Annotated in this window: 48 protein-coding genes and 1 pseudogene (1 of these 49 running past the window's edge); 21 read left to right on the plus strand and 28 right to left on the minus strand. The window is 67.1% G+C overall.

Going from position 1 to position 57,671, the window contains the following annotated elements; all coding sequences use genetic code 11:
* Positions 1-96 precede the first annotated feature (96 nt).
* Complete coding sequence (locus tag ABOD76_RS21370; protein ID WP_350245384.1) at positions 97-879, minus strand: carboxypeptidase regulatory-like domain-containing protein; 783 nt, start codon at positions 877-879, stop codon at positions 97-99.
* A 681-nt stretch (positions 880-1,560) separates the two neighbouring features.
* Between ABOD76_RS21370 and ABOD76_RS21375 the strand changes: the two genes are divergently transcribed.
* Together ABOD76_RS21375 and ABOD76_RS21380 are read left to right on the plus strand one after the other, a co-directional pair.
* Positions 1,561-2,322, plus strand: a complete 762-nt coding sequence (locus tag ABOD76_RS21375) for a carboxypeptidase-like regulatory domain-containing protein (protein WP_350245385.1) — start codon at positions 1,561-1,563, stop codon at positions 2,320-2,322.
* Positions 2,323-2,413: 91 nt separating this feature from the next.
* The gene (locus ABOD76_RS21380) at positions 2,414-4,516 is read left to right on the plus strand and encodes a tetratricopeptide repeat protein (RefSeq protein WP_350245386.1); all 2,103 of its coding nucleotides are present in this window, start codon (positions 2,414-2,416) and stop codon (positions 4,514-4,516) included.
* A 281-nt stretch (positions 4,517-4,797) separates the two neighbouring features.
* Here the strand turns inward: ABOD76_RS21380 and ABOD76_RS21385 are convergent, their stop codons facing one another.
* Both ABOD76_RS21385 and ABOD76_RS21390 read right to left on the minus strand, forming a co-directional pair.
* Entirely contained in the window at positions 4,798-5,601 is an 804-nt protein-coding gene (locus ABOD76_RS21385) for a GNAT family N-acetyltransferase (RefSeq protein WP_350245387.1), read from the minus strand.
* 68 nt (positions 5,602-5,669) lie between these two features.
* Positions 5,670-5,879 carry a hypothetical protein gene (locus tag ABOD76_RS21390; RefSeq protein WP_350245388.1) on the minus strand — a complete coding sequence of 70 codons (210 nt, stop codon included), beginning with the start codon at positions 5,877-5,879 and terminating at the stop codon, positions 5,670-5,672.
* A 263-nt stretch (positions 5,880-6,142) separates the two neighbouring features.
* Between ABOD76_RS21390 and ABOD76_RS21395 the strand changes: the two genes are divergently transcribed.
* The gene (locus ABOD76_RS21395) at positions 6,143-8,002 is read left to right on the plus strand and encodes an HD domain-containing phosphohydrolase (protein ID WP_350245389.1); all 1,860 of its coding nucleotides are present in this window, start codon (positions 6,143-6,145) and stop codon (positions 8,000-8,002) included.
* A 235-nt stretch (positions 8,003-8,237) separates the two neighbouring features.
* On the opposite strand, the gene ABOD76_RS21400 is transcribed toward ABOD76_RS21395, so the two are convergent.
* The 7 genes from ABOD76_RS21400 to ABOD76_RS21430 form a co-directional block, all read right to left on the minus strand.
* Entirely contained in the window at positions 8,238-9,404 is a 1,167-nt protein-coding gene (locus ABOD76_RS21400) for a patatin-like phospholipase family protein (protein WP_350245390.1), read from the minus strand.
* A gap of 463 nt (positions 9,405-9,867) precedes the next feature.
* Entirely contained in the window at positions 9,868-11,088 is a 1,221-nt protein-coding gene (locus ABOD76_RS21405) for a hypothetical protein (protein ID WP_350245391.1), read from the minus strand.
* Positions 11,085-11,393, minus strand: a complete 309-nt coding sequence (locus ABOD76_RS21410) for a hypothetical protein (protein WP_350245392.1) — start codon at positions 11,391-11,393, stop codon at positions 11,085-11,087. The genes ABOD76_RS21405 and ABOD76_RS21410 overlap by 4 nt, the downstream gene beginning before the upstream one ends.
* 177 nt (positions 11,394-11,570) lie before the next feature.
* A complete protein-coding gene (locus ABOD76_RS21415; RefSeq protein WP_350245393.1) occupies positions 11,571-12,965 on the minus strand; it encodes a multicopper oxidase domain-containing protein in 1,395 nt (464 codons plus the stop codon).
* A gap of 34 nt (positions 12,966-12,999) precedes the next feature.
* Positions 13,000-13,854, minus strand: a complete 855-nt coding sequence (locus tag ABOD76_RS21420) for a hypothetical protein (RefSeq protein ID WP_350245394.1) — start codon at positions 13,852-13,854, stop codon at positions 13,000-13,002.
* A gap of 388 nt (positions 13,855-14,242) precedes the next feature.
* Positions 14,243-16,282, minus strand: a complete 2,040-nt coding sequence (locus ABOD76_RS21425) for a BTAD domain-containing putative transcriptional regulator (protein ID WP_350245395.1) — start codon at positions 16,280-16,282, stop codon at positions 14,243-14,245.
* A 240-nt stretch (positions 16,283-16,522) separates the two neighbouring features.
* Positions 16,523-17,881 (minus strand): hypothetical protein, encoded by a 1,359-nt coding sequence (locus tag ABOD76_RS21430; RefSeq protein WP_350245396.1) that lies wholly within the window; start codon positions 17,879-17,881, stop codon positions 16,523-16,525.
* Positions 17,882-18,270: 389 nt separating this feature from the next.
* Between ABOD76_RS21430 and ABOD76_RS21435 the strand changes: the two genes are divergently transcribed.
* From ABOD76_RS21435 to ABOD76_RS21450, 4 genes are all read left to right on the plus strand, one after another.
* A complete protein-coding gene (locus ABOD76_RS21435) occupies positions 18,271-19,233 on the plus strand; it encodes a hypothetical protein (RefSeq protein ID WP_350245397.1) in 963 nt (320 codons plus the stop codon).
* A 60-nt stretch (positions 19,234-19,293) separates the two neighbouring features.
* Positions 19,294-19,488 (plus strand): hypothetical protein, encoded by a 195-nt coding sequence (locus ABOD76_RS21440; protein ID WP_350245398.1) that lies wholly within the window; start codon positions 19,294-19,296, stop codon positions 19,486-19,488.
* A 43-nt stretch (positions 19,489-19,531) separates the two neighbouring features.
* On the plus strand, positions 19,532-20,287 hold the full coding sequence (locus ABOD76_RS21445) for a hypothetical protein (RefSeq protein WP_350245399.1): 756 nt from the start codon (positions 19,532-19,534) through the stop codon (positions 20,285-20,287).
* An 87-nt stretch (positions 20,288-20,374) separates the two neighbouring features.
* The gene (locus ABOD76_RS21450; protein ID WP_350245400.1) at positions 20,375-21,457 is read left to right on the plus strand and encodes a carboxypeptidase-like regulatory domain-containing protein; all 1,083 of its coding nucleotides are present in this window, start codon (positions 20,375-20,377) and stop codon (positions 21,455-21,457) included.
* A gap of 178 nt (positions 21,458-21,635) precedes the next feature.
* Here ABOD76_RS21450 and ABOD76_RS21455 read toward each other — a convergent pair whose 3' ends face one another.
* The 8 genes from ABOD76_RS21455 to ABOD76_RS21490 form a co-directional block, all read right to left on the minus strand.
* Positions 21,636-21,830 (minus strand): hypothetical protein, encoded by a 195-nt coding sequence (locus ABOD76_RS21455; protein WP_350245401.1) that lies wholly within the window; start codon positions 21,828-21,830, stop codon positions 21,636-21,638.
* 410 nt (positions 21,831-22,240) lie between these two features.
* A complete protein-coding gene (locus ABOD76_RS21460) occupies positions 22,241-22,693 on the minus strand; it encodes a DinB family protein (protein ID WP_350245402.1) in 453 nt (150 codons plus the stop codon).
* A gap of 145 nt (positions 22,694-22,838) precedes the next feature.
* Positions 22,839-23,591, minus strand: a complete 753-nt coding sequence (locus tag ABOD76_RS21465) for an SDR family NAD(P)-dependent oxidoreductase (RefSeq protein WP_350245403.1) — start codon at positions 23,589-23,591, stop codon at positions 22,839-22,841.
* Positions 23,588-24,613 carry a LacI family DNA-binding transcriptional regulator gene (locus tag ABOD76_RS21470; RefSeq protein ID WP_350245404.1) on the minus strand — a complete coding sequence of 342 codons (1,026 nt, stop codon included), beginning with the start codon at positions 24,611-24,613 and terminating at the stop codon, positions 23,588-23,590. The genes ABOD76_RS21465 and ABOD76_RS21470 overlap by 4 nt, the downstream gene beginning before the upstream one ends.
* A gap of 91 nt (positions 24,614-24,704) precedes the next feature.
* On the minus strand, positions 24,705-26,003 hold the full coding sequence (gene hisD, locus ABOD76_RS21475) for a histidinol dehydrogenase (RefSeq protein WP_350245405.1): 1,299 nt from the start codon (positions 26,001-26,003) through the stop codon (positions 24,705-24,707).
* A 47-nt stretch (positions 26,004-26,050) separates the two neighbouring features.
* A complete protein-coding gene (locus ABOD76_RS21480) occupies positions 26,051-26,851 on the minus strand; it encodes an HpcH/HpaI aldolase family protein (RefSeq protein WP_350245406.1) in 801 nt (266 codons plus the stop codon).
* The gene (locus tag ABOD76_RS21485) at positions 26,844-27,491 is read right to left on the minus strand and encodes an alpha/beta fold hydrolase (RefSeq protein ID WP_350245407.1); all 648 of its coding nucleotides are present in this window, start codon (positions 27,489-27,491) and stop codon (positions 26,844-26,846) included. Before ABOD76_RS21485 ends, ABOD76_RS21480 begins: the two co-directional genes overlap by 8 nt.
* A 3-nt stretch (positions 27,492-27,494) precedes the next feature.
* On the minus strand, positions 27,495-28,115 hold the full coding sequence (locus ABOD76_RS21490; RefSeq protein WP_350245408.1) for a cupin domain-containing protein: 621 nt from the start codon (positions 28,113-28,115) through the stop codon (positions 27,495-27,497).
* Between the two features lie 641 nt (positions 28,116-28,756).
* Here ABOD76_RS21490 and ABOD76_RS21495 point away from each other — a divergent pair.
* From ABOD76_RS21495 to ABOD76_RS21535, 9 genes are all read left to right on the plus strand, one after another.
* On the plus strand, positions 28,757-30,130 hold the full coding sequence (locus ABOD76_RS21495) for an ABC transporter substrate-binding protein (protein WP_350245409.1): 1,374 nt from the start codon (positions 28,757-28,759) through the stop codon (positions 30,128-30,130).
* Between the two features lie 193 nt (positions 30,131-30,323).
* Positions 30,324-31,208, plus strand: coding sequence for a carbohydrate ABC transporter permease (locus ABOD76_RS21500; protein ID WP_350245410.1), 885 nt, complete (start codon positions 30,324-30,326; stop codon positions 31,206-31,208).
* 110 nt (positions 31,209-31,318) lie between these two features.
* Complete coding sequence (locus tag ABOD76_RS21505) at positions 31,319-32,074, plus strand: carbohydrate ABC transporter permease (protein WP_350245411.1); 756 nt, start codon at positions 31,319-31,321, stop codon at positions 32,072-32,074.
* 45 nt (positions 32,075-32,119) lie between these two features.
* Entirely contained in the window at positions 32,120-33,214 is a 1,095-nt protein-coding gene (locus ABOD76_RS21510) for an ester cyclase (protein WP_350245412.1), read from the plus strand.
* Entirely contained in the window at positions 33,211-34,296 is a 1,086-nt protein-coding gene (locus tag ABOD76_RS21515; RefSeq protein ID WP_350245413.1) for an ester cyclase, read from the plus strand. Before ABOD76_RS21510 ends, ABOD76_RS21515 begins: the two co-directional genes overlap by 4 nt.
* Entirely contained in the window at positions 34,289-35,260 is a 972-nt protein-coding gene (locus tag ABOD76_RS21520; protein WP_350245414.1) for an ester cyclase, read from the plus strand. Before ABOD76_RS21515 ends, ABOD76_RS21520 begins: the two co-directional genes overlap by 8 nt.
* 53 nt (positions 35,261-35,313) lie before the next feature.
* On the plus strand, positions 35,314-36,582 hold the full coding sequence (hisD, locus tag ABOD76_RS21525) for a histidinol dehydrogenase (RefSeq protein WP_350245415.1): 1,269 nt from the start codon (positions 35,314-35,316) through the stop codon (positions 36,580-36,582).
* 4 nt (positions 36,583-36,586) lie between these two features.
* On the plus strand, positions 36,587-37,465 hold the full coding sequence (locus ABOD76_RS21530; protein WP_350245416.1) for a carbon-nitrogen hydrolase family protein: 879 nt from the start codon (positions 36,587-36,589) through the stop codon (positions 37,463-37,465).
* Positions 37,466-37,732: 267 nt separating this feature from the next.
* The gene (locus tag ABOD76_RS21535) at positions 37,733-38,902 is read left to right on the plus strand and encodes an alpha/beta fold hydrolase (protein WP_350245417.1); all 1,170 of its coding nucleotides are present in this window, start codon (positions 37,733-37,735) and stop codon (positions 38,900-38,902) included.
* Positions 38,903-39,612: 710 nt separating this feature from the next.
* Here ABOD76_RS21535 and ABOD76_RS21540 read toward each other — a convergent pair.
* Both ABOD76_RS21540 and ABOD76_RS21545 read right to left on the minus strand, forming a co-directional pair.
* Positions 39,613-40,044 carry a response regulator gene (locus tag ABOD76_RS21540; protein WP_350245418.1) on the minus strand — a complete coding sequence of 144 codons (432 nt, stop codon included), beginning with the start codon at positions 40,042-40,044 and terminating at the stop codon, positions 39,613-39,615.
* Between the two features lie 633 nt (positions 40,045-40,677).
* On the minus strand, positions 40,678-41,457 hold the full coding sequence (locus tag ABOD76_RS21545; RefSeq protein WP_350245419.1) for an AIM24 family protein: 780 nt from the start codon (positions 41,455-41,457) through the stop codon (positions 40,678-40,680).
* 640 nt (positions 41,458-42,097) lie between these two features.
* On the opposite strand from ABOD76_RS21545, the gene ABOD76_RS21550 reads away from it, so the two are divergent.
* Positions 42,098-43,162, plus strand: a complete 1,065-nt coding sequence (locus ABOD76_RS21550) for a spore photoproduct lyase family protein (RefSeq protein ID WP_350245420.1) — start codon at positions 42,098-42,100, stop codon at positions 43,160-43,162.
* 425 nt (positions 43,163-43,587) lie between these two features.
* Here the strand turns inward: ABOD76_RS21550 and ABOD76_RS21555 are convergent, their stop codons facing one another.
* The 5 genes from ABOD76_RS21555 to ABOD76_RS21575 form a co-directional block, all read right to left on the minus strand.
* Positions 43,588-44,091, minus strand: a complete 504-nt coding sequence (locus ABOD76_RS21555) for a DinB family protein (RefSeq protein ID WP_350245421.1) — start codon at positions 44,089-44,091, stop codon at positions 43,588-43,590.
* Positions 44,092-44,453: 362 nt separating this feature from the next.
* Positions 44,454-45,104, minus strand: coding sequence for a GNAT family N-acetyltransferase (locus ABOD76_RS21560; RefSeq protein ID WP_350245422.1), 651 nt, complete (start codon positions 45,102-45,104; stop codon positions 44,454-44,456).
* A gap of 1,092 nt (positions 45,105-46,196) precedes the next feature.
* Positions 46,197-46,850 (minus strand): hypothetical protein, encoded by a 654-nt coding sequence (locus tag ABOD76_RS21565; RefSeq protein WP_350245423.1) that lies wholly within the window; start codon positions 46,848-46,850, stop codon positions 46,197-46,199.
* On the minus strand, positions 46,837-47,904 hold the full coding sequence (locus ABOD76_RS21570) for a serine hydrolase domain-containing protein (RefSeq protein ID WP_350245424.1): 1,068 nt from the start codon (positions 47,902-47,904) through the stop codon (positions 46,837-46,839). The genes ABOD76_RS21565 and ABOD76_RS21570 overlap by 14 nt, the downstream gene beginning before the upstream one ends.
* A 787-nt stretch (positions 47,905-48,691) precedes the next feature.
* Positions 48,692-49,390, minus strand: a complete 699-nt coding sequence (locus ABOD76_RS21575) for an ArsR/SmtB family transcription factor (protein ID WP_350245425.1) — start codon at positions 49,388-49,390, stop codon at positions 48,692-48,694.
* Between the two features lie 42 nt (positions 49,391-49,432).
* Here ABOD76_RS21575 and ABOD76_RS21580 point away from each other — a divergent pair, with 42 nt between their 5' ends.
* Positions 49,433-50,680 carry an MFS transporter gene (locus tag ABOD76_RS21580; protein WP_350245426.1) on the plus strand — a complete coding sequence of 416 codons (1,248 nt, stop codon included), beginning with the start codon at positions 49,433-49,435 and terminating at the stop codon, positions 50,678-50,680.
* 218 nt (positions 50,681-50,898) lie between these two features.
* Here the strand turns inward: ABOD76_RS21580 and ABOD76_RS21585 are convergent, their stop codons facing one another.
* Positions 50,899-51,738 carry an MOSC domain-containing protein gene (locus ABOD76_RS21585; protein WP_350245427.1) on the minus strand — a complete coding sequence of 280 codons (840 nt, stop codon included), beginning with the start codon at positions 51,736-51,738 and terminating at the stop codon, positions 50,899-50,901.
* Positions 51,739-52,025: 287 nt separating this feature from the next.
* A complete protein-coding gene (locus tag ABOD76_RS21590; protein ID WP_350245428.1) occupies positions 52,026-53,024 on the minus strand; it encodes a LacI family DNA-binding transcriptional regulator in 999 nt (332 codons plus the stop codon).
* Positions 53,025-53,385: 361 nt separating this feature from the next.
* Here ABOD76_RS21590 and ABOD76_RS21595 point away from each other — a divergent pair, with 361 nt between their 5' ends.
* The 3 genes and pseudogenes from ABOD76_RS21595 (at position 53,386) to ABOD76_RS21605 (ending at position 57,067) form a co-directional block, all read left to right on the plus strand.
* The gene (locus ABOD76_RS21595) at positions 53,386-55,626 is read left to right on the plus strand and encodes a discoidin domain-containing protein (RefSeq protein ID WP_350245429.1); all 2,241 of its coding nucleotides are present in this window, start codon (positions 53,386-53,388) and stop codon (positions 55,624-55,626) included.
* A gap of 109 nt (positions 55,627-55,735) precedes the next feature.
* A pseudogene (locus ABOD76_RS21600) lies at positions 55,736-56,644 on the plus strand (glycoside hydrolase family protein); the annotation flags it as partial.
* Positions 56,633-57,067 carry a discoidin domain-containing protein gene (locus tag ABOD76_RS21605; RefSeq protein WP_350245698.1) on the plus strand — a complete coding sequence of 145 codons (435 nt, stop codon included), beginning with the start codon at positions 56,633-56,635 and terminating at the stop codon, positions 57,065-57,067. The pseudogene ABOD76_RS21600 and the gene ABOD76_RS21605, both read left to right, overlap by 12 nt.
* A gap of 202 nt (positions 57,068-57,269) precedes the next feature.
* Here ABOD76_RS21605 and rsgA read toward each other — a convergent pair whose 3' ends face one another.
* Positions 57,270-57,671 carry the 3' portion of a ribosome small subunit-dependent GTPase A gene (rsgA, locus tag ABOD76_RS21610; RefSeq protein WP_350245430.1) on the minus strand. The gene runs 606 nt beyond the window's last position, so the window shows 402 of its 1,008 coding nt (coding positions 607-1,008); its start codon lies beyond the right edge, outside the window — the gene reads right to left on this strand; the stop codon is at positions 57,270-57,272.

Consider the following 57,671-nt stretch of genomic DNA (forward strand, 5'->3'; position numbering starts at 1 on the left):
GTGCGCTCGAAGGCGAGGGCGTCAGAAGGTCGCCTGAGGCGCCCGACCTGGTGGAGAACCATCAACACTCCCGGTGACTTCCCACACCGCTCCAGCTCAGCGGCGGGGGTGCACCATATCCACGGAGAGCGTCATCCCCGTTCCGGCGGTGTACTCCAGGTCGGGCACCGCCTCCGGGCCGTAGGTCCCGCCCCTTGCCTTGAGCCAGATCGGTCCCCTGCCCGAGATGGAGCGAGCCGTCACCGTATAACGACCCTGCGGCACTTCGAAGGGCAACTGCGATTGACGCAGCTGAATGGGCGCTCCCTGCGTGCCGTCGATGAGCGGTCCGGCGGGTGTCAGCGTGAACTCCACGTCGCCAAATTCAGGCATTTCCCCCGCGTCCGACAGGCCGAGCTGAGCGTAGAACAGCGCGCCATAGTACCCCCCTCCGGGCGTCTTTCCGGTGATCTTCAGGGTGAAGTTGCGTACCGCGCCGTCTCGCCCCATGAAAGCGGCGGAGTCGTCCACCTCGGGATACAGCGTGTGTTCTCCGCCGCTGTACCGCACGACAAGGTTTGCGACCGCCGTCCAGGAATTCAGGATCGGCATCTTCGACAGGTCGAGATCGTACCGACCCTGAGCATCGGTGGTCGTCCAGACCTCCGAGCCGTCAATCATCGTGTTATCGGCTCCCACACGCACGCCGTTCAGAGGAGCACCCAGCGAGTTCTTCACGACCCCGGTCATGTGAAACGGCCTCGCCGAGCCGGGAGCGGGGGAAGCCGGAGGGGTGGTACCGGGCTGCTGGTGAGCGGGAGGGGTGGTGGCCGGGGTGGTGCTGGCACCACAGGCGGAGAGGGCGGTGACAGCGAGCAACAGCAGGGCGGTGTTTTTCATGGTGGAATCTCCTTGGGCAGCGGTGGGTGCTGCGTCCAGTGGATGGAGCGTAGGAGGGTCCGGATGATGAGCCGATGGCGCGTCTCTGAGCCTGGGAAAGGGAAGAGGGGAGGTGGGTGTTGCAGGAGCTCTTATGACCCATTCCTTTGGGCCTGTCGGCATTCATGATCAGTATTCGGCTGCTGCGTTCCCAGAGTGAGCCGGTAAGAACGCGAAGTCGGATCTGGCTTCGAAGGCTTTTCCGATCTGCAGAGCGTCATCCTCTTCCAGCCAGGCCGCCCTGATACAGGTCGGTGTCCAACAGCGCGTTATCAGCGGCGCGCAAGGGCAACACACACGAACACAACAACCACTCGGGAACAGTATGGGAAGCTCATAATGTTAAAAAGACTCGTTGTTTTCTTGAGCGTGTATCCCGGTACATGCATCCCAGGCCTCGGCAGCACAAAGCAGATATAGCGCCTTTCTATTCCACTCCTGATCTGCCCGTTCAGCAACGCACAAGGTGTGAATGTGATCTTCCCGGGCAAGGCAACCCCCACAGCATTCAGCGCTCGAAGATCAAGCCTGGGTCGACTTCCTTTCCCAGGCTCAGCAGACGCGCCATCGGCTCATCATCCGGACCCTCCTACGCTCCATCCACTGGACGCAGCACCCACCGCTGCCCAAGGAGGTTCCACCATGAAAAACACCGCCCTGCTGTTGCTCGCTGTCACCGCCCTCTCCGCCTGTGGTGCCAGCACCACCCCGGCCACCACCCCTCCCGCTCACCAGCAGCCCGGTACCACCCCTCCGGCTTCCCCCGCTCCCGGCTCGGCGAGCGCGTACGTCATGACGGGCACCGTCAGAACCGAGGCCGGAGCGCCCATCGCTGGTGTCCAGGTGTTCGCGGACCACACCGCCTACTACAACATGAACGCCCTCGGCACCACGGACGCACAGGGCCACTACCGTATTCCCCTGGCTCATCAGCCGGGCACCTGGAACGCGGGCGCCTACATGCAGCTGAAAGTTGCTGGAGAGTCGTATGAGGTGCGCCTTTCGCCCGACCTGGATACGCCGTTTGATGGCTCGCAGGGCGCAGTGCGGAACTTTACCTTCAAGGCCAGCGACGCGCCGAGCGGCAAGGTGAACATCTATCTGGCGCACAGCAATGTGGAACTCGACTACGACACCCTGGAATACACCTTCACGCCGGATGGGCCGAACGTGCTGGGCGACACGGCCCCCATCACCCGCAAGGTGGTCTTCGGATACGGCATCAAGAACGTGCCGATCGGGCGCTACAAGGTCAGCGCCACCCAGATGCTCAACGGGGTCAAGCAGCAGATGCGGCTCCGCTCGGTCGATCAGCCGGAATTCGTGCCCAGCGTGCTCGCCCAGTTTCATGACGACGGTGACCGGTACGGCGTCACCATGGAACTGTACATCGCCAATCCCTGAGCTGCTCCTCCGTCAGGCCGCCCTCCGGGGCGGTCTTTTCTTGTTCCCTTCCACCATCCGCTCATCATCCAGCCCAGGTCACCCTGTGGCCATGAACATCAGATGCGCCAGACCACTGACCCTTGCCGCCCTGCTCGCCTCGCCCGCCCTCGCCGCGGGGTCCTGGGTGTCGCTCAGCGACCAGACCGTGCTCGAACCCGAAACAGAGATGCGGGCTCAGCTATCAAAGCTGACCACCGAGGCCTGCCGCCCCGCGGTGCGCGACGCCCGGACGCCGGGGCTGGCCCCTGGCGGAGGAATGAACGTCGACGAGATGATCAGAAGCCTGGAACAGACGCTGACGGCCCTCAAGCCCAGCGATCCGGCCTGGGCAGGGCTGGAACATTCCCTGAAGATGCTGCGTGAGCTGAAGGCGAAGGGCACCCGGGTGCTGCCCCTTCCGGTCCGCCGCGAACCCGGCGCGATGACCTTCGAGACGGCCATCGGGACGGCGCAGACGGTGGTCGGGGCGGCGGCAAAGAAGGCGACGGGCGGGACGTCGTCGGACGTCGCGGCGGCCCTGGCGGCGCAGCGACCCCAGGCGGCCCTTGCGCTGTTGCTGGCCCAGCAGCGTGCACAGCCGAAAGACGCGATGACACTGGTGAACCTCGCGGGCGTGCTGACCCTGTCGGGCCTGCCGCGGGAGGCCATCGCGGTGCTCGACCGGGCGGCGGAGCTCGGTGGCCGGCTGCCCTCGCCGGGTGGTGTGCCGGGGCAGGCCATCGCCCTGACCAACCGGGGTCACGCCTTCCTGGGACTGGGCCGCTGGACCGAGGCGCAGACCCCGCTCAAGGCGGCCCTCTCTCTTGCTCCTGACCTGTCTGAGGCGCGGATGAACCTCTCCAAGGCCCTGCTGTGCAGCGGTGACGTGGCAGGGGCGACGCGCGAATTGCGGGTGGCCCTGCGCCGGACGGTGGCCCCGGAGGCCAGCGACCTCATCGTGAAGGAGGACACCCCCGGCACGCACGGCGACGCTCTGCTGCCGCGGCCGCAGGCCCCAACCCGCCGCTCCGCACGGACCATCTTCGACCTGTCACGCGGCGCGTCGTTCGATCTGCCGCAGCTGAAGCTGCCGCACGACCGCAACGAGGCGATGGTGCTCAAGCCGAAGTACGAGGCGCTGGAGCGCGAGGGGCACGAGGTGCTGCGGGCGCTGAATGTGCGGGCCACGGCCCCCAACCTCTCCAGGCTGCTCGACGACGGAGAGCTGCGCTGGTACCGGCTGGTCAACGGTGCCATCATCACTTCGGTCTTCGAACCGGAGGTGTGGCCCGCCTACCAGGCGGCCTACAGCGCCCATTACGCGCTGGAGAAGGCGTTTCATCCGCTAGGCGACCAGCGCAACACAGCCGTCGAGCGTGGACTGCGCGCGCTGCCGACCCCGCACACCTGCGCGGAGGAGCGCAAGGTCTATGACGATGCAGAGCAGGTCCGCATGGACGCGCTGCGCCCCTACGTCCGGGGGCAGGAGCAGGCCATGGCCCGCTTCGTGTCCGCGCGGGTGAACTTCGAAACGGCGCTGGCCGCCAACCTCCCGGACCCTCAGGTGCGGGCGGCGAAGCGGGCGGCCATCGAGGCCTCGGCCAAGGCCTCCTTCTACGGCCCGGTGGTGTACGGCGCCCTCCTGCTGAGCGACGTCATGACCTTCACCTGCAAAGAGACGTTGCCGGACGTGCCGCTTGACCTCGCCGCGTTGCCCAAGCTGGATAACGACCCCTGCGGCGGGGTGCTGTCGAGCACGAAACTCAAGTCGAAGGTGCCGTCGTCCGCCCTCAAGGCGCAGGGGCTGGGCCTGAGTTTCGCCCTGAGCTGCAAAAAAATAGACGTCGAGCTCTCCACTTCGTCTCTGATGGGCACCGACTGGCTCGGCGCTTTCGCCTCCGCCAGCCTCGACTGGAATGGCAACGCCACCCTCTTCACCGGCGTCAAGGCCGAACTCAAACTCCCGAAGGGTGTGCCCGCCACTGGTGGTGTGGGCGTGAAGGAAGGAATCTACATCAAGTTCGGTCAGGACGGCATCCAGGACGCCGGCATGCGTGTGGAGGGGAAGGCTTCCCTGGGGGCGGGCCCGGACGCCTCCACCGGCGCGTGGGAAGGCAAGATGGAACAGGAATTCGGCATCGCGGCCGCCGCTGCCTACTGGCGCGAACGTTGAACCGAGACGGGGGGTGTCTTTCCGCCCCCCGCTGGAACGAGGGCCATCGGTGCGGCAGAACCTGCCTCCCCACACCGCCCGGCCCAAACCCTCCGACCCTGGTGGAACATGTGCACCAGAGGACCCTGTCTGGTCTGAACACCGTGAGAGGCCCGGTCAGAACAGAACCGGGCCTCGCCGTGTTTGGAGGGAAACAGGCACACACCTTGATGCGGTGTCCTGTCCGTGCCCTGGGCCATGGCGCTACGAACGCAGGGTTGCCCGGCGTGTCTGCAGGGGAATCACGGCCCAGTGTGGAGCAGGAGCTGCTGGCGCTCAACGGCCTGAAAGCCGACCGCCGCGTACACGCGTTTGGCCTCGGCATGGTCGTCCGCCACGATCACCAGCCGTTCGGCCCTGAAGTGCGTGCGGGCGTGTTCTCCGGCAAAGAAGGTCAGCGACCCGCACAGCCCCTGCCGCCGAAATGCCGGGTCCGTCCCCACGCTCTGATAGCGCAGCAGCCCCGCGCCGTCCGTGAACACCCCCAGGTCCGCTGCCAGCCGCCCGTCCACAAAGGCGCCGTACCACACGCCCAGCCCGGAGCGGCACATCTCGCGCAGGCCACGCAGCTGAGACGCCTTGAAGCTGCGGTAGCGTTCCTCGTCATGGCCGTCCTCACGGCTGGCGACCTGATTGTCCAGCACCTGCGCCCACTCCTCGTCGTGGTCGGCTATGGGCCGGTACTCCGCCTGCCGGTTGAAATGAGGTGGGGCCTGCAGCCTGGGGGCGGCCATCACCACGTTCTCCTCCAGCTGATAGCCGGCGGCCAGGAACTCGTTCACCTCGGCAGGCGTCTGTGCCGGCACGTCCCACCCGAACAGCCGGTGGGGCACCACAGGCGGCCTCCCGATGTGCTGGGCGAACAGCGCTTCCCAGTGGGCCAGGTCGCCCGGGCGGGGCGGCTGGCGGAAGACCAGCAGGTTGCCGAAGTAGTGAGCGGGGCTGCGCGGATTGGCCACCACGATGGCCTCCTCGAGGTCGGTCACGCGGCCACGGAAGCGGGCAAAAATCAGATCGGTGCGGTACCCCAGCGAACGCAGGTGCATGACAGGCCATCCTTTTCACGGCGCGGGCGAAGCAGGTGCCGCGCGGAAGATCGAGTGCGGCGAAGGCTTCAGGGGCGGATGAATTCGCTGTACAGGTGGTCGATGCAGTCGTCGATGCTGGCAAAGTAGCGGCGGTTGTCGAGCGTGTTCTCTCGAAGAGACGCGCGCCAGGTCAGGCTGCTGGGCAGGTCTCCCGGCTCATGCCAGACGCGCAGGACATACACCCGCCCCTGCGAAAGAGGGTGTGCAGAGGGGGACACCACGGGTTTCTGAGACATATCGGCTCCTTTCTCTGGCACCGTACCGGTTTCAGGATGATGGGCCGATGACGCGTGGGCCAGGCCCCCGGGAGCGGATGGGTGGAGGCCATGAATTCGACGCGGAAAAGAACCCGGCTCGATGAATGGCCCGCTGGAGGGAGACACACGCCCCGGGGTGCCTGGACCAGGAGGAAGGCGGAGCCCCGGGCCCGGTCCAACCTCATCGTCATGAAGACGGCGGCGTCAGAATTCTGCCAGGGGTGGCCCCCTACCCTCAGGGCATGCTTCAGCCTGTGGCGCACCCGACATGCGATGCTGATCGCCTCGCGGCGTTGGCGCGGTATGCCATTCTCGGCACCGCTCCGGAAGCGGCATACGACCGCACCGCCCGTCTGGCCGCCCGGCTGTTCCGCGTTCCCGTGGCGGCCGTGACCTTCCTCGACGAGACGCAGCAGTGGTTCAAGGCCAGCGTCGGCATGCACCTCACGGTCATGCCGCGCGCCACGTCGTTCTGCCAGCGCGTGGTGCAGCGTCAGGAGGTGCTGGTGGTGCCGGACACCCTGGCCGACGCCCGCTTTCAGGACCTTCCGGTGGTGGCGAACGCCCCGTTCGTGCGGTTCTACGCGGGCGCGCCGCTGGTCACGCCGGACGGCTTCACGCTCGGGACTCTGTGCCTGTACGACACCCAACCCCGCGCCGACCTGACCCCGGACGAGCGCGCCACCCTGCAGGACCTCGCGGAGAGCGTGATGACCGACCTGGAGTTGCGCCGGACGCTGGCGGAGCAGGCGCGCGAGCGACACATCCACGCGGCTGTTCTGGAGGCCGCCCATGACGCCATGCTGCTGCTGGACGCCGCTGGCCGCGTCATGGCATGGAACCCGGCGGCGGAAGCGATGCTGGGGTACACGCGCGCCGAGGCGCTGGGGCAGGAACTGGTGGAACTGATGATGCCGCCCGCGTCCCGCATGGAGTTCCGGGATGCGGTGGCCGGGGGGACCATGACTGAACGCCGCCGTGAAGTCCCCGCGCAGCGGCGGACTGGCGAAGGGTTTCCGTGCGAGTTCACCCTGTCACCCACCGAGGTGGACGGCAGCGTCGTGCACACCGTGACCCTGCGTGACCTCACGGACATCGTTGCGGCGCGCGAGGCGCTGGGTGCCAGCCATACGCTGCTGCGCACGGTGCTGGACAGCGTCCCGGAATCCATCTACGTGAAGGACCTCGAACGCCGCTACCTGATGATCAATGCCGCCGGTGCCGCCCAGATCGGTCTGCCGATCGATGCGATTCTGGGTCACACGGACGAGGAGGTGTTTCCGCCGCAGACGGCCGCCGCGTCCGCTGTGCGCGACCGGGCCGTCCTGGAGGGACAGGCGCTGAGCTACGAGGTGACCGATCATCTGCCGGGCGGAGCTGGCCGCACCTTCTGGTCCACGAAGGTGCCCACGAGGGACGCTGCAGGACAGATTTCGGGGCTGGTCGGTGTCGCTGTCGACATCACCGAACGGCAGGCGGCGGAAGCGGTGATTCGGGCGCACAACGCGCACCTCACGGAACGCATCGAGGGCGCACAGCTGGAGATCCTGCAACGTCTGGCGCGCGCCGCAGAGTACCGGGACGACGACACCGGCGAGCACATGTCGCGGGTGGCGGTGACGGCGGCCGGCGTCGCACGTGAACTTGGCGTGCCCGAGGCGACCGTGCGGCTGATCGAGCAGACGGCCCCACTGCACGATGTCGGCAAGATCGGCCTTTCGGACGGCATCCTCCTGAAGCCGGGCCGCCTCACGCCCGAGGAGTTCGAGGTCGTCAAGTCGCACGTCATCATCGGCGCGAACATCCTGGCGGGCGGTGATAACGCGCTGGTGCGCATGGCCGAGGAGATCGCCCTGACACACCATGAGCGCTGGGACGGGAGTGGCTACCCGCATGGCCTGAGAGGTGAGGCCATCCCGCTGCCGGGCCGCATCGTCGCTGTGGCGGACGTGCTGGACGCCCTTACGAGTGAGCGCCCGTACAAACGGGCCTGGACGCTCGAGGCGGCGCTGGAGGAGATCCGCGCCCAGGCCGGACGGCACTTCGACCCACAGGTGGTCGAGGCTCTCTCGCGGATCGTGGCCCGGAACCGGACATCCTGAACGGCCACGGCAGCGGGGTCCCCTGCGGGTGACGATCGTTCCCGGTCACGGTCCGCCCGGGTGTGGAGCGACAGGTCCAGTGTCAGGGGTCACTCTTTCTTCCAGGACGGCGGGAGCGTCACCCACGGCGGAGGAGTCCTCAAGGGGCGCAGTTCCACCCTCAAGCCTCTCCGCAAGGCAAATGGCATCCATTCCTGACGGACGGGTGACCACTGCCGGGCGCTTTGCGGGACCGCTATTTTCGCGGCACCACGGACTTCACCCTGGCCGGATTGAGCCAGTCCGGATGAGGAACGTGGAGGGCTGGCCACGACGCGGGCCGGTACCGCTCCGGCAGGTAGGCGCGGAGGGCGGCGTCTGCCAGCGTGTAGCCGTGGTTTTCCAGCACCGCCTGCTCTCCAGGCGAAAACCGGTTGAAATCGGTGCGAATCCGTCCGATCCGGTGGGCCAGGGTCTCGGCATATCCGAGCGTGAGGCATTCCGCGTCGGCCGGGAGCTGCCTGCGGTAAGCGTGCACGCTCCGGCCCACCGACCAGTACACGGCCGCGAGCGACCCTTCGGCCGTGCCGGCCAGCAGCCACCGTTTCCGCAGGTTGCGTGACTGGGCATCCAGAACCGTGATGAACCGCGTCAGGTGGCCCAGCAGTCCTGCCGGCACGCCGTACCGGAAGGGTGTGCCGCCGTCGCTGACCACCACCAGCTCATGGCTTTTCCAGACCGGCTCCAGGGCAAGATTGTCGTAGTTTCCGCCGTCGTTGAGCAGCACCGGTCCCTTCCTGGGCGAGAGGGTCAGTTCCACCGGCGCGAACACCGGCGGAAAGCAGGCGCTGGTCGCCACCGCAAACGAGAGCGGCAGGTCGAGGGTGCGGGAACGGACGGTGCCGGCCCGGTGCCCGCCGGTCTGCGCTCTGGTGAAGGTCCAGTTGGTGCCGTGGGTCAGGTCGGTGGCACAGAACACGAAGTTCGGGGCCATGGGCAGCTCGTGCACCTTCCGGGCGCCACAGTAGGCGTCCAGCAGCCGGGCCACCCCGTAGATGGCGGACGGCCCCCACCAGTTCCAGAGCAGCGCCCGGCGCAGCAGCGGCCCGGTCCGGATGTCCTGGCTGGCCAGACGGTAGGTCGGTTCGGCCAGCGTCTGCTGAAACGTCTCCGGGGAGATCGGCTCGTTAGCCGTCCAAGGCAGCTGGGCCATGCGGGCCGCCAGGACGCTGCCGCCCGAGACGCTCGATACGGTACGGAGCTGCTGGAGCAGCCCCAGTTCCTGCAGGCGTCGCACCGCCCCGAGATGGAACAACGCCGCGCGGTACCCACCACCCGACAGGCACAGCCCACTGCCAGCGCGGCCTCGTCGGCTGGCCGGCGTCGTCAGCAGGCTGGGCGGCTGCGAAAGAACATCGGTCATCCGGCGCAGGGGAAGGCAGACCGGCCCGTTGTATGACCGGCGCCGTGGCGCAGCGAGCGTTCTGTAGAGGTCAGCCAGACGGAGGCCGTGCGGATTGCCTGCCATATCGCTCTGATTTGCAGCATGTCTGGGGGCGCCGGCGCCCGGTTGCCGATTCCGCCGGACCGTTTCCGTGGCTCCAGTGGACGGAGCGGCGGAATGCAACTGGTGCTCGGAAGCATGCCCCAGCGTATCAGGGCGGGCATCCGAAGCCGGCGAAGGGGCCATGATCCAACGCGTGGCGAAGTGTCATGACAGTTGTGGGAGCCCAGGGTGTTACGGTGCTACGGGCTCATCATGCCGGTCGTTGACACGGCCTTTCTTTTGCGACCGGAGCCGTCGCGAGGTGGTGCGGCGGCGGGCAGGACAAAACTCCAGACCATGCTCGGGCGTCACCCAGCGCTGTGTGCCGTCTCCTGCAGCATCATTTCGGGCCGCAGGCGACGCCGGTCGCGCCGGAGACCCGGTGCAGCGTCTTCCCATCCACGGCATCCTTGACAGACAGGGTGTACGCCGCTGCCGGAGGTTCAAAGCCGTTGCGTTGGTTCAGGTCCTGCGGGCGCGGGTACGCCACACTCAGCGCCACAGACCGTGAGTCTGCCAGCCAGCACGCGCTGTTCAGGGTGCTCAGAGTGCCGTTCGGGGCGCTCGTGGCCGCCAGTTCCTTGATGCGCTTGCCCGCCAGGTCGGCCGCGTACACGAAAGTGTTGATCTGCGCGTTGCTGTCGTGCCGTGCCAGCAAGATCAGCAGCTTCTGCCCGTCGGGCGAGGGCAGAACGTCCAGAACGCTCCCCGAGAAGGTGCCCAGCCAGCCGAGCACCCGGACCTTCACGCTCGCCACGTCCACCTCGAACACGGCGGACGTGGTGGTGCCGGCGCTGCCCACACCCCACCCAGCGTTGGAGGCGAAGTACACCCGCCGTCCATCCCGGGTGACATGTGGAGGCGTTGCCGTCCAGCTCACTTCGTCCGCCTGCGCCTGGGGATCGAGGTCGGCCAGGAACCGGCGCAGGGCAGGCTGGGGAGCGTCCTTGAGGGCCTTGATCAGGTTCTGCGGCTGCTTCCAGGTGAAGATCTCGGTGCCGGGCCGGGCCCCCGGGCCGTACAGCAGCACGCCCAGGTCGTCCGGCGACTGCACGGAGCCGAGCATGGCGGTCACCTCCCCGCTCTGCGAAGTGCTCTGGTACAGCGCGGATTGATCCGGAAGAAAGGTCTTGCGCCGGGCCAGATTCCAGCCCGCGTTGCCCTCGTCGGTCCCGGCGATGAGGGCGTGTCCGTCGCCCTCCCAGGCGAGCCAGCGGGCACGCACCGTGGAGAAGGTGGGACCCGGGACCAGCGAACCCAGCGGCACGCTCGCCGTGTAGGGCGGGCGGCTCAGCCAGGGCCGGAGAGCCGGGACGTGCTCGGCATGGATGTCGGCGCCCGGCGGACCCACCAGAAACGCCAGGGTGCCGTCGGTGGGCGACAGGTCCAGCAGCACGGCACCGCGCGAATTCGGCACCTGCCGGGCCACCTGACCCGGCGCCCCCACGGTCCAGGCCGCTCCGCCCTTCAGGTACGCGAGCCGACCAGCTGCCGCTCCGGACGACGAAGCCGAGGCCACACAGAGCATGGCGAGCGCGAGACCCAGGCGCCGCGCCGTCATGCCAGCCAGACCTGCGTCCGGGGAGCGCGGCCCGGCGTGCGGGCCCGGCTCAGGACCGTTCCAAGTTCCTCGGCGAGCTCGGGGAGGGGCAGCAACTCCAGTTCCGGCACGGCGTCCAGCGCCAGCCGCACGGCATCATTGAGCTCCACCCCCGGGCCGGACAGCAGCGTCAGGAACCGCGCGTCGTGCGCGAGTGCCCGGGCGCGGCGGCTGAGCAGCTCGTAGGGCCCGGGGGCGGAACAGGCCGTCCCGGTGGGTAGATCGAGCGGCCGAGATTCATCGTTCAGCTGCGAGGTCCGTGTCATGCCATCAGGGTAGAAAAGACAGGATGATTCGAGCATGACCAGTGGGTTCCGGAGGCGCTGCCGGGCAGACACGCTGACCGTACCGGCGTCCTGGACGTGTTCGACAGAGCACGCCGCGCCCTGGGCATGGGGTGCGGCGTTTGGGGTGGGCTTCAGCATGAGCAGGGTTGCAACCCGCTACGGCTCCACGATCACGGTGGCGGTCATGAAGGGATGCTGGACGCAGGTGACGGTGTACGTTCCCGCCTCCTCGAACGTGACGGCGAATCGCCCGCCCTTCCGCAGCGGTGCGGACGACGCCTTCTTCGGGCCGTCTACCGTCACCGTATGGGCCACCATGTCGTCGTTGATCCACACCACCTTCGTGCCCCGGGCCACCCGCAGAACGGGCGGGGCGAACACGAAGCCGTTCACATGGACCTCAACCGTGCCGCGCTGCAGGGGGGCGTCCGTCGCCGCCGTGGTGGTTGCTCCGGCTTCATGGCCGTGGCCCGTCGCTGCCGGCCCCGCCGTGCCGTCGGCCGCGAGCGGGGGGCCGCCAACGACCATCAGGTGAATCCCGCCCGGGTCCACCCCGTCATTTGTTCCGTGCGGGGGGATGTGGTCGTGCAGCGGGAAGGTCCCGTCCCGTCCCTTGACCAGCAGGTCGTAGCGCTCGCCAGGACCCAGCAGCACCGTGTCGGCCCGGTAGGGCAACGGCAGGTCCTGCCCATCCTTGGCCACCACCAGGAAGGTCATGCCGTGCAGGTGCATGCTGTGGACCTCCTGCCCGATGTTGAGCAGGCGGATCAGGTGCACCTCCCCCTGCCCGATCTTCAGGTCCGGGATCAGCGGATACGCCCTGCCGTTGACGAGGTAGTAGTCGGGTACCGGTTTGTGGGGCAGCTGGTCCGGATCCTGGTGACTGTCCCACTCGTCCAGCATCAGCACATGGTCCTGCACCCAGGCGGGCTTCTCCCTGGGCTCCACGATGAGCGCCCCGTACATGCCCATGTCGAGGTGCAGATTGGTCTCGACATGGCAGTGATACATGTGGGTGCCGGCCTCGGTCGCCACAAAGGAATAGGTGAAGCTCTGCCCAGGCAGCACGGCATGAGAGGTGTGCGGCACGCCGTCCATGTCCTGCGCGAGCGAAGTGATGCCGTGCAGATGGAGCGTGTGGGCCCGGCTGGTGGTGTTGTGCAGCGTGATCTTGACCAGGTCGCCGACCCTGACCCGCAGTTCTGGCCCGGGGACGCTGGCGTTCTGGCCGGGGAACCCGAAGGCCCACTGCTGGACCCGCACCCCCGGAGCGATCTCGCTCACGATCTCGTGCACCTCCAGCGTGAACTCACGCACCTCCCCGGTGGCCGCCTTCAGGGGGACCGTGCCACTCGGCGCGGCCACGAAATCCCGGATCAGTGCGTCGCGTGCTGGAGCGGCGGACACGCCCGAACTCGAATCCGCGTGGTCGTGTGCCGGGGGCGAGGTCTGGGCCTGCGGCTGGCTCCCCATCAGCAGGAGTGCGCCCAGCAGCCAGGCGGCCGGGCGCAGGACAGGACGGGACCAGAAGCGTGGACGCTTGAGACGCATAGGGCACTCCATTCCGCTCCGTCCCATCAGGGATTTACTTGACGCTCAGGCCGGTCATCATGCCGAGCATGAAGTGCGGCGCATGCTTGGTGGCGCTGGGCAGGAAGCAGGCCACGACATAGTTGCCCGGAGCGAGGTCGAAGGTGACAAAGGCGCTGCGCCCCTTCGAGATGGTCTCCAGCCCGCCCGCGTCTTCAAAGGGGGGCTCACCCGCCTTGCTGGGGTCAGCGGCTTTAAAGAACGCTTCCACGTCCTGCATGGACTTGCCGTCCTTGATGCGCATCAGCATCAGGTGGTGGGTTTCCTGACCGCTGTTGGACACCTGCCACACCTGCTTCCCGGCCTTGATGCTGGCGGGAAGCACGACCTCATAGTCCTTGAGGGTGGCCTGCACGTCGGCGGAGGGGGCGGTCAGGCCGCTCGCCGCGCCGGCGACGGTAAAGGACCGGTACTGCCCCAGGTCGTACAGGGCCTTGCCGTCCTCGTTGGCCCCGAAACCGAACACCACATAGCGACCGGGCGTCAGGCTGGCCCCGAACTCGAAGGCCTTGCCGGGCATCACGCCGCCGCTGCCGCCGGCGAACTCCGCGATCTTCTCGATGGCGCTCATGTCCTCGCCGTGCGACGCCATCACCCCGTTGAGGGCCGTCTTCACGTCGGCGTCGCTCACATCGGACTTGAGCCGGACCACGACCGGCGTGAACGGCTGCTCCGCCTTGTTGCTGAAGGCGAAAGTGGTGTAGCCGGGGGCCACGCTGGCTGGCCCCTCCAGCGTGAAGGCCGCGTTCTGCTGGGCCAGGGTAAAGGTGGCGGTGTGGTCCTGCGCCTGAACGGCGAAGGCGGCGGTGCTCAGGGCGAGGGTCAGGGTCGTCATCAGCGTCTTGTTCATGGCGGGCTCCTTGGGTCGCCGCTTCGGGCGAACTGAACAGACCGTACCCGGCACCGGATGGCTGAAGGATGATGTGCGGCTCAGGGCAGGAAGGGGAGCCTCGAAGGTGCTGGGGCAAACGAGGGGCATGACGTCACCACGCCTGACCTGAGGGAGCTCAGGCAATGCGGTGCTGTGGCTTCAGGGTGAAAGGAGGTCTCAGCAGTGGCCAGGAGAAGGAAACGAGTGGGCCCGCAAGACAGGCCGGGCCGGGGTTCATCTTCTCTGACCGCGCGGCCCGCACCGTCACGAGGTGCTGACGTTGAAACCGGGCGTAACGGCAGAGATAACGGTCTCCCGCTCGGGCAAGGCAACCCATCCGGCCCGGCAAGGACGGGAAGGCCGAAGTTCACCCGCCCGGCGAATGTCGTGCGGAGAGCCGCTGAACCGCCTCCGGCTGACCTGCGGCTTCGTAGGCTGCGGCGGCGTTCCGGAGACACAGCTCCGCTTCCTGGGGCCGCAGGGCCGCCTGAGCGGCCCGCTCGAACCACACGCCCGCTTCCTGAAGCTGGCCACCGTCTCGCCAGTGCTCGGCCACCCGCTGCGGGTGCCCGCCGTGCCCGGCCAGCACCCGCGCCGCCGAGCGGTGCAGCAGGCGGCGCACCGTTTCGGGTGTTCCCTGCCACACCGCCTCGTACAGCAGATCGTGGCTGAACCGCTCGCCCGCCATCACCTGCGCAGCCTCCAGTTCCTCCCAGGCGCCCGCAGTGTCCAGCAGGGGCGCGCCCAGGACGGCCGCGACGAGTTCCAGCGTGAAGTCGCCGCGCAGCACCCCGGCGGCGCGGGCTGCATTCAGGGCCGCCGGCGACAGCCGCGCCAGCCGCCGTTCCAGCACCGACCCGGTGCGCCCGGGGGGGAGGAGCCGCTCCGGCAGGCCCTCTTCAAGCCGGCCTTCCTCGATCAGGAACTTGACCGTCTCCAGCACGAACAGCGGATTTCCTCCGGCGTAGCGGTACAGAGCTGCAGCGAGGCTGGGCGCGAATGGCAGCCTGAGGCTGTCGAGGAGCGCCTGCACCTCGGGCACGCCCAGCGGCTGAAGCTCAATCAGCACCGCGAGGCCGCTGTCCACCAGGCCAGCCATGACCGCGTGCGCCTGCGCGGACAGTTCTCCCTGCCGGAAGGTCAGCAGCACGCGGGGTTGCGTGGCCGCGGCTGCTCCGGTGGCCGCCCGGGCCGCGTAATACCGCCCGGATTCCTGGGACGCGTCGTCGTCGTACTGGATGTCGTCGGAGACCACCGCCGTCACGTCCGCGAGCGCGAGGTCGGCGACCTGAGACAGCGCCTCGTAGAACGCGACCTTGTCCTCCGCGCCACTCAGCGGCGGAACGTCCCCGTCCCGGAACTCCGGCAGGATGCGTGACAGTTCCCGCCTCTGAAACGGCGTCAGGGTCACGTGCGGCGCGTGGCGCAGCATTTCGCGGTTCCAGCGGGCGCTGGACGAGTACGGCACCGTCTCATCCCCGGGCCGGTGTTCGAGCCGCAGCGTCTTGCCCTTGGAGCGGGCGAAATCCAGAGCCAGGCGGGTCTTTCCGGCACCGGGAGCGCCCGACAGGTAGATCAGCTGACCCGCCTGCCACGCGGCTTCCATCCTGTGCCAAGCGTCTTCCCGCCCAATCAGTGCCGGGGGCCGGACCACCCCGAGCGGCAGCTGAGGCCGGGCCGGTGCCGTGCCGGACGCCGGCAGGCGGCCGCCCCGCCGGATCTCCCGGGCCAGTTCCTCGGTCAGCGCCTGCGGTTCGGCCTCCAGCTCCCGGCCGAGCGTCTGCCGCAGCCGGGTGTAGGTGCGCAGGGCGGCCTCGGGGTTCCCGGCGAGGTAGTGATGGCGCATGCTGCGCCGGGCGGCGTCCTCGGACAGCGGATCGAGGTCCACCCACCGTGAAGCGAGCGCGGCCGCCTCTTCATACTCCCCTGCCTCGTCCAGCCTCGTCAGCTCGTGGTCGAACGCCTCCCAGCGGTAGGTGTCGAGGCGCTCGCGCCATGCGAGCAGCCAGTCCTGAAAGTCCGGCAGGTCATCGAAATCCAGGCCGCCCAGCAGCACGCCCGTCACGTTCAAGATGGCGCCGTGCCGGCGGTGCTGCCGGTCGTGCAGGACCGTCACGACGTCCACCTGCACGTCGCCGCGCAACGTCAGCGTCTCCCCGGCCTGCACCAGCTCCGCGCCGATGCGGGCCTGCAGCCGCCTCAGCTTGTGCACGAGGTTGTTGCGAGCGGTGCCCTCCAGCGTGTCCGGCCAGAGCAGCCCCGCCATCCGCGAGCGCGATGTGGGGCCTTCCAGGGCCAGGTACGCGAGCAGCGCCACCGACTTGCGATCGGCGCGCAGGTCCTGTCCGTCCGGGCCGCGCAGGCCCGGCTGGCCAAACAGGTCGAGCTGCCAGGTAGGAAGTGACATTGGGCCTCAGGGTAGCAAAGGCCACCGCGAATCCGGGCGCAGATCGGGTGAAGCGGGTTCAGTGCGGGGGTTGAGCCTGCGCCCGGACGAGTGGCCTGGGAACGGCGACACGGCGGCCTCCGAACCTCGCGGGAACACTGCCAGGTGGGCCCGTTCAGGCGAGCTCTGTGGGCACCAGGGTTCAAACGACAGAACGGGCCGACCTGTCCAAGCGTCGGCCTTCTCTGTCGTCTGGGGCGATTACTGCATCAGTTTCCCGAGCAGGCTGGTCGTATCGGCCAGGGTCAGGCGGCCGGTCGGCACGCCCAGCAGGGTCAGCTGCGATGAGGCCGCCGTGCCCACGCCCGTCTTCGCGGTCGCCACCACGGTGCTTCCTACGGTCAGCAGCGTCTGGGTGCCCTGCGCCGGTGCCAGGTCGGCCCGGTTGGCACCCCGGGTCAGGGTGAGATTCAGCCCCTGGGTGACGGTGTTCGCCTGACCGGTGACGGTGTAGGTGCCGTCAATGACCCCGGCGTACGCCACCCGGTCCACGCCCGCATAGCTCTTGAAGAAACTCCGGACGGCGTCCCCCGGCTCTGCCAGCGTCGAGCCGTTGGTGGCTGAGGTCCGGATGAAGCCCGGCGAGAACAACACCACCCGGCGGCCTGCGGTGTTCAGGTAGCCCTGCAGGTTCGCCACATCGTCGGACGTGACGGGGCTGACGATGGTGTCCCCGGTGTACCAGACCACACCGCTGTAGCGCTTCAGGGTGTCCACGCCGGGGCCGTCCGGCTCGTCCTTCTCCTGCCCGCTGGCGCTGTACGGCACGACCGTCACGTCGAACACCCGGCCGGCCATCGCGGCGCGCATCGACCGGTCGCCGTCGGAGTCGGGGGCCGTGGAGTTGCCGGGCCAGTTGTTGTTGCTGCGGTCGTCGTCCACCAGCAGCCACTTCTCCACCACCACGCGGACGTTCGCGGTCTTCGTGACGCTGCCGTTGGTGCCCCGGACCGCCAGGTCATACGTGCCGACCGGGACGTTCGCGCCCACGGTCAGCGTCAGGGTGCTGCCCTCGGCGCCGGAGACGGGCGTGAAGCTGCCCGCGATCCGGTCCACGCCGGTGCCAGCCATGGCACCTTCCAGGGTCAGCGCCACTGCGCCGTCCGGATTCTGCGGCCGGGTCACGCTGATGCTGACCGTCCCGCTCTGGCCCGGCCCGATGTTCAGGGTGTTGGGCGTGGCCCCCAGGGTGAAGTCGGGGTTGCCGGGGGCGGCGGTGGTGGCGCTCTTCTCCAGCCCGCTGCTGGACCCCGCCGCGTTCACGGCCTTGATGCGGTAGGTGTAGGTGGTGTTGGGCGTCAGGCCCTGGTCCACCCAGCTCGTGCCGGTCGGGCTGTCCTTCAGGGTGATGTAGGCGCTGGCGTTGAACTTGCGCTCCAGCACCACGTGCGCTCCCGCCGGCACCCCGCTCCAGTCGAGCTGGATCTGACTGCTGCCCTTGGCGGTCGCGGTGAAACCCGCCGGGTTGCCGGGGGCCACCGGCGTGGGCGTCACGCCACCTCCGCAACTCGCCAGCATCCCCGTGAGCACCATCAGACCGACCGTTCCTCGTTTGTGCATGTTCATTCCTCCCTTTCGAGCCGCAAGGTACGAAAGGGAAAGTGGCAGGCCGATGGCACGCCCCAGATCCTGAGCCTTCGGCCTGTCCTCCTCTATGGGCCGTGAACCTCCACCAGAAGGGTGCCCAGCGGGTGTTCCACCCGGTGACATCCCCGTGACATTCCGAGATGACTACGGTGCCCTCACTTGAACACCGCGGTCCGGGCAGCCCCCACCGCAGAACGAGGATGAGGATGCGAAACACGAACCTGTTAGGCGCGGCGATGCTGGTGGCACTTCTGAGCGCATGTGGAAGCACGAACGTGGCCTCCCCGCCGGGCGGAACCCCGCCGGGTGGCACAGGCACCCCGGGTGCGGGTCAGGCCGGGCCCTACACGATGACCGGCACCGTGAAGAGTGAGCATGGCCAGCCGGTCCCTGACGTGGAGGTCTACGCCGACAACACGCTCCAGTACAACGTGAACCAGACCGGCAGAACCGACGCACAGGGGCACTACCGCATTCCGCTGCCGAAGAACGAGCTGGGCACCTGGCGGGGCGGGGCGATCCTCACCCGTGAGTACCACGGCGTGAACTACCGGTTCGTGCTGGTCGCCGATGACCGCACCGAATTTCCGGCCGAGAAGGGAGCCGTGCGCAACTTCACCTGGAAGCTCACCGGCAAGACCCCCGACGACGGCTATTACGGCGGGTCGCTGTGGATGTACGGCGCGGTAGACGAGCCCGGCTTTGACCTGAGCCGCGTCGAGGTGACCCTGGAACCGGACGGGCCGATCATCGACGGCAGCGCCGGCAAGACGATCAAAGCCTTCCTGTACGGCTCGCAGATCCGGGACATTCCCATCGGCCGCTACCGGGTGACGGCGCGCTACCTGCCGGAGGATGGCCCGGCGCAGCCGGTGCTGATCGCGGAGCGCCGCCCCACCACGTACGCCTCCTCCATGACCGCCGACTTCGAGCGCACCAACACCCTCGGGAACGCCATGCAGTTCACCATCAAGCTGGGCGCCCAGGAGCAGCCGGGAGGGGGAACTGGCTCCATCTCCGGTGAGATCCGCGCCGGGGCGGACGTGAAGGGCGCCGTGGTGGTGGCGTGCGTGATGAACGGCGACACCTGCGACGCGTCTACCCAGCGCGAAACGACCATCGAGACCTCCGGTCTGTCGGGAACCTACCGCCTGGACGGCCTGAAGGCGGGCCAGCCCTACACCCTGTACGGCTGGAAGGACGTGAACGGCGACGAGACGGTGAACAGCGGCGACCTGATCGGCATGTACAGCGACAACCAGCCGGGCACGACCGTCACCGTGCCCAACACGGCCGCCGGGTTCACGCTCCGCCCCCTGAGATGAGCGGGGAGCGCCAGGGCCGGAACACGGATGCTTGCGGCAGGACCCGGAGTGGAGGCACACATGCACCAGAACAGCAGCAACGACCACCCGGTGACGCAGTTGCGCATCTACATCCTGCGCGTCTGGACCGAGGAGGGCCGTGACGGCCCCGTGTGGCGCGCCTCGGCCCGCAAAGGCCCCCAGGGCGAGCGGCGGTACTTCACCAGCGCCGACGACCTGCTGGAATTCATGTACGTCGAATGCTGGAAGCCCTGACCCGAAAGTCGGGAACCCTGCCCCACCCTCCCAGGAGGCGCCCGTGCGAACCCGTCGATGGATGGCCACACTTTCTCTGACCCTGAATGCGGCCCTTGCTGCCCCCGCCGCCCTGCCGCACCTGTCCTTCGATGCCCGCCTGCTCGGCATTCCCGCCAGCGTCCAGACGGTGCAGGCGCAGAAGCGTGAGGACACCCCTGTTCCGCCCTTCTTTCCGCCCCGTCATCTGGAAGCCCTGTTCGGAACAGGGGCCGCGCCGCTGGGCGAACTGGACGTGTATCCGGTTGCGGGCCTCCTCGCCCAGTACCCGGACCCCAGTGACGGCATGCGCGAGCAGATCGACACGCTTCGTTCCCTGGTGAAGACGGGGCGGGCGCCCGCGAACCTGCGGGACGAGATGCCCTTCCTGCCCTGGCAGTATGCAGTACAGGTGCTCCACGCAGCGGTGAAGCCCCTCAACTTTCCCGGGGTGAAGGGGGTGCGGTTCCTGGTCGGCTTCATCAGCCCGGGCGAGGTCGCGCCCCTGGGGCGGCGCGACGTGTTCTACACCTTTCAGGGCCTGTCCAACGACGGGAAGTATGACCTGGAGTTCTGGTACAACGTGTCGCTGCCGGAGCTCCCGCTGGACGCCTACGCCGGGCCCAACCAGCGCGTCATGGATGCCCTGCTGGCGGGAAAGGACGCAGGCCCCGAGTGGGTGACTTCCCTGGACCGCACCGGGCGGCTGTTGAACCGGCTGGGCAACGACGCCCGGCTGACCCGGCTTGACGCATTCCTCCGGACCGTTCGTCTGAAATGAACACCGGGCGTCGCAAGAAGGGAAACCTGGCCAGGGTTGGTGGCGGACCCACACACGACGTCTCACACAGGAGAAAGAGGAGACCGCATGAACATCAGAAGTCTGAACACGGCAAGAGCTGGCCTGCTGATCGCTGGCCTGCTCGCCGGAGGGTTGACCCGGGCGGGCACCGCTGCGCCGGCCCCCTACACGATGAGCGGGGTGGTCCGAACTGCAGCCGGGCAGCCGGTGTCCGGCGTGGAGGTCTATGCCGACAACACCCTGCACTACAACATGAACGCGGTCGGCACCACCAATGCCCAGGGGCGCTACACCATCTCGCTGCCCCGCCGCGAACTCGGCACCTGGCGCGGCGGAGCGCGCCTGAGCCGCGCTTACCACGGGACGGTCTACGAATTTCAGCTCGTGCCCAACGACCGCTCAGAGTTTGCCACCCGGGCAGGCGCCGTGCGCGATTTCACCTGGAAACTCACCGGCCCGCGGCCCGACGGCGGGTCCTACGGAGGCACTCTCTGGATGTTCGTCGCGGTCAACGCTCCGGGCTTTGACCTCAGCCGCGTGGAAGTCACCCTCACCCCGGACGGCCCCATCATTGACGGCAGCGCCGGCAAGGTCATCCGGGGCTTCCTCCAGGGCTCGCAGCTCCGCGATATTCCGATCGGCCGGTACCGGGTGACGGCGCGCTATTTGCCGGAAGCTGGGGCTCCGCAGACAGTTCTGATCGGGGCGCGCAATCCCAGCACGTACGAGCGGTCGATGACAAGTGACTTCCGGCGTTCGAACACGGTCGGTGACGTGCTGGAATTTACTGTGCGGCTGGGCGAGCAACCCACCACGAGCGCGAGTGATCTGCTGTACGTGGCGGGCGAGGCCCACGCGGACGTGGATCTGAAGGGCACGGTGGTCGAGGTGTGCGTGATGAAAGGGGAGACCTGCGATCAGGCCAGCCGGCATACCACGACGATCACGGTGCCCGGCACCAGCGCGGCGTACCGCCTCGACAACCTGCAGGAGCACGCCCGCTACCGGCTCTCGGCCTGGAAGGACCTGAACGGCGACGGCAGAGTGAATGCCGGCGACCTCTATGGCGTCTATGGCGCGGACGTCCCTGGAACCACCGTGACGGCCCCCAACATCTTCACCAGCATCACCCTTGTACGCCTGAAGTGACCGCATGGTTGGAGCGAGGACATGTGCCGGAAGCGGGGGGATCCAGGCCCACTGGAGCAGCGACCCCCGGGTGCTGGCCTGGATCCGGTTTCCACGTTGTGGGAGGGCCGTGACACCAGATTCCAGGCCTGATGATAAGCCGCCTTGGTCTCCCGGCAACATACCCACCAGCCCTTGCTTACGTCCGGATCAGCCGCCACAGGGCATAGCCCCACAGGAGCGGCGTCAATACACCCAGCAGCACCGGCGCCCACATGGGCCAGTTGCTTCCCAGGCCATACAGCGCTGTCAGGGCACACACCACTCCGAGCAGGAACGGCGAGCACAGAAGCAGGAAACCGAAACGCAGGGCCAGCTCAACGAGGTCGCTCATGCGGGGAGCGTAGCTGGAGCTGAATGACCGGGGGATGGCAGGTGTGCAGGATGAAGCGCCGGGGGACCCGAACACCCTGGAGACCGGAGTTCCCGTGACACCGCACCCGGATGGACTGGAACTTCAGGGCCTGAACAGGAGGAATGCAGTGGCCCCGACATGCCCTGAGACATGCCATGCACCCTCCGGAGAGGTGTGGAGTTCATCCGGTGTCCTTTCAGCGCGAGCCGGGTCAATCACAGACAGGGCTGGACCGAGGACCCAGTCATAGGCCGGTCACTGCCATCCAGGGCGGTTCCAACACCCACGGTGGCGCTTTCCCTGAGAAGGTCCAGACCGTCCATCGCTGCGCCTCCTTCTCAGCAGTGGCGTCTGAAGATGCACAGGGCCGTTCCCTTTGCGGTCGGCTTTCAGGTCATCTGTATAAAGAACGGCGGCTCGATTCCGCTCTGACGGGCCATCAGCCACAGCTGGCCTTTGTGGTGAACCTCGTGCTCTCGGTGGAAGTCGATCAGGCGGGAAGCGGGCCAGCGTGCGCCGCCGAACACCGTTAGTTCCTGCTGCAGATTCTGTTCGCTGAGCGCCGAGATCCGTTCGATGACCACCCCGGTGTTGGTGTGCAGCCGTGCGACGGCCTCACTGAGGGAAGCAGACGGAGGCTGCGCTTCCCAGCCGCCTCCGGAGAGCATGCTGATCACGCCCTCGCCGGTGCTGTAGAGATGATCCACAAGGTCTTTGATGCTCCGTCCACCCGGCCAGGGAACGGTGTCGCCGGCCACGTCCGGCACGCGCTCCAGCAGGTCCAGCAGGGCGGCGCGGTGGCGGCGGAACATCTGCGCGTACTCGTCGGCGTCGTAAGGCATCAGAGACCTCCAGCCTCACCTTACTCCTGGACTGGCGGGTGCTGCAGCTGAACATCATGGCCGTGTGACACATGCCTCTTGCCCAGGCCGGGCCACTGCTCTCCGACCGCCTACAGGTCCGAACGCTAAACCGCCCGGCCTGCCCTCAGGTGAGCGGACGGCCGCCGTCCACCGGGATGACACAGCCGGTGCTGAAAGTCAGCAGGGTCGCGGCGGCCAGCACCGCGTTCGCCACCTCCTGCGGCTGGGCAATGCGGCCAAGCGGCGTGCGCTCCGCCTGGGCACGGATGAGGTCCTCGGGCATCCGCTGGGCATACGCGCCGTCCACCCAGCCGGGCGACACGCTGAGCACCCGGATGTCCGGGGCCAGCGCCCGTCCCAGGCTCCTGGTGATCGAGTCCAGGGCCGCCTTGCTGGCGCAGTACGCCACGTTGCTGCCCACGCCGGTGCGCCCGGCGACGCTGCTGATGTTGACCACCAGACCGCGGCCCCCGGCGCGCAGCAGCGGCGCGAAGGCGCGCACGGCCGCGAAGGCGCCCCGCACGTTCACGCGCAGGATGGTGTCGATCCACTCGTCGCTCAAGCCGTCCAGGTCCTCGTGGGGGACGGGCGTGGTGATGCCCGCGTTGTTGACCAGCAGGTCGAGGCGGCCCTCGGTGGCGTGCACGTCGGCGGCGGCGGCCTGCAGCGTCGCGCTGTCGTCCACGCGGGTCAGCACCGCGCGGTGGCGTCCGTTGCCGCCCAGCCGTGCCGCGAGGGCCGTGGCCCGCTCCGCGTCGCCCGCGTACCCCACCAGCACCGTGGCACCCGTCGAAGCCAGCGTGGCGCTGATCTCGGCCCCGATGCCCCCCGCGCCTCCCGTCACCAGCGCCACCTGCCCCTCCAGTGTTCCGTTCACCTTGCCCCCCGGACCGTGTCCCGCCAGATCAGCTCGCCCTGATGCAGTCGTGGTTCGTCGCTCGGCTGCGGGTCCTCCAGCGCCAGCAGCGCGTCCTCGATCATCGCGCCCAGCGGCTGACGGATGGTGGTGAGGCGGTAGGCCAGCCGCGCCGACTCCTGAATGTCGTCGAAGCCGATCACCGACACGTCCTGCGGAACCCGCCGGCCCAGCTGTCGCAGGGCGTCCAGCACCCCGATCGCCACGATGTCGTTGGCTCCGAAAATCGCGTCGGGTCCGTCACCCTCTGCATACAGGTCCAGCGTCGCCTGCACGCCCCAGTCGTACTGAAACGCCCCGGACGGCGCGGCCACCGGTGCAAGGCCCGCCTGTTGCAGCCGGGCCATGAAGCCGTGCAGCCGGTCCTGATGGGTGGACGTCTCCGGGTCGCCGCCGATGAAGGCCAGCCGCCGCGCACCCGTCTCCAGCAGCACCTCGGCGGCCAGCTGCCCGCCGGCATGGTTGTCGCACGCCACCGACAGCAGCCGCTGGCCCGGCAGATGGCGGTTGAACAGCAGCACCGGCACCCCGCCGCGCGCCACGTCGCCCAGGTTGGGCGGCGTGTTGTTCAGGCGCGTCGGGAAGACGATGGCGGCCTCGATCTGGTAGCGGCTGGCGGCGTCCAGCGTGTCCTGAACGTCGCGGCGGGCGTCGTGGGTCAGCAGCAGCGCCCGTTTGCCGCGCGCCTCCAGCGCCTGAGCGAACTGCGAGAGCGCCTGCGGATAGAAGGGGTTGTGCAGGTCGCCCACGATCAGCGCCACGATGCCGCTGCGCTGCGTGACCAGACTGCGGGCGATGGCGTTCGGCTGGTAGCCGAGTTTGCGTGCGGCATCCAGCACCCGCCGGCGGGTTTCCGGGCTGATGTGCGCGCCGGGCGTGAAGGCGCGCGACACCGCCGATTGCGACACGCCGGCTTCCCGCGACACGTCATGGGACGTGACGCGCTGGGTGGACCCGGAAGTCGGTGTGTCGTCTTTCTTCATGGCGTCGCCTTCAGCATAGAGTGCCGGCTCCGGGTGGCGGGTTGAGGATTCCGGAGGTTCCACGGGCCACGCCGGACACCCGGAGCCGCGCTCAGTCCGCTCCGCCCACCGGCGCCGGCTGCCGGTAGCGCTCCACCCGCAGGTCCGCCTGCCGTTGGTGGCCGGCGAAGCCCTCCACGCCGCAGATCACCGAGCAGTGCTGTCCGATGACGACGCTGGCCTCGCGGGTGGCGCGCTGGTACGTGACGGTCTTGAGGAACTTGCCGACCCACAGGCCCCCGGTGTAGCGGGCGGCCCGGCCGGTCGGCAGGATGTGGTTGGTGCCGATGGTCTTGTCGCCGTAGGCCACGTTGGTCTCCGGCCCCAGGAACAGCGAGCCGTAGTTGGTCAGGTGATTCAGGAAGTAGTCGGGGTCGCGGGTCAGCACCTGCACGTGCTCGGAGGCGATCTCGTCGGCCACCTGCACCATCTCGGCGTCGTCCTCGGCCAGCACGATCTGGCCGTAGTCGCGCCACGCCTGACCCGCCACCTCTGCGGTGGCCAGCACCTGCAGCTGCCGCTCGATTTCCGTCACGACCTCGCCCGCCAGCCGCTCGGAGGTGGTCAGCAGCACCGCCGGGCTGTTCGTGCCGTGCTCCGCCTGGCCCAGCAAGTCGGTGGCCACCATCTCGGCGTCCACCGAGTCGTCGGCGATCACCAGCGTCTCGGTCGGGCCGGCCAGCAGGTCGATGCCCACCTGTCCGAACAGCTGGCGCTTGGCCTCGGCCACGTAGGCGTTGCCGGGGCCGACCAGCATGTCGACCGGCTGGATGCGCTCGGTGCCCAGCGCCAGGGCCGCCAGCGCCTGCACGCCGCCCATGATGTAGATCTCGTCCGCTCCGGCCAGATGCATGGTCGCCACCGTGGCCGGGAACGGCTGGCCGTCCTTGGGCGGCGTCACGGCGACCACCCGCGGCACCCCCGCCACCTTGGCGGTCGCCACGCTCATGATGGCGCTGGCGATCATCGGATAGCGCCCGCCCGGCACGTAGCAGGCCACCGAGTTCACCGGCAGCACCCGGTGGCCCAGCCGCACGCCGGGAATGGTCTCGATCTCCACGTCCCGGACCGAGTCGCGTTGCGCCTGGGCGAAGGTGCGGACCTGCTCCAGGCTGAAGCGGATCGAGCTCAGCTGCTCTTCCGGGACCTGGGCCATGCAGGCGGCGATCTGCTCCGCGCTCAGGCGGAAGGTGGGCGGGTTCCAGCCGTCGAAGCGCTGCGACAGGTCCGCCAGCGCCGCGTCTCCGCGTTCCCGGATGTCGGCGATGATGCCGCGTACCGTCTGCTGCACCGAGTCCTGCAGGCTGAGCTTGGTCTGAACGTTCATGCCGGGTTTCAGAATGCGTGCCATAAGGATTCTCCTGAAGAAAAAGGCCGGGTAGCGGACGGCGGACGGGCTCAGTAGCGGGTCTGCGACGCCGCCCGGTCAGCAGTCGGGCCGCGCAGGTCATCCAGCACCTGCCGCGCCGCGCCTTCCAGCAGCGCCACGTCGGAGCCGGCGGTCACGAAGGTGTAGCCGAGCGTCTGGGCGTGGCGCGCCAGCGGCCCGCCCGGGGTGAAGATGCCGGCGATCAGGCCCCGCTGCCGGGTCTCGTGCGCGATGTGCGCCACCGCGGCGGCGGCGGGTCCCGCCTGGAAATCCACGGTGGCCTGCCCGGTCAGGCTGAGGCTCAGGTCAATCGGGCCGACGAAGATGCCGCTCAGGCCCGGCGTGTCGAGGATCTGGTCCAGGTTCTCCAGGCCCTGCGCGGTCTCGATCATTGCGAAGATCAGCGTGAGGTCGTTGGCCCGGTCCGCGTACGCGGCGCCGTGATGCAGGCGGGCCCGGGTGGGGCCGTAGCTCCGGCCGCCGACCGGAGCGTAGCGGCAGGCGTGCACCAGCGTACGGGCCTGCTCCGGCGTGTCGATCATCGGGCAGATCACGCCGGCGGCGCCCGCGTCCAGGGCGCGCATCAGGTCCGGTGGATGCAGCCAGGGCACCCGCACCAGCGCGGCGGCCGGCGTGGCGGCAATGGCCTGCAGGGTAGAGACCAGCCCGCCGTCGGTGATCAGTCCATGCTGCAGGTCCACGGTCAGGGTGTCGTAGCCGGCCTGCCCCATCACCTCGGCGCTGACGCCGCCCGGCAGGTGCAGCCAGCCGTTCAGCACCGTCTCGCCGGCCGCCAGGCGGGCATGCAGCTGTTCCAGACGCTCAGGCATGCGCCACCTCCAGCAGCGCCGCCGAAATGAGCGCCGGGGCGTCCAGCGGCAGGTAATGTCCGGCGTGCGGGACGACCTTCAGCTGGGCCTGTGGGGCCAGCCGCTGCATCTCCAGCGCTAGGTCCGGCGGCGTGACCGGATCATTCTGGCCGGCGAGCAGCGTGAGCGCCCCGCGCCACCGCGCCAAGTCCGGCCGGCTGTCGGGGCGGGTCCGGAGCAGGGCCAGTTGATGGAGAAACGTGCTGGGCCCAACCCGGTGAGCCATCTCTGCCAGCACCGGTCCATGCGGTCCGCCGGCCAGCGCTTCCACCACGCTGCCGAAGTGCCCGGCCCGCACCTGCCGCTCCTGCTCGTTCCAGGTGATGAGCTGCTGCGGTGTCGGTGGGCGAGGATTGGCGCTCAGGAGCGTCAGCCGGGCCACCCGCTGCGGGAGTTGACGCAGCATCTCGAACGCCACGATGGCACCCAGCGAGAAGCCGATCAGATGGAGCGGTCCGGAAATGCCGTCCAGCGCGCCTCGGGCGGCCTCGTTCAAGGACGCGCCCTGGATCGTCGGCACCACGTACGCGCCGGCCGGCAGCTTGACCTCGGTCCATAGCGCCGCGTCACACAACGTGCCGGGCAACAGCACCGTGGGCACGGCTTACTCGTCTCCGAACTGGTGCAGCAGTTGCTCTTCAACCTCGGCAAAGTTGGCGGGCTTGATCATCTTGCCGCTGTCGTCCGCCTCGAACCCGTACTCGCGCGCCTGACGGATGACCTCCGGCGCCCAGTAGGGGTCCTTGCCTTCATAGGCTTCGTGCTTCTCCAACACAGCGAAGATCCAGCTCTCGCCCTCATCGATGCATTCGAAGCCGCGCCACAGCTGAGCGGGCAGGGTGATGTAATCGAATTCCTCCAGGATGGTCTCGCCGTCCACCCGGTCGGCAGACTCGCCCCAGTAGAAGCGCCAGCGCCCGCGCAGCGGCAGGAACGACTCGATGTAGTCGTGGGTGTGGTACGCCGGACCGTTGCCCTGCCGCGCCCGCACCATCCCTATCTGGAAGCCGTGCGGCGAGGTAATGAACGGCGCGTAGGCATCGTTCTCGCTGGCGGTGTCTCCGATTACCGCGTAGTTGTGCCGCTGGTGGCCCGGCAGGACGCTGTCGATGAACATCAGGGGAATCGGACGGGACTTCAGGTCCCGGAAGCGCACCACATTGCCGGTCATGACGCCAAGGTCTTCGGCGGGGGGGGTCGGTCGAGCGTCAGGGGCCTTGGTCATGGTGTCTCCCTTGAAAGCGGCGAACGCGGAGTGGCGAGCACAGCGGCGCCAGCGGTCCTCCGGAGAACCCGGAGGGCCAGTGACGACGCCTCGTGCATACGTATGCACACCGTACTCCGCTCCTGCGGCCCTCGTCAAGCCGCATCTGTGCAGGTCGTCAGAAGCCAGAACGGGCAGAGAACACAACAGCGCCTTCAACGAAAAATGGCCACGAGACCAGCCCATAGCTAACGCCTTCGCCTTGGGTGGCGGCGGATCAACTGTGAAGGACTTGACAAACTCGAAACGGCGCAACTATGGTGTATGCATACGTATGCAGAGCCCGGCTGGTCCAGGCTGCACCGTCACCCCCGCACAGACGGCAAGAGGTGACCGGGTGCAGGGCCGGCGGGTATGACTGCACCGTATCTTCGCCAGCAGCGGTCGTCCGTCCATGTGCCGTTGAAACGTCGCTCAGCGCGGCCCCGGCCTCAGATTCGCCTCAGCACCTTCGCTGCCCCCTGAACTTCACGCCAGCACGGCCGAATCAGGACGGCCAGCCGCCACGCGCCCCACGGCGCGTTGCCCGGAGCCCGTGGAGCACGCACCGCGTGCACCCGCACCGACCTTCGCAGCAATCACCTCGTCAGGAGGACACCGATATGCAGAAAGCAGGCAAGGCAGGGAAGCAGCGGTTGGGACTGTCTCTGGGTCTCGTGGGCGTGCTGGCGGTGGGCATCGTGCCCTCGATGGGCAGCGCCCAGGGCAACGTGGCCTACGGCCTCAAGGCGGGCAAGCCCTACAACGGCACCAAACTCAAGTTCCTGATTTGTTGCCTGGGAGCCGGGCAGTTCGCGCAGCTCAGCAAGCTGACCGGCGAGGGCGGCGAGTTCCAGCAGCTCACCGGCATCTCGGTGCAGTGGGAGAACACGCCCTATGAGGCGCTGCAGCAGAAGGAACTGGTGGAGGCCACCACCGGCAGCACCTACGACGTGGTGTCGTGGGTGGACGCCTGGGGCGAGGCGATCAAGCCGTATCTGGTGCCGCTCAACAGCCGTATTCAGGCGGACAAGGTCAACCTCAAGGACTACCCCAGCGCCTACATCCAGGCGGCCACCGACAGCAGCGGCAACATCATCGGCATGCCGTTCCGTGGTCACCCGCTGGTGATGTTCTACCGCAAGGACGTGTTCGACGCGCTGAAGCTGCCGGTCCCGCGGACCTGGCAGGCGGTGGTCAAGACCGCCCAGACGATCCAGCAGAAAAAGCCCGGCATGGTGGGCCTCTCGACCATGTACGGCGTGAACGCCGGGCAGAACCTGTTCAACTGGGTCAGCATGCTGTGGGGCAACGGCGGCGACATCCTGGACAAGGGCAACCACCCGATCTTCAACAACGCCAAGGGGCTGCAGGCCACCCAGTTCTACATCGACATCCTGCGCAAGGACAAGGTGACGCCCGCCGCCGCGACCACCTACGGCGAGCCCGAGTCGTCCACCCAGATCCTGCAGGGCAAGGCCGCAATGTGGGTCGGCTGGTGGTGGTACTGGTCCAAATTCGCCGATCCCAAGCAGGTGTCGGCCGACGTGCTGAACAACGTGGGCTTCGCGCCCGCGCCCGGCTGGGCCGGCGGCACCACCCAGAACTACGGCCTGGTATGGCCGGTGGGCATCTTCAAGAACTCCAAGAACCAGGACGCGGCCTGGGAGTTCATCAAGTACGTCAGCAACACCGACGTGCAGAAGAAGGTGGCCGCCAACCGCAGCGACCCGGCGCTGGCCGACAACACCATCGTGACCTTCTCGGGCATGAACGACCCGAAGGTCAACGCGGCCAACGGCGGCATCCCCAAGGTGGGCGGCCAGGCGCTCAAGACCGCCCGCACGCTGCCGCAGGTGCGCTCCTGGGCCGAGATTCAGAGCGTGCTGGAGGTCGGCATCAACCAGATGGCCACCGGCGCGGACGTCAAGTCCACCCTCGACCGGATGGCCCGGGACGTGGACGCCATTCAGAAGCGGGCCGGCTACTACAAGTAAGCGGGCGAAGGGTCCGCGGTGGGGGACCCGCTCCGGCGGCCCCCACTGCGGGCATGTCCCGGCGGGTCCGCCTCGCTGAGGCCGTGAACCGCCTGAGCTCTGAACCAGCCGTCATGAGGTGAGCGCTATGGAACTTCCGCAACCCGCCGCCCCGAGTGCCGCTTCCGCTGTCCTGAGGACCCGGAAGCCAAAGGTGAAGGCCGGACAACTCAGAAGCGGCGGCCTGCGCTGGATGCTGCTCGGCCCCGCGCTGGTGGTGATCCTGGCGACGGTGGTGTCGCCGCTGGTGTCGTCCTTCATCACCTCGTTCCGCGACTGGCGGCTGATCTACTCCCCGACCCCCGGCGCGTTCGTGGGCATGGACAACTACACCCGCGCCCTCAGCGACGCCGGCTTTCTCAACAGCCTGCGCGTCAGCGGGCTGTACATGCTGATGTCGGTGACGATGACGCTGCTGATCGGGCTGGGCATCGCCCTGCTGCTGGCCAAGCCGACCCGCCTGAACGTGTTCGCGCGCACGCTGCTGATCTTTCCCTTCGCGGTGGCGCCGGTGCTGAAAGGCTACAGCTGGCGCTTCATGCTCAACCCCGACTACGGCGTGTACGCCAAGATGCTCGGCGCGGTGATTCCGCCGCTCAAGGGGTACCTGTGGCTGGGCCACGAGTTCAGCGCGCTGCTGTCCATCGTGATGTCGGAGGTGTGGGGCTGGGCGCCGCTGTTCGCGCTGATGTTCATCGGGGCGCTGGGGTCTATTCCCGGCGAGACCACCGAGGCTGCCAAGGTGGACGGCGCCACGTCGGTGCAGATCTTCTTCCGCATCACCCTGCCGCTGCTGGCCCCGGTGATCTACATCGTGGCGTTGCTGAAGATCATCTCGGCCTTCAAGATGTTCGACCAGGTGGCGATCATGACCGGCGGCGGCCCCGGAAACTCCACCCAGACGCTGTACTACTACGTGTACCAGGTGGCCTTCCGCAACCTCGACATGGGGTACGCCTCGGCCGTGTCGTACATCCTGGTGGCGATCATGGCGCTGCTGGCGTTCCTGTACGTCCGCGTGCTGCTGAGGGAGCACTGACATGCAGAGCACCGTTCCCACCCGCCCCGCGCCGCGTCGCCGACGTCACCGCCAGGACCCGCCTCGCGCAGGCAGGCGAGACGTTCGGCACGCTGGCCGTCATCTTCTTCGTGCTGTTCCCGCTGGCCTGGATGGTGCTGGCGGCCTTCAAGACTGAGGTGGACGTGTTCTCCACCCGGCTGCTGTTTAAGCCGACCCTCGACAACTTCCGCGCGATCTTCTCGGACCCGATCCTGCTGGGGTCGCACATCTGGGTGAGCGCGCTGGTGTCGTTCCTGACGGTGGCCATCACCGTGCCCCTCGGCGCGGCCGCCGCCTACGTGCTGTCGCGGCACCGCTTCCGGGGGCGCGAGTCGCTGTCGCTGATCATCCTGATCACCCAGTTCATTCCGGCGGTGGTGGTGGCAATTCCCTTCTTCACACTGTTCCGCTCGGCGGGCCTGATCGACACGCCCATCGCGCTCGTCATCATCTACCTCTCGTTCACGCTGCCGTACGCCATCTGGATGCTGCGCGGCTTCTTCGACGCGCTGCCGGTGGAGGTGGAGGAGGCGTCGTTCATCGACGGCTGCAACGAGTTCCAGACGCTGCGGCACGTGACGGTGCCGCTGGTGATGCCGGGCATCCTGGTGTCGGCGGTGTTCGCGTTCATCTCCGCCTGGAACGAGTTCTTCTTCGCCCTGATCCTGACCCGCCAGAACTCGCTGACCCTCCCGATCGCCATTCAGAGCATCTCCGGCCCGCGCGGCCCCGAGTGGCAGCAGCTGGCAGCCGCCGGCCTGCTGGTGATGGTCCCGATCATGGTGATGTCGCTGTTCATCCGCAAGTACTTCGTCGAGGGCATCACCGTCGGGGCCATCAAGTAGATGCCCCGGCCCGCCCGACCTCCACGCGCTGCCCACAGGAACCGTATGGACAACACCACCGACCTGCCCGCCACCACCCCGCCCGTCTTTGACTTTGCGGACCGGCCCGACTACTCAGAGTTCGTGCTGGCCTCGGGAAGTGGCCGCCGCCAGCCGCTGGCCGGCTTCGACCCTGATTACACCGACATTGTGGACTACATCGTCCGCTGCACCCACAAGATCTGGGAGGAAAAGGCCATCGGCCTGATCTACACCCACTACGCCCACAACGTGCTGGTGCACTACTCGAGCGGCATCATGTACGGCCGGGAAGCGATGGTGGTCAACACCATCCAGCGCATCGCCATGTACGCCGAGCGCCGGGCGTTTGCCGACGATGTGATCTGGAGCGGCAACGATCAGGACGGCTTCTACAGCTCCCACCGGGTCTCGAGCGTGGGCACCCACACCGGCTACAGCGAGTACGGCCCGCCCAGCGGGCGCAAAATTCACCGCTGGGGCATCGCCGACTGCTTTGTGCGCGAGAACCGCATCGTGGAGGAGTGGCTGGCCTCCGACACCCTGACCGAGCTGCGGCAGATGGGGTACGACCCGCTGGCCCTGGCGCGGCAGGCGGTGCTGCCAACGACGCCGCACACCCACGGCGAGATTGACCGCCTGCCCACCGGTCAGCAGGCCCCCGCCTTCCTCGACGTGCCAGACGCCAACGAGGACCCGCAGGGTTTCATCCGGGCGGTGCTCGGTAACCTGTGGAACGCGCGGCTGGTGAACATGGTGCGCGAGCACTATGCACCCGGTCATGTGGCCTTCGTGCCCGATTCACGCAAGCTGTACGGGCATGGCGATTACGAGAACTTCGTGATCACCCTGATGGCCAGCTTCCCCGACCTCGCCGTCCAGGTGGACCATCAGTGCGTGCAGGGCGACGAGCGGCGCGGCTACCGGGTCGCCACCCGCTGCACCTTCCAGGGCACGCATGAGGGCTACGGCCCGTACGGCGCGCCCACCGGGCGGCGGATTTTCCTGATCGTGATCAGCCACCACATCATCCGGGGCGGCAAGATCGTGCAGGAGTGGACCATCTTTGATGAGTTCGCGCTGCTGAAGCAACTGCACGGTCAGCTGGGGGCCGGCGCGTGACGCACCCGGAACCGCAGCACCCCGTCTTCGACTTTGCAGACCGGCCCGACTACTCGGAGTTCGCGCTGGCCTCAGGAAGTGGCCGCCGACAGCCGCTGGCCGGCTTCGACCCTGACTACACCGACATCGTGGACTACATCGTCCGCTGCACCCACAAGATCTGGGAAGAGAAGGCCATCGGCCTGATCTACACCCACTACAGCCACAACGCCATCGTTCATACCTCCAGCGGGACCATCTACGGCCGCGAGACGGTGGTGCGCAATACCGTGCAGAACCAGGCGATGTGGGGCGACCTGCGCGCCTACGCCGACGACGTGATCTGGAGCGGCAACGATCAGCAGGGCTTCTACACCTCGCACCGGCATGCGAACACCGCCACCCAGAGCGGCTACACCGAGTTCGGGCCGCCGACCGGGCGCAAGATTTCGTACTGGGGCATCGCCGACTGCTTCATCGTGCAGAACAAGATCGTGGAGGAGTGGCTCACCCACGACGGCATCACGGTGGTGCGGCAGATGGGCTACGACCCGGTGAGTCTGGCGCGGCAGGCGGTGCTGCCGGCCACGCCGCACACCCACGGCGAGATTGACCGCCTGCCCACCGGTCAACAGGCCCCCGCCTTCCTTGACGTGCCTGATGCCCAGGAGGACCCGCAGGGCTTCGTGGCCGCCCTGATGCAGAACCTGTGGAACGCGCGACTGGTGAACATGGTGCGCGAGCACTATGCACCCGGTCACGTGGCCTTCGTGCCCGACTCGCGCAAGCTCTACGGGCACGGCGACTACGAGAACTTCGTCATTACCCTGATGGGCAGCTTCCCGGACCTCGCCGTCACCATCGGGCACCAGTGCGTGCAGGGCAGCGCCGAGCGCGGCTACCGGGTCGCCACCCGCTTCATCCTGCAGGGCACGCACGAGGGCTACGGTCCGTATGGTGCGCCCACCGGTCGGCGGATGTTCCTGATCGGCATCAGCCACCACGTGATCAAAGCCGGTCAGGTGGTGCAGGAATGGACCCTCTTTGACGAGTTCGTGCTGCTGAAGCAGCTGTACGGCCAGCTTGGAGGCGTGGGTGGCTGAAGCGGTCCGGCCGGAACCAGACGTCGCCGGAGAGGTGCTGCGCCGGACCCACCAGCTGTGGGACGACCGGGCCGTCGGGCTGATCTACACCCAGTATGCCCACAACGTTCAGATTCACCAGGACGTCGCCGACCAGATTGGGCAGGAGGCCGTGGTGACGGACGCCATCCGCACCCTGGCGGCCTTTCCGGACCTGCGCCTCGTCGGCCATGAGGTGATCTGGAGCGGCAACGCGCAGGACGGCGTGCACAGCTCTCACCGGGCCGTTTGGTGCGGCCACCACCTGGGCCACGGCCGGTACGGCCCGCCCACCGGGGGCCGCATTCACTGCCGTGTGATCACCCAGCAGGACATGCGGGGTGGTCGCGTGGTGCAGGAATGGCGGGTGCGCGACGAGCTGGCCGTGATCCGGCAGCTGGGCCTGGACGGGTGGGCCCTGGCCCGCAGTATGGCCGAAGCGGATGGGGTTCACACGGCCGGGTTCGGTGAGCTGGCGCGCGGCCACGGCCAGCGGCCCCCGCCGACCACCCTGGACGGCGACCCGGCGGACCCGGAGGCGCTTCCCGGCCTGTTGTACGGCCTGGTCTGGAACGGCCGCATGTTCAACCTGCTGCGGACGTATTACGCCGACGACGCAGTGATCTGGGTGCCCGGACACCGCCGGCTGGCGACGCTCCAGGCGCGGATGCACTACGTCCTGCAGCTTCTGGCCGCCTTCTCGGACGGCGCCATGCAGCTAGAGCAGGTGACCTGGACCGGCACGGAGCCATTGGGCTTCCGGATCGCGGCCCGCTGGACCTTCCAGGGCACCCATGACGGCCCCGGCCTGTACGGGGCGCCCACCGGCCGCCGGGTACGCGTGATGGGCATCAGCCACTTCGAGGTCCGGGGAGGCCGGATCGTGCGCGAGAGCATGCTCTGGAACGAGTTCGCGCTCCTCGTCCAGCTGTCCCGGCCCGGCTAGCGCCTCACCCGCCCTTTCCCTCTTCCCCTTCCTTCTCCCACAGGAGCCGCTGCATGGAATACTTCAAGAAAGCCCCGCCTCAGGCCGCCGCCGTCAGCCAGGAAATCCGCGATACGGTGTCCCGGATCATCTCGGACGTGGAGCGTGAGGGTGTGGACGCCGTCCGCCGCTACAGCGAAAAGTTCGACGGCTTCGCCCCAGCCGAGTTCCGGCTCTCGGAACAGGACATTCACGCCCAGCTGGCCGGCATTGACGAGGAGGTCACGCGGGCCATCGACTTCAGCATTCAGCAGGTCAAACACTTCGCCGGGCTGCAGCGCCGCACCCTCATCGACTTCGAGGAGGAGACGCTGCCGGGCGTCACCATCGGCCAGAAGCAGATACCGGTGAACGCGGTCGGCTCGTACATCCCCGGCGGGCGCTACCCGATTCTGGCCTCCGCCGTGATGACCATCGGCGTGCCGAAGGTGGCGGGCGTGAAGCGCATCGTGGCGTGCGCACCGGTGCAGCGCGGCACCGGGCGGGTCAACGCACTTCAGCTGTACGGCATGGTCAAGAGCGGCGCCGACGAGATCTACGCGATTGGCGGCGCGCAAGCGATGGCGGCGATGGCCTTCGGGCTGGACGGCGCGCCCCCGCTGGAGGCGGTGGACATGATCGTGGGGGCCGGCAATGCCTACGTGGCGGAAGCGAAGCGGCAGCTGTTCGGCGTGGTGGGCATTGACCTGCTGGCCGGGCCCACCGAGATCTGCATCCTGGCGGACGAGAGCGCCGACCCGGAGAAGGTGGCGGCGGACCTGCTCGCGCAGGCGGAGCACGGCACCAACTCGCAGTCGGTGCTGATCACCACCTCACGGGCGCTGGCGCAGGCGGTCACGCAGGAGATCGAACGTCAGCTCGCGGCCCTGCCCACCGCCGACGCGGCGGGCACTTCCTGGCGCGACTACGGCGAGATCCTGCTGGTGGACTCGGACGAGGAGATGGTCACGGTGTCGGATCAGGTGGCCTCCGAGCACCTGGAGGTGATGACCCGGGACCCCGACTGGTACCTGCAGCGCCTGACCAACTACGGCTCGCTGTTCCTGGGCCAGAATGCCACGGTCGCTTACGGCGACAAGGGCATCGGCACCAACCACGTGCTGCCGACGAGCAGGGCGGCCCGGTATACCGGCGGGCTGTGGGTCGGCAAGTTCATCAAGACCGTCACGTGGCAGCGGGTCGCGGACGACGCGAACCAGACGGTGGCCCCGCCCTTCATCCGGATGGCGGACACCGAGGGCATGATCGGGCACGCCGACTCGATGCGCCTGCGGCTGCGGTAACGCCGTGTCACGGGTGCTGCCCATCGCGGTGGTGCAGGACGCGCCGCGTTCACCGGACGAGCCGCTGAGCCAGTTCACGGCGGCGGTGGAGGCGATGGTCCGGTCCTTCCCGCAGACCCGGCTGCTGGTGTATCCGGAACTGCACCTGTTCGGAGACGAGGTGGCCAGAGAGGCGCTGGATGCACGCGCCGAACCCCTGGACGGAACGCGCCTCCAGACCCTGGCCCAGCTGGCGGGCGACCTGGACGTGTGGCTGGTCCCGGGCAGCGTGTGTGAGCGCGGGCCCCAGGGCCAGCTGTTCAACACGGCCGTGGCGCTGTCGCCGGCTGGACAGCTGGCGGCGTCCTACCGGAAGGTGTTTCCCTGGCGCCCCTACGAACCGTTCGAGGCGGGGGACCGCTTTGTGACCTTCGACCTGCCGGGCATTGGCCGGGCCGGCTTCTCGATCTGCTTCGACGCGTGGTTTCCCGAGGTGACGCGCCACCTAGCCTGGATGGGGGCGGAAGTGGTGCTCAACCTGGTCCGGACGACAACCTGCGACCGCGCTCAGGAGCTGGTCCTTGCCCGCGCCAACGCCATCGTCAACCAGGTGTTCGTGGTGAGCGTCAACTGCGCCGGGCCGCTCGGCACCGGCCTGAGCGTGATTGTGGACCCGGAAGGGCTGGTGCGGACGGCCACCAGCGGTGCGGACCGGGCGGTGTTGACCGATGTGCTGGACCTGGAGCACGTGACCCGGGTGCGCCAGTATGGAACGGCCGGCCTGACCCGGATGTGGGCACAGTTCAGCCCGGGTGACCCGCCCCTGGCCCTGCCGCTGTACTCAGGCCAGCTGGACCCGGAGCGCTGGAGCCCCGGCTGGCCCGATCCGCTGTCGGAACCATGATGCTGGGCTAAGGGGTTGGAGGCGGCGTGGCCGTGATGCTCGCCACCGCGAATTCTGAAGTCCAGATCGGAGCGGATAGCCACCCTCACCCTGTGCTGGGCTTCCACGCTGGGGGAGCGGAGTCGGGCAGGGAGAACAGCACGGACGGCTTGCGCCTCAGATCGGGTCCGGCGTGGCTGTTGCCTCCATTTCGATGCCCGCCGCTTATTCCATTCACCGGATGCTTACGTCGGAAAGGGCAGGGGCTGCGTTCCACTACGCTGGGTCATGCTCCTTGTCCCCCCCACCCTGATCGTGCTCTGGCTGACTGGCCTCTTTTCCATTGTCCTGCTGGGCACCGGGGGCTGGCTGGTGTGGGAGTGGTACGACAACTGGGCCGCCAACCTGCCGGCCAACCCCCGCTACCTGATCTGGGGCGCCGCGCTGCTCGCTGTCTCCCTGCTGGGGGGGCCCGTGGTGAGCTTGTTCCTGGGCCGCCGGCCCCGGCCCGGCGAAGCACCGATGCAGGCGCTGACAGGGGGGACCGTCCAGCAGGTCGTTCGTCCGGACGGAACCCGGCTCCATGTCGAGTCATTCGGTCCGGAAGACGCGCCGGTCCTGCTCCTGACCCACGGCTGGGGACTGAGCAGTGCCGAGTGGTGTTACGCACGCCAGCACCTCGGCGAACGCTACCGGCTGCTGGTCTGGGACCTGCGGGGCCTTGGACAGTCAACTGCCCCCCACGACCACCGCTACGATCTGGAGCGCATGGCTGGTGACCTGAACGCTGTGCTGCAACTGGCAAACGGGCAACAGACCATCCTGTGCGGACACAGCATTGGTGGGATGACGACCTTGACCTTCTGCCAGCAGTATCCGGACGCGCTGGGTTCTCAGGTGGCTGGCTTGGTTCTGACGCAGACGACGCCCACAAATCCTGTCCAGACTGCGCTGGGTGCGCGGCTGAACCGGGCGCTCCAGGAGCCGGTGCTGCGGCCGTTGTGTCATCTGACCGTCTGGCTCTCGCCGCTGGTCCGGATAATGAACGTCCTGAGCGCCCTCAACGGCATCATGGTGCTGGCGAATCACCTGCTCCAGTTCAAAGGGCAGGAGACCCGGCAGCAGCTGGCCTTTACGACCGCGCTGTTGCTGCGGGCCAACCCGGCGGTGGTGGCCCGCGGCATGCTAGGAATGCTGAAGTACGAAGCCAGGGACGTCCTGCCAGCCATTGATGTCCCTACGCTGGTGATCGCGGCATCGTCGGACCGGGCCACACTTCCAGAGGCGGCCGCGTATATGACACAGCACATTGCCGGAGCGGAACAGGTGACGCTCAGCCCAGCCGGCCACATGGGACTGGTCGAGCACCACGAGGTCTGGGCCCAGGCGGTGCTGAGCTTCGCCACCCGGTGTTTTAAAGCGGGCCGGCCGGAAGTACAGCCCCAAACCAAAGTCTAAAGATCGGGTACGCATTTGCACCGGAAAGCGCTGACACTGATTGAGCGCAAATGGTTCGATGCGGGCCGTGACAAGTCTCTCAAGGCGTTGATGCCGGACAGATCATGCGGAGCTGCACATCAATATGTGAGGCCGGGTGAGGACATCCGTGCAATGAGTGACTGCTGACGTACCCGGACAAAGAGCTCGACTCATCTGAATATTCTGAAGTGTGGCCGGGGCGGATGTTTCAGGCAGTTGAGGTGATGTGAACTTGGGGTGGCAATCGAAAGCCAGGATGGGTTCAGAAGGCGGTGATCCGCTGCACCGTGTCCATCAGCTGCTAGGAGCCGGTAGGTTTGACCAAAAAGGCGTTGGCTGGCGTGTTCCCGGTAGCAAGCCAGCACCTGCGAGGCCATCTCGGACGTGCTGGCTGGCTGCCGGGACCGTCAGGAGCATAGGGTCTGCCTAGCACCTTCAGGCCCGACAGGCCCGGCAGATTCACGTCTAGCAGGATCAACCGAGGCCGGTCTTCGCTGTGGGCGAGGATCGCCGGCGGCTGCTCTCCGGTTGTGCATTTGAGGGTCTGCAGTGCAGAACTGACGTAACTGACGTACTTCACCGCGCTGATGAACAGCTCTGTCACTTTTTAAAGGTCATCAATCCACAGCAGATGTAGCGGATTCAACCTGGGCACCCATCGTCCTGGCACAGCGCCATGAACGCTGACCTTACAGCCGGCGCGGTACCAGGGTAGCGGTTCGCAACCAGAAATCCAGCAGGGCCTGGAACATGTGGACCCAATCATCGAAGGTGTGCGGTTTAACGAGGTAGCTGGAAGCGTACCCCTTGTAACTTGCCAGAATATCGTCCTCTGCGTGCGACACGCTGAGCACCACGACAGGAATGCGGCAGAGCTGCGGATGGTCTGACAGATGCCGCAACAGGCTGAAGCCCGACATGCCAGGCAGGATCAGGTCCAGCACGATCAGGCGAGGCCACTGTGCTGGACCTTCCGCGGCCGACAGGACAGACAGCGCGGCCTCGCCCGACGGTACGATCTGGCAGCGCGGGGCCGGCGTCACGTAGCTCAGGGCGCTGAGAATCAGGGTCCCCGTGGCGTTGTTGTCTTCAACCAGCAGCAGATCCGGCGCGCTGAGCATGGCTCAACCTAACAGCCTTGGCGGCGGCATGAGCAGAGAAATTCTTGGCCCGCTTGAAGAAGCCCACACATGGAAGGTGCATGGACAGGCAACTTATAGGGGAAGCGGGACAGGCATCCGGTCCCCGCTCTCCGTCAGTTTCGGAGGTGTCTACGTGTCTTCCTTCAGAAGCCGGTCCGTGTTCAGGCCATCAGGTCCGTACTTGATTCCCCCGGACCATACCAATCGGAAACGGCTGGCTAACGTTATAGCGGTGAGTATCACCAGTGTCTTGATATGAACGGCTGGATGTGACATCCATATCAGGCCCAGGAGGCTACTGACCGTTCAGAGGGCCCCGCAGGGAAATTGATCCCTGTCAAATACCCAACCTGGGCCGTGGGATGTCCTATTCAGTAGGCGCATCGCCGCACAGACCAACCCACAGATTGTGCGGCTGAACCGCACAGTGATGCGTGGAGCCATGAAGCCGATCGGCTCGTTGGAGAGCTGTAACCTGTGTCAACGTTGCACAGCAGATCAGATGAACGACTATGTCTACGCTGTCTGGGCTGTGCTGGTCCGCACTCACACGGGGCCGCCGCAGACGTCGAGAGCGGCGGCCAGAGTCAGTGAGGGCAGCTCGGACACGATTCAGGCCAGACTGCCGGCCGCTATCAAGGTGGGCGTCAGAAACACCTGACCAGGCCCGTCCAGGGTATATACCAGCCCTTCACCGCTGCGTACTGCGTTGCGCAGGCCTTTGACCAGAGGGCCCAGGCGGGGATTCATGGTAGCGGTGTACATCAGCATCATGTCTCCGTCCACCGTGACCGTTTCCCCGGCCGGGATGTCCAGCACCTCAATTTCATGCACGCTGACAGGAGACTCGATCACCAGCAGGCCCTGACCATCCAGACGAGGCTGCATCAGCCCATTGCCGCTCAGGACCCCCTGCACTTTGGCGTGCTGGTGGGTGCTCAGTCGCAGGCTGCCCTGAGCGGCGTAGTAGGCCTTGTCGTCCACCAGCATGCTGTCGCCGCCTTCCATATTGGCGAAGACAAAGTGCTTGCGGGTCGGTTCGGTCCAGATTTCTCCGCTGCCGGAAATGCGCGTGCCGTAAGCAGATTCACCGGTGCCGGCGCTTCGCACAGCGCGGCCGAGAAACCCGCCACCCTGCCCCGGTTGCTGCTGGATGACCTCAAACCGCAGGCGACCGTGTGCGTAAGAGAGGATGCCGGGTTCAAGAACGACGCTGTCGTCCCGCAGGGTGAATTTGATCTGCCGCTGACCGGTGTCGGTGTAGAGTTCACGGAACGTGGGCGTGCTTCCAGCCGCTCCCTGCACCAGCTGCGACGTGACCTTGCAGATGGCATAGAGTTCAGCTTTCAGGCCGGCGCTCTGTTCTTCGTGCAGTTGGATACGGAAACTCATGCTTCCAGAGTAACGGTCTTTCGTGACTCGTGTTGCACCCAGAGGGGTCGCTCAGGAGCCAGCGCGCAGTCAATGCGTCCAACAGATTGTGATACTCCGTCAAAATAGGGCACCGAATTTAAAAGCGGATCGGCAGGATGCAAGGCGTGGCCAGCTGGACATACGTTGCTCCCCAGGCTGGTTGGCATTCAGAAGCGCTGTCTTTTTGCCAAGCAGTGTTCCTGACCACTGATCTCAGGAGGCAGCCTGAAGACGCCTGGACGCTCCAAGAAGGTGCTCGGTGTGCATTGGCCAGTAGAGGAGCTACACCGGTTAGAACGCGTCCAAGCAGGGTAGAGCAAAGTCGAGCCAGGGCCTGATTCAGCTCAATTCCTTCTGTGCTGTCTGCATCACCTTGACCAGGGATGTATAAGACGGTATACTTTTCAACATCAAGGGCGACCCTCGGGTCGCTTTTTCCATGTATAAGGGCGGATTCTGGACCAGTAATCTACGGATGCCCGTCATGCCAGACAGGAAAGCTTTATCACATCATTGAACTGACTTCTGGAGCCAGCCTCTCTCGGAGCTTTTTTGTGCCCGGGTCCACTTCGTCGGTTCGCTCGCGGTGTCGCCTCCTGAAACCCGCTCTACTAAGGCCATGGCTGCGCGGCTCCCCCTCGACGTCCGGCAGATTTACCTTGAACCACGGGCCGCAGCGCTTCCCCGTGGTCAGGAGATTTTGCGCCGCTTTCCGGACGCCGAGCGGATCGAAGTGGCCTCGCACTGGAATATTCCCGGCCTGCACGGGAACGCCGGCCTGGTCAAGGACTGGCTGCGCGTCAAACGTCAGGTCCTGGTCCTGGGCTTCCGCAAGACCCTGACGATGCGCCCGAATGGCCGGAGCGCCGACTTCATCGCGCCGGGCCTCGCCAACGGGTGCGCCCTATCGTGCGCCTACTGCTACGTGCCCCGGCACAAAGGGTACGCCAATCCCATCACCACGTTTGCCAACATTGAGGACGTGCTTGCGGCTCTCCGCAGGCACGCCCAGCGGCAGGGCCGCAAGACCGAGCCCAACACGGTGGATGCCTCAGACTGGGTGTACGACCTGGGCGAGAACAGCGATCTGAGCGTGGACGCCCTGATCTCGGACAACGTGCGTGATCAGATAGAACTGTTCCGGACGCTTCCGAACGCCAAGGCGTCGTTCGCCACGAAGTATGTCAACCGTGACTTGCTGACCTACGACCCACAGGGTCGGACCCGCCTGCGCTTTTCATTGATGCCGCCGTCTGTGGCGCGGGTTGTGGACATCGGAACGTCTCCCATGTCCGAGCGCCTTGCGGCCATCAACGACCTTGTCGAGGCCGGGTACGAGGTGCACCTGAACTTCTCTCCGGTCATCATCTTCGACGGTTGGACAAATGCCTACACCGAGCTGTTCCAGCAGGTGGATGCGGTCTTGTCGCCCAGGGCCAAAGCTCAGCTGGCCGCCGAGGTTATCTTCCTGACGCACAACGTGGGCCTGCACGAGGTGAATCTCGGGTGGCACAGAAAGGCGGAAACGTTGCTCTGGACGCCGCAGTGGCAGGAAACCAAACAGTCGGAGTACGGCGGCACGAACCTGCGGTACCGCCGGGGACTCAAAGGCAAGGCTGTCGAGCGCTTCACGGCCCTGCTGCGGCGCGAACTGCCCTACTGCACCGTACGGTACGCCTTCTGAGGCGCTCTGGGCGCCGTCGGCAGCTGACGTTCTGCAGTACGGACCTGCGGGCGTGAGGCCTCCGTCATGCGGTCAGCGGATGGAGAGTAAGAGCGCCAAGCGCACAGCAGATTGACGCTCGGTTCCATCGCGGCCAGGCGGTGCAGCCGCGGTGCCATCGTCGGTGGTCTGGCTTGAGCCACATTGGCCGAGAGAGCAGCAGCTCATGGTCGAGCATTCGCGCCTGAAGCGAGGACCACTGGGCGCAGGACGAAAGCGGTGAACGTCGAGGCTCACGTCCTGCCATCCGCGTTTAATAGGGGCTGCAATCAGCGAGTTGTTTCGTGTTGGGGAGCCGGGGACGGTCGTCGTGTAGCACTGCTGGCTGTTCTCAACGCCATCGCCGCCCGGCTGCTGCGCTTCGACGCCTGCATGGTCTGGTGGGATCAGGTGGCGGGGCGCTTAACGAGTTCCACCGGGTCGAGGGCGCCCGCAGACGCTGTACTCTGGGTCACCACCCGACGGTGATAGTCGATCTGCCCGAGGTGATAGGCAAGGTGACTGAGGAACTGCAGCAGGGTCAACCGGCTCGAAAGGTCCACGTCCGCGAACCGGACCGGGAACATCTGTTCCAGATCGTCTTCGGTCAGCCGATGGAAGGCGGCTGTCAGGCCGTTCCTTGCGCCCATCAGCTCGCGGTGCAGCTCCTCACGGGTCACGTCACGCCTGCCGAATTCCGCCTCGCGGTTGCGCACGTACCCAGTCTGGCCGAGCACGGCACCGAAGAAGTGCTGCACACTTCCGGCCAGATGCAGGAACAAGGTGCCCGCCGAGTTGGGCATGCCCGGCAGGATGGTCCAGACGCTGGCGTCGTCAGGATACAAGTCCAGTTCGCGCTCCAGGGTGGCGAGTTCACGCAGGTACAGCCGGTGCAGCTCATTCAACAGCATGGGTCTCCTGGAAGGGTGCGGGGGCAGAGTGAGGGGTGCGGATGGGTCACGGCTGCGGTCCCAACCGGACGGCATGGCTGATCGTCCGACGGTTCAGTGCATGGTGCTACAGGCGAGGCTTCCAAAGCATCCTGGGACATGCGACGTGGCGGGTTGCGGTCTCTGGGCCGTCGATTGACACCTTACGCGCCAGGGACGACCGGAACATTCTTTAGAGTTGATGCTGGCTGTACAGCTGATTTGGAGCCCGGATAGGCACGTTTTTATGCCCGCACAGCCCACCAGAGCGCGAACGCAAGGCCGTAGGTGTGGATTGCGGGAAGGTTGAGAATCAGGGGCCGCGATAAGTGGACCCGGATTGCTCATCCAGGGATATGCAACACCGGCCTGCACGCGTCCACGCCGATCAGTTCAATGTCACTCCGGCGGTGCTTGTCCCAGGTGTTTCGCTGCAGTCGCCAGCGATTCACCCGCGCTGGTTCGCCGCGCCGTGTGGCCCAGTCGGTGCCATTCGGATGGTAGCCAAGCGCTTCGGACACGCGGTTGGACGCCACGTTGTCCAGGAACGCGTCGCTGCTCGCTTCTGCCGCTCCGAATCCGGCAAAGGCCAGATGCAGGATGGCTGCGCGCATCTCGCGTCCCAGACCCTGCTGCCGGACGTTCGGGGCCAGCCAGGAAAAACTGGTCACTGTCCGGAAACGGTCGAAGTTCACGCCGATCAGGTCCTGCATGCCCACCGCCTGCTCGCCCAGCATCACCACGAAGTACAGGCGCCAGGCATCCGGGCGGACGGTGCCGCGCCCGCGCCAGATGGCCTGAAGCCACTTTCGTTCTCGCACCGGATTGTCCTCGTAGAGGGACATCGGGTCATCGAAGAGGCCAGGGTGCCCTTCGGCCACGCCTGCGCGAACGATGGGCAGCAATTGGGCAAGCAGGTCATCCGTGGCCCCATACAGCGTCAGCCTGGGCGTGATGACCTGAAGATCAAGCGGTGGGTAGAGCGGAGGAGACATGACCTCAGCAGACGCTGGAACGCCTGAAGAATCCATACGCGAAACCGCTTACCTGGGTGTGCTAAGCGCTGGCGCGTGACGTCTTCTGTGCAACTTCAGCCCCAGGGCTACCACTTGAGGATGGCTGCGGAATTCAGTCAACCCAGATGCAACTTAAGCGGCTTATCCGAGTGAGACGCGGTCGTACTGGGAGCAGCTGGGGTAGGTTTTCTGACACATCTCATCCTGAAGACGAGACGCGCTTGGTTGTCCTGCCGTTGGACCCACGTGAATTCACGTCATACAGCCCTTCCGGGAAGGAACAGGCTGATACACCAGGATCGCTTGCCCGCGAGAATCGAGCGTGCCCAGCAGCCTTTGGCTTCTGCGGCATCTACCTGCTTCGCAGGCTCCGTTGAGGCATCCGTGGGCTGACGAGGGGCAGCTGACTGGGACGTCCACCACAACCACCGGTTCCGCCTCCCAGCCGCTCTCCCAGCAGACCAGAAGACGACGCAATGCGCCTCAAACCGCTCGGTGCGCCGGCCCATCCCGGCTCCCCTGACGTCGACCACAACACGCTGTGGTCTGGACCATGGTCCAGACGTGTTTCCCGATCTGACGGTAGAGCGACAGCGTTCAGCCCTCACTGGGCCAGACGTTCCGCATGCAGGCGGCCGAACGCCTGGCGCCGCTGACAGCCGGAATCCCCCTAAAGGTTCAGAATGGGCTCGCGGGTGGACATTACGGCAGCGTCCTCCGGGTCAAGGCCCGGCGCCTGCCGCCGCACACGGATGCGGAGCTGTCGGGGGGAATGGTCCATGTAAGCCGCTCCCATCGGCGGTTGACCCGACTGGTGGCTCTGGAAAGCCGCTCGGACCTGGCCTGCCGCGTACGCGTAGCAGGGGCTGGTTCCACGGTCTCTTGAGCAGCAGGGTGAGCGCCTCGCCGCCCGGCAAGGCGCCTGTCGCCGCTCCACACCATCAAAAGCAAAGGAGGAACTGCAGGAACAGGAGAAGTCTGACCTCCAGGGCCGGTGCGCCCTTCCCATGCCGGCCGGACCGGTTTCAGGTGCTCCGCTTTGGTCCGGTGGCCTGTACGGCCCGGTCGGGATCAGGCGTCCGGATCGGGGACCATCGCGACGCGCACCAGATACCGTGTGCTGCCCGGCCCGTCTGTTGCCGTGTAGGCGGCGAGCACCCGGTTCAGGTCGCGCTGCAACGCTTTGGCGCGCTCACGCGACAGGGGAGGGGTGGTCACGGTGGTGTCGAGGACAGCGGGCTCTTCGTCACCGTACGTGTCCCATGGCTGTCCGTTCACGGCGTCGTAGGCGAACACGCCGCTTCCCAGGCGGTACAGCAACAGGCCCCAGCGAGCGTCGTCATGCGCGGCGCGCATCACCCGCAGCATCGCGGCCTGAACCTCGCGTTCGCTGGCCGCGCGTTCGCGCAGCAGCACCTCCAGCAGCTCGGCAGCCGGGGCCCCGGTGTACGGCACGAACAGCCTGGGCGCGACCGAACGGTACACCTTGATGGCGGGTCCCCGGCGGGGCTCCTCCCGCACGATGCTCAACAGGCCTAACCGTGTCATCTGCCGCACCCGGTACAGCATCCGGTGCCGGTCCTCGCCCAGTTCCCGCGCGGCCCGCGCCACCGTGCAGTCGCGGCCCAGAAACGGTTCGAGAAAACGGCGGGCGTCGGGGTCCACCAGGAATGCCGCCGCGCCGGGGGCGGTGATGTGCACTGTCTCCGGTTCAGGGCTGGACACGCGCGTCCGTGAAGGCCGTCACCAGCTGACCGAGCGCCTCGCGCGTGCCGGCCTCGGCGGCGTCTCCCGCCGCGTTGGTGACGACCACGAAGGCGTACGGCTCATCCGGCAGGACCAGCAGCAGGGCCAGGAACGTATCGGCGCTGCCCGAGTGGCTGCTGGCCCGTCGGCCGCGGTACTGGCTGACGCCCCAGCCGAACCCTGCGCGCCCGCCCGGCACAAAGGGAGTATGCAGACGCTGGTAGGCCGTGTCCGGCAGCAGCCGTCCCTGACCATGCAGGCCGCGCAGATGGTCACGCGCGAACACCGTGAAGTCCAGGACGCTCATGTGGACGTCGCCCGCCGGGCCGATGCCCGGATGCAGCTGATAGGCGTCGTGCGGGTCGTGTGGCACCCAGGGGCCACCCTCCCGCTGATGACCCCAGGGTTCCTGCGGATTGGTCCGTGCCGGCCAGCCGAACCCGGCGCTGCCCAGACCAAGCGGCCCGAACACCCGCTCTTGCATCAGATCCTCCCACCGGGTGCCGGTACAGCGCTCGGCCATCACGGCGGCGACCCCGAAGGCCGCATTTGAGTAACGGTAGGTGCCGATCTCCGCCCACGGTGTCTGCCGGAGGGCATGCCGGGCGAAGGCGTCCCTCACGCCCCAGGAATTCCCACCCGGCCCGGGCGCGTCCTCGAAATGCTCGGTCTCCTCAAAGGGAGGCAGCCCTGAGGTGTGTGACAGCAGGTGGGCGAGTGTCGCCGGGTGATACGCGGGATGCACCTCCGCCGCGCCGAACACGTCAGTGAGCGGCGTGTCCCAGGTCAGGACGTCCGGCACCAGGGTCGCCAGCAGGGTGGCGGTCATCGGCTTGGTGCACGACCCGAGGTGCAGGCGATCATGCACGCTCAGCGCGTCACTTTGGTCAGCACGTCGCCGTCCAGCCGCCCCAGCGAGCAGAGATCCGTCCAGCGCGGTCACGCCCCACGCCAGGCCCGGCAGGCCGTGGCGCAACCGGAGATCATCGAGAGGGCGAGCAAGCTCCGGCGGGGTGGTAAAGGGATGATCCATGCTGCAGATTGCCTCCGGGTCAGGATGAGCGGAAAGGGCCAGATTCATCCTGACATGCGGTGTGGAGGCCAGACACGGAGCGGCGGCCCACTGGGAACGGTGGGGTTCAGCTCGGTTGAGGGCATCTCACTTTCGTTATCTGCGCGTCGATCTGGAAGGCCGACGGGGGCGTGCCGGGCGATTCGGAAGGCGCTGCTTGTCGCCTGTGTCAGGTCTGGGCGGACGACGTGCTGCTCCAGCCAGACTGCCCACGGCTGGCTGATGCGTAGCACAGGCAGGGCAAATCAAATCCTGCCATAGTCCTTTCTCGACGAGCACAGAGCGGCCATCGGGCGAGCAGGCTTGCGACCCGACGGTCGCGCCAATGCAAGGTACGCCTCGGATCTTAATGCGTGCCTGTGCGGTGGCCGATAAGCACGACAACCAGCAGCTGAATACAGCACCTCCTGAAGGTGGCCGACCACAGCCGCAGCATGCCGCTCACCTGACCGGGGTCTCCTCAGACAGGCGTCTGGTTCATGTCCAGGCCGCGTGGTCGTCATTCAGGCGCGGGTCTGGTGTCGCGGGCAGAAAAAACACTGCGGGTCAGCCGCGCCCGTGTTGCGTCATAACCAGGGCGCGGCTCCCCGCAGTGACTCTACTATACCGGTAAAGCTGGCCTTTCGTGCTCCCACACCTGAGCGGCAGACCGGACGGCCGGGGAACTGACGCGGTGCCGCTCTTTTCTATTTTGAGGTTGCGGGAGCCGGCCGGACCCTTGACACGCCGTAAGGCCGATTCTGGCCCCTTACATCTCATCAGGAACGGGGACTAGGGTGAGTCGCAGGACATACGTCTCTCCGCTGGCGTCATCCTTGAGCGCCTGATAGTTCGCATGCAGCTGATGCAGGTCACGCTGCAATTGCTTGGCATGGGCTCTGGAGAGCTGGAGCGGGGCCGTGTTGTCCCACACGGCCGGCACGTCCGGTTCCAGCAGCCACGCCAGCATCCTCCAGTCGGGTGATGGTGGCCCCGCGGGTCGCGCTGGAAGCAGGGCATGGCTCCTGAATCCCTGCGCGTCCCCATAGGTGTAGAGTCCAAACCAGCGGGGGTCCTCGGCGAGGCCACTCCAGGCGCGCGTGAGCAGCGACAGGACCGAACGGCGGGCGTTGTCCAGGGACGACTCGTACAGCGCATGGATCGACTCGGCGGAGGTAGCGCTGAACGGCACGAAGTAGCCCGGAGACGAAGACCGATAGTACCGGATGGCCCGGCCCGGCCGCGGCTCGGTGCGGGTGACCTCCAGCAGCCCCAGGCGCAGCAGTTTATTCACCTGGTACAGCATGGCGTTCCTGGTGACGCCCAGCTCCGCGGCCACGTCCGTCACCCGCCGTTCCCGCCAGATGAACGGCTCGAAGTAGCGTCGTGACTGTGCGTCGGCCACGACCCGCGCGGCCTCCGGGTCATCCAGGCGCTGCCACACCCTGGGTGAATCGTCCGGTGTCATTTTCACCAGGGTACCACCCACGCTGGTCTCCATGAGGACACCATGTTCGCTGCGCTGACGCACCGCAACTTCCGCAGGCTCTGGCTGGGAGAGGTGATCTCCCTGATTGGTGACCGCGCCCTGTTGCTCGCCCTGCCGTACTTCGTGTACCAGCAGACCGGGTCCACCTTCACCACCGCTCTGCTCGCGCTGTCGTATTACCTGCCGGGCCTGCTGTTCAGCCCGGTGGCGGGCGTGCTGGCCGACCGCTGGGACCGCCGCCGCGTGCTGGTGACCACACACCTGATTCAGGGTGTGGTGATCACCGGGCTGCTGCTCGCTCCGGTGCCGGGGCTGGTGTGGGTGGCGTACGTGGTCACCTTCTTGGAACTCACCGTGAGTACGCTGTCCACCCCGACGGCAGGGGCCCTGCTTCCGACCCTGGTGGGGGACGAGGGACTGATGCAGGCCAACGCCGCCCTGTCGCTGGGCATGACCAGCGCCCGCTTGCTGGGCCCGGTCATTGGCGGCGCCCTGATCGCTACCCAGAGCATCGCCGGAGTGGTGCTGTTCGACGCGGCCTCATTTGTCCTGGCGGCCCTGAGTTTCCTGCGCCTTCAGCTCCCGGCACCTGAACCTTCGGCTCGTCCGGTCCAGGCTGCCTCGTTGCTCGGCTCCTGGCGTGAAGTGGGCCGGGAATGGCGCGAGGGACTGGGCATCATCCGGCGCAGCCGGGTCATTCTGACGCTGATGGCGGTCCTGGGCATCACCAGTCTCGGCGGCACGCTGATTGACCCGTTCTACACGCCGTTCCTGGTTTCTGTGCTGCACGCCGATGCCGAAACGATCGGTGTGCTCAGCGCCCTGGGAGGCATCGGCGCCCTGCTGGGGAGCTTCGCGTCTGCCTGGATCGCCGGCCGTCTGCCTCCCCGGTCCCTCATCGCGTTCGGTACGCTGCTGGTCGGCCTCCTGATGTTGCGGATGTACAGCCTGTCTGCTCTACCCCTGATGTTCGTTCTGGTCCCGCTGCTGGGGGTGCCGATGGTGACCTCGAACGTCGCCCTCTCGACCCTGATCCAGCGGGTGACACCCGACTCCCACCGGGGCCGGATTTACGGAGCCCTGGGCACGACCAATGCCCTGGTCGGCGTCCTGGCGACCGTGACCGCAGGCCTGATCGGGCCACAGGTGGGGATCGGGCGGATGCTACTGGCGGCGGCGTGCCTGACGCTGCTCGGTGGACTGGTGGCGCTCGTATTTCTTCCACGCCAGGGGGAAACAGCGGCTCTGGGCAGCGAGCAGGGAACCTGAATCAGGGCCGCCGTAACCATGACGGGGCAGCGTGCTGTTTGCCCAGGAGAGTGGGCTGGGCGTTCCAGCGGGTGGCTGCAGTTCACAGGAGCGCAGAAGAGTGCTCCGGTTCAGGGCGGTGGTGTGGAATACGACTGGCGGGACATCCTCAAGTGCCTCCGTCCCGTCCGCGTGAGCGCAGTTGGCAGCCAGTCCTGAGGTGGCCCCGGTGGAAGGTGTCAGCCTGTTGGGTTGGGAGTGTCTCCCGTTTCCAGCACCTCTATCCTGTCCCCGACCCCGAGGCGTCCGTGTTGCTGGTATTCCAGGTGCTGCCCAAACGGAACGGCATTGCCCCAGCGGCGGTAGGAAGCCAGGGCCTTCAACACCGTCCCCGTCCCCCTGCCCTGCTCGTCAACGTTGATGATGCTGCAGCGGCCACAGCTTTCCACCACCTTGAACTCAATTCCCCCGATGCGAATCCGTCGCCAGTAATCCTCTGCATAGGCGGCAGTTCCCCGGACGACGATGTTGGGACGGAAGCGCCGGGCATCGACAGGTGCAGTCAGGCGGGTGTTCAGGTCGGCCAGGGACGCTTCACTGATCAGGTGGACAGGATTTCCGTCCGAGAGATTGAGCCGTGTGCCGTTCACAGGCGGGCCGCGGAAGCGGTGGGACGAATCTGGCTGATAGACGAGGGTACACTGGCGGTGCAGATAGGCGGAGAACCAGTCGCTGGCCGAAGTCGGGGCTGCCACCACGGCGATGGGGTGCTTCCACATGGTGGCCTGAACGGGCGCTCCATCCGGTGCCTGTTCCACCGTGAGTTGTCCCATCCCAGGGGCCGTGAAGGTCAGGCCGGAGGCGTGGAGAACGGGAGTCACAAGGCGCAGGGTCGGGGCCTCGCGCTGCGTGATGGCCTCGCCCTGCGAATCAATCAGCATCCAGCGGCGGTCCTGTACCAGGCCCCGGTCCGTAAGGGTGCTGGTGGACACGGCGATGCCCGCAGCGGATTTAAGCGGGTAGATCCAGAGCCCGCTGACGTGGAGGTCTGGTGGGGCCTGGATGTCTGGGTTCGTCACGTCGGAGACAGTCTAAAGGCTGAACCGGCGCTGCGCTTGGATCTGTGTGAGTCGCGGCCACAAAGCGTGGCTCATGAGCGACAGCGACGGGTCAGTGGTGAGTGCCTTAAAGCCGGCCACCGCGCCCCATTCTCCCGGATGTCCAGGTGAAGGCGGGTAAACGCCAACCCCTGAACAGCCGCTATCGATCCTTGGGCGCGGTGTACGGCGTGGTCTCCGGCGTCCCTTGCTCCTGGCCCGGATATGGGAAGTGCCGACTGGGTCAGGGCAGCCTCAGCAGGGTCCCGTCAGTGGCGCGGCGAACCTGGTGGCGCATCCCGAGGGGGGGCCGTGGATTCGCGCTCGATCAGCTCGGTGGGAAACGGAGCCGGCAGGGCCGGCGCCTGGCCCTCAGCCAGCGCCACCAGCAGCTGAACCGCGACCTCTCCGATCTGCGCCAGGGGCTGGCGTACCGTTGTCAGACCCGGGCGGGACGCGACGGCAATCGGCAGGTCATCGAACCCCACCACCGAGAGCTCGTCGGGGACGCGCATGCCCAGGTCCTGGGCCACGTGCATCGCCCCCAGGGCCATCGCGTCGCCCGACACGAAGATGGCGCTCGGTGGCTGCGCGAGTCTCAGCAGCCGCAAAGCCGCCCCTTCGCCGCTGGCCTTGGAGTAATCGCCGTGCTGCACGTAGTTCCGGGGGACCTTCAGTCCGGCGGCCGCCATGCTGTCGCGGTACCCGCGCAGGCGCTCGTCGGCGTCGTCGCGGTCGTGCTGTTCCGGGTCGAAGGGGCGGCTGGCGGGGCGGCGATCCTCGGACTCCAGACCGCTGATAAACCCGATGCGGGTGTGCCCCAGGCGCAGCAGGTGCTCCGTTGCCAGGCGAGCGCCGCCGTAATTGTCCACCGTGAGCCGGCGCTCGCCGGGGCCATCCACGCTCACCACGTGGGCGGGGAGTTCCGTGCGCTGCCAGCGGCCCTCCCGGGACGGCTGGATCAGCAGGGCTCCGGCGGCGAGGCGGGTCATGACCGACACGTCCGAGAACCCCTCTTCGCTGAGCATCATGACGATGAGGTCGTAGCGGAGTTTTCCGGCCGCCTGGGCCGCCCCCTGGATCACTTCGGTCGCGTAGGGCCGGTTCAGCTGGGGCGAGAACACGGTGATCATGCGGTTGCGCCCACCGGCCAGTGCCCGCGCCACGGCATTGACCCGGTAGCCAGTCGCCTCGATGGCCTCCAGCACCCGCTGCCGGGTGTCCTGGCGCACCACCGCCTTTCCGTTGATGACATTGGAGACGGTCATGGCGGAGACGCCTGCCCGCCGCGCCACATCACTCAGCGTCGCCCGTTCCTGATCCTCACGCGCCACGATGCTTGAACTTTCTCACATCTTTCTCCAACATTCAATGATTTCGGTTGCCCTCTTGAAATTTTAGCGCTATAACTATGACGTACTGAACAAGTTAGGTGCACACCGTCTGGTCCTCGTTACTTCGGGAGATCTGTATGTCTGTTGACCCCGCCTTCAGGTTGCGCGCTCCTCCGCGCTGACCCGCGCATGTTCTCGCCGTGGGACGCGCTGTCCCATCATTTCGGCGGTGTTCGCACCTGCCGCTGGCCGTGATGCTGCCTGTTCGGCCCCCACATCACCCCTGGAGGGTTGCATGTCCACAACCAAGACGTTTGCGCTGATTACCGGAGTGACCGTGATGCTGAGTGCCTGTGCCGAGCAGCGCGCTCCCAGCGTCCCGTCCACGCCCCCCACGCTCACTTCGCTCGCCACCTGCGGGACCGTCAACGTGGCCCAGGGCCGGCCGGCCAGGGCGTCCTCGACCGAGAATGCCGCCTCCCTGGATGCGGGCATGGCTGTGGACGGCAACCCCGGCACCCGCTGGGCCAGCGCCTGGACGGACGCCGAGTGGCTCCAGGTGGACCTGGGCAGCTCACAGCAGATCTGCTCGGTGGTCCTCCAGTGGGAGGCCGCCTACGGGCAGGCCTTCCAGATTCAGGTGACGGACAATCCCGCTGACGCCTCCACCTGGCGCACCATCTACCAGACCAGCACGGGCACGGGCGGCACCCAGACCATTACCCCGACCACGGCGGCCAGCGGGCGGTACATTCGCATGAACGGCCTCAAGCGCGGCACCGGCTACGGCTACTCGCTATGGGAGTTCCGGGTGTACGCCGGAGGCACCACGACCACCTTGCCGACGTCCGACACCCCCGACTTCGGCCCGAACGTGTCCGTTTTCGACACCTCCACGCCCATCACCACCATCCAGTCCAAGCTGGACACCGCCTTCAACGCGCAGCTCAGGAATCCGGACGCGCAGTTCGGTGACCAGCGCAACGTCTTTCTGTTCAAACCGGGCAGCTATGGACGCGTGTTTGCGAACGTGGGCTTCTACACGGCCATCGCCGGCCTGGGCCGCAACCCGGACGACGTGACCATCAACGGCGCGGTCAATGTGGACAGCGGCTGGGTGTACGGCGACGAGAAGAACGCCACCCAGAACTTCTGGCGCAGTGCCGAGAACCTCGCGGTGGTGCCCGAGGGCGGCACCGATCGCTGGGCCGTGTCGCAGGCGGCCCCGATGCGCCGCGTGCACATCCGGGGTGGCCTGACCATGGGCCCCTCCAATCAGGACTACGGGCAGGGCTACTCCAGCGGCGGATTCATCGCCGACAGCAAGGTGGACGCGCAGGTGACGTCCGGCTCCCAGCAGCAGTGGTATTCCCGGGACAGCGCCTTCCTGCAGGGCTGGGGCGGCAGCAACTGGAACATGGTCTTTTCCGGCGTGCAGGGCGCGCCCGCCCAGAGCTTTCCCAGCCCGGCCTACACCACGCTGGCGACCACGCCCGTCTCGCGCGAGAAGCCGTACCTGTACGTGGAGAACGGCAAGTACAACGTGTTCGTCCCCAGCCTGCGCACCAACGCTTCCGGGGTCACCTGGCCGAACACGCCCGGAACCTCCATCCCGATGAGCCAGTTCTACGTGGCCCGGCCCACCGACAGCGCCGCGACGCTGAATCAGGCGCTGAGCCAGGGGCTGAACCTGTTCTTCACCCCGGGCGTCTATCACCTGGACCGGACGCTGAACGTCACGCGCCCCGGCACCGTCGTGACGGGCATCGGTTTCCCGACCCTGGTGCCCGACGGCGGCGTCAACGCGATGCAGGTGGCCGACGTGGACGGCGTCAACATCAGCAGCCTGCTGTTCGACGCCGGCACCGTGAACAGCCCGGCGTTGCTGACGGTGGGCACGGCGGGCGCGCATGTCAACCACGCGGCGAACCCGATCAGCGTGCAGGACGTGTATTTCCGCATCGGCGGGGCGGTGGCAGGCAAATCCACCACCAGCCTGATCGTCCACAGCGACAACACCCTCATTGACCACATCTGGGCGTGGCGCGCCGACCACGGCAAGTCCCCGACCGGCTGGGCCGTGAACACCGCCGACACCGGCGTGATCGTCAACGGCAACAACGTGCAGGCCACCGGTCTGTTCGTGGAGCACTACCAGAAGTACCAGGTGGTCTGGAACGGTCAGGGTGGCCGGACCATCTTCTTCCAGAACGAGATGCCCTACGATCCGCCGACCCAGGACGCGTGGCGTGTGGGCGCCCGGGGCTACGCGGCCTACAAGGTGGCCGACAGCGTCACCACCCACGAGGCGTGGGGCCTGGGTGCCTACGCCTACTTCAGCGCGAACCCCAGCATCCACGCGGACCGTGGGTTCGAAGTGCCCACCGCCTCCGGGGTCAGGATGCACAGCGTGCTGACCGTCTCGCTCGGCAACACCGGGTCCATCGACCACGTGATCAACAACACCGGGGCGGCCGTCCCCTTCGCCGACCCGGCCAAGAACACCGCTCCCAGCCCGGTGGTGAACTACCCCTGACCCCGGAACGGGAGAGGGAAGACGAGCCGCGGCGGAGGACGGCCAAGTTCCCTTCCCCTCCCGGAGACCGGCAGGACGAGCAGGTGCAGCACGCATCACGAGGTGACCCATGAACCGAAATCATGCCCTGGCCGTGTCGGCCGGACTGGCCCTGCTGCTGAGCGGATGCGGCAACACCGGCCCGTCTCTGGGCCAGCAGCAGGAACCGTCAGAGGCCCGAAGCTCCCTTCAGGCGCAAGCCACCGCGAAGAGTGTCAAGCGCGGCATCGCCTACGACCTGTCCAGCGGCGCCGACATGGCCGCGCTCGCTCCCGGTGTGAGCTGGTGGTATAACTGGGGCTCCTCTCCGAACGCGGGCGTGCCCTCGGATTACGCCACCCGCTACGGGATGGACTACCTGCCGATGCTGTGGAACGGCAACTTCGACACCGCCACCATCGAGAGCAAGCTTAGGGCCAACCCGGCCGTCAAGTACCTGCTGGTCCTGAACGAACCCAACCTGACGGACCAGGCCAACCTCACCCCGGCCCAGGCGGCCAGCCTGTGGCCCCGCTACGAGCAGGTGGCGCGCGACACCGGCGTGAAGCTGGTGGGCCCGGCGATGAACTGGGGCACGATGTCCGGCTACAACGACCCGGTGGTGTGGCTGGACGCGTTCTACGCCGCCTACCGGGGCAACAACGGGGGACGTGACCCACAGATCGACTATCTGGCGTTTCACTGGTACGACTACGGCCTCGCGGGTCAGCTCGACCGGCTGAAAAAGTACGGGAAGGCCTTCTGGGTCACCGAGTTCTCCAACTGGCACAGCGGCACGGACGGCGCCCAGATCGACACGCTCGCCAAGCAGAAGGCGCAGATGGCCGACATGGTGGCGACGCTGGAGAACCGTGCCGACGTCTTCCGCTACGCCTGGTTCACCGGGCGCTGGAACAACGATGCCCACTACATCAGCCTGCTGGGGCCGACCGGCCAGCTGACCGAGCTGGGGCAGTACTACCTGTCGCTGCCGTACAGCACCGCCACGGGCGGGACCACCGGCACCTGCGGCACCAGCAACCTCGCGCAGGGCAGGCCGGCCAGCGCGTCCTCGACCGAGAACAGCGGCACGCCCGCTGGCGCGGCCTTTGACGGCAACACAGGAACCCGCTGGGCGAGCGCCTGGAGTGACCCACAGTGGCTGCAGGTGGACCTGGGCGTCTCGCGGAAGATCTGCCGGGTCACCCTGCAGTGGGAGGCGGCCTACGGCAAGGCCTTCAGGCTGGAGGCCTCCGATGACATGAACACCTGGACGCCGCTGTATTCCACCACCACCGGGACCGGCGGCACCCAGACGCTCAATGTCAGCGGCACGGGGCGGTATGTGCGCATGACCGGCACAACGCGCGGCACCGGGTACGGCTACTCGCTCTTTGAAGTTCAGGTGTACGGCACGCCGTGACCATCCTGGCGCCTCGCCGAGGGCGCGCCACACCTTGAAGTGTCCAGGCACATCAGTCCTGGAGCGTTGGCCACGGCGGCGGACCTGCTGTGGCCAACGCTCCAGCTGGCCATGCTGAGCCGCCCCGCTGGACCAGTCACCCCTCGGCAGTTGTGCCGCCTCGTGTCGAGCGCCAGGCGTCAGGCTGACCAGACGCCCGGTGTCAGCGCCGTTTCGGGCGCCGAAGGGGGAGACCCTGTGCCTGGTGGTAGGCCGTGAGCAACTCACTGGAGATGCGTCCCTGGTGCACTGCCCGTTGCACAGCGCAGCCAGGTTCCGTGGTGTGCGTGCATTTGCGGAACCGGCAGTGCGCCGCGGTGTCCTCAATCACCTGGAACCCGACCGGCTGTCCTGCCGGGTCCCACACGGCGATGTCCCGCAGGCCTGGATTATCAATCAGCAGGCCACCGCCCGGGAGCGGGTAAAGGGTCCGGCTGGTGGTGGTGTGGCGTCCCTGTTGATCGGCGTCCCGGACCGGGCCGGTCAGCGCGACCTGCTGGCCGAGGAGCGCGTTGGTCAGCGTCGACTTGCCGACCCCCGACGAGCCGATCAACGCGGCGGTCAC

The organism is Deinococcus sonorensis KR-87 (genome assembly GCF_040256395.1).
Taxonomy (GTDB): Bacteria; Deinococcota; Deinococci; order Deinococcales; family Deinococcaceae; genus Deinococcus; species Deinococcus sonorensis.

Coding starts and splice junctions, on each gene's coding strand:
- ABOD76_RS21440 (WP_350245398.1), top strand. CDS start 19,294: ATGCACCAGAACAGCAGCAACGACCACCCGGTGACGCAGTTGCGCATC.
- ABOD76_RS21395 (WP_350245389.1), top strand. CDS start 6,143: ATGCTTCAGCCTGTGGCGCACCCGACATGCGATGCTGATCGCCTCGCG.
- ABOD76_RS21490 (WP_350245408.1), bottom strand. CDS start 28,115: ATGACCAAGGCCCCTGACGCTCGACCGACCCCCCCCGCCGAAGACCTT.
- ABOD76_RS21405 (WP_350245391.1), bottom strand. CDS start 11,088: ATGACGGCGCGGCGCCTGGGTCTCGCGCTCGCCATGCTCTGTGTGGCC.
- ABOD76_RS21430 (WP_350245396.1), bottom strand. CDS start 17,881: ATGCACAAACGAGGAACGGTCGGTCTGATGGTGCTCACGGGGATGCTG.
- ABOD76_RS21455 (WP_350245401.1), bottom strand. CDS start 21,830: ATGAGCGACCTCGTTGAGCTGGCCCTGCGTTTCGGTTTCCTGCTTCTG.
- ABOD76_RS21595 (WP_350245429.1), top strand. CDS start 53,386: ATGTCCACAACCAAGACGTTTGCGCTGATTACCGGAGTGACCGTGATG.
- ABOD76_RS21450 (WP_350245400.1), top strand. CDS start 20,375: ATGAACATCAGAAGTCTGAACACGGCAAGAGCTGGCCTGCTGATCGCT.
- ABOD76_RS21575 (WP_350245425.1), bottom strand. CDS start 49,390: ATGACACCGGACGATTCACCCAGGGTGTGGCAGCGCCTGGATGACCCG.
- ABOD76_RS21390 (WP_350245388.1), bottom strand. CDS start 5,879: ATGTCTCAGAAACCCGTGGTGTCCCCCTCTGCACACCCTCTTTCGCAG.
- ABOD76_RS21420 (WP_350245394.1), bottom strand. CDS start 13,854: ATGAACAAGACGCTGATGACGACCCTGACCCTCGCCCTGAGCACCGCC.
- ABOD76_RS21460 (WP_350245402.1), bottom strand. CDS start 22,693: ATGCCTTACGACGCCGACGAGTACGCGCAGATGTTCCGCCGCCACCGC.
- hisD (WP_350245405.1), bottom strand. CDS start 26,003: ATGGCACGCATTCTGAAACCCGGCATGAACGTTCAGACCAAGCTCAGC.
- ABOD76_RS21535 (WP_350245417.1), top strand. CDS start 37,733: ATGCTCCTTGTCCCCCCCACCCTGATCGTGCTCTGGCTGACTGGCCTC.
- ABOD76_RS21590 (WP_350245428.1), bottom strand. CDS start 53,024: ATGACCGTCTCCAATGTCATCAACGGAAAGGCGGTGGTGCGCCAGGAC.
- ABOD76_RS21580 (WP_350245426.1), top strand. CDS start 49,433: ATGTTCGCTGCGCTGACGCACCGCAACTTCCGCAGGCTCTGGCTGGGA.
- ABOD76_RS21555 (WP_350245421.1), bottom strand. CDS start 44,091: ATGCTGTTGAATGAGCTGCACCGGCTGTACCTGCGTGAACTCGCCACC.
- ABOD76_RS21410 (WP_350245392.1), bottom strand. CDS start 11,393: ATGACACGGACCTCGCAGCTGAACGATGAATCTCGGCCGCTCGATCTA.
- ABOD76_RS21385 (WP_350245387.1), bottom strand. CDS start 5,601: ATGCACCTGCGTTCGCTGGGGTACCGCACCGATCTGATTTTTGCCCGC.
- hisD (WP_350245415.1), top strand. CDS start 35,314: ATGGAATACTTCAAGAAAGCCCCGCCTCAGGCCGCCGCCGTCAGCCAG.
- ABOD76_RS21470 (WP_350245404.1), bottom strand. CDS start 24,613: ATGAAGAAAGACGACACACCGACTTCCGGGTCCACCCAGCGCGTCACG.
- ABOD76_RS21570 (WP_350245424.1), bottom strand. CDS start 47,904: ATGGATCATCCCTTTACCACCCCGCCGGAGCTTGCTCGCCCTCTCGAT.
- ABOD76_RS21495 (WP_350245409.1), top strand. CDS start 28,757: ATGCAGAAAGCAGGCAAGGCAGGGAAGCAGCGGTTGGGACTGTCTCTG.
- ABOD76_RS21480 (WP_350245406.1), bottom strand. CDS start 26,851: ATGCCTGAGCGTCTGGAACAGCTGCATGCCCGCCTGGCGGCCGGCGAG.
- ABOD76_RS21545 (WP_350245419.1), bottom strand. CDS start 41,457: ATGAGTTTCCGTATCCAACTGCACGAAGAACAGAGCGCCGGCCTGAAA.
- ABOD76_RS21380 (WP_350245386.1), top strand. CDS start 2,414: ATGAACATCAGATGCGCCAGACCACTGACCCTTGCCGCCCTGCTCGCC.
- ABOD76_RS21400 (WP_350245390.1), bottom strand. CDS start 9,404: ATGACCGATGTTCTTTCGCAGCCGCCCAGCCTGCTGACGACGCCGGCC.
- ABOD76_RS21425 (WP_350245395.1), bottom strand. CDS start 16,282: ATGTCACTTCCTACCTGGCAGCTCGACCTGTTTGGCCAGCCGGGCCTG.
- ABOD76_RS21560 (WP_350245422.1), bottom strand. CDS start 45,104: ATGTCTCCTCCGCTCTACCCACCGCTTGATCTTCAGGTCATCACGCCC.
- ABOD76_RS21540 (WP_350245418.1), bottom strand. CDS start 40,044: ATGCTCAGCGCGCCGGATCTGCTGCTGGTTGAAGACAACAACGCCACG.
- ABOD76_RS21510 (WP_350245412.1), top strand. CDS start 32,120: ATGGACAACACCACCGACCTGCCCGCCACCACCCCGCCCGTCTTTGAC.
- ABOD76_RS21375 (WP_350245385.1), top strand. CDS start 1,561: ATGAAAAACACCGCCCTGCTGTTGCTCGCTGTCACCGCCCTCTCCGCC.
- ABOD76_RS21415 (WP_350245393.1), bottom strand. CDS start 12,965: ATGCGTCTCAAGCGTCCACGCTTCTGGTCCCGTCCTGTCCTGCGCCCG.
- ABOD76_RS21370 (WP_350245384.1), bottom strand. CDS start 879: ATGAAAAACACCGCCCTGCTGTTGCTCGCTGTCACCGCCCTCTCCGCC.
- ABOD76_RS21550 (WP_350245420.1), top strand. CDS start 42,098: ATGGCTGCGCGGCTCCCCCTCGACGTCCGGCAGATTTACCTTGAACCA.